Source organism: Microbacterium sp. USTB-Y (assembly GCF_023703415.1).
In the GTDB taxonomy this organism is placed as follows: Bacteria; Actinomycetota; Actinomycetes; order Actinomycetales; family Microbacteriaceae; genus Microbacterium.
The window spans coordinates 1-56,663 of sequence record NZ_JAGMTU010000008.1 but is presented as its reverse complement, the minus strand read 5'-3'; the positions used below and the strand labels follow the sequence as shown (position 1 = coordinate 56,663).

The window sequence follows — 56,663 nt, the reverse complement described above, 5'->3', positions numbered from 1 at the left end:
CATGTCGGCGGCGGCGTGCGCGGGGAGCGCGCGTTCGCGCTCATCGCGGCCCTCGCCGAGAAGCTGGACGCCCCGGTCGTCATGAGCGAGAACGGCCGCGGGGCGATCGACGCGCGCGATCCGCATGCGCTCCCCGCGTTCGCCCTCTGGGAGCTGCGCGCGACCGCCGACCTCGTGATCTCGTTCGGCAGCCGCTTCCTCACCCCGTTCGGTCAGCAGCTGAACGTCGGCGACGCGAAGATCGCGCTCGTGAACGTCGAGGCCGCGGATCTCGGATCCCCGCGGCGGCCCGACCTCGCGATCCAGGCCGACGCGACCGCGGTGCTCGAGGCGCTCGTCGCCGAGGTCCCCGCGCGTGCGGGCTGGGGAGACGAGCTGCGCCGGCTCCGCGCCGAGTGCGAGGAGCGGATCCGCGAGCGCGTCGCGCCGCAGATGGCCTTCGTCGACGCGATCCGCGCCGCGCTGCCCGAGGACGGCGTCTACGTCAACGAGCTCACCCAGATCGGCTACGTCTCCACCTACGGCTTCCCCGTGCAGGCCCCGCACTCGTACGTGTGGCCCGGCTACCAGGGCACGCTCGGCTACGCGATGCCCACGGCCCTCGGCGCCGCGGTGGGCGCGGGCGGACGCCCCGTCGTCGCGGTCACCGGCGACGGCGGGATCGGCTGGTCGCTGCAGGAGTTCGCGACCGCCAAGCGCTACGGGATCCCGCTCGTCACCGTGCTGTTCGAGGACGGACGCTTCGGGAACGTCTGGCGCATCCAGCGCGACACCTACGGCGGGCGCTTCATCGGCTCCGACCTGGTCAACCCCGACTTCGCGCTTCTCGCGCAGGCGTTCGGGATCGACTTCGTGGACGTCGAGGACGCCGATGGCGTGCGCACCGCGATCGAGGCCGCGATCGCGGCCCGGCGTCCGGCGATCGTCCGGGTGCGGGTGGACGTGTTCCCCTCGCCCTGGTCGCTCATCCACGAGAAGCACTGATCCGCGCGGGGGTCGTGGCGGCCGGCGGCGGAGGGATCCGGCCCGGGCGTCGCGGCCCCCGAACCCGTGTCCGGCAGGGCGCCGCGGCGATCCGGCGGGGCTCATCGGGGACCGACGTGCGCGAGGGCGAGTGCGGCGAGCGCCGCGGCCTGGTCTGCGAGGATCCCGTCGTCGAACACCGCGCGAGGGGAGTGGTTCATCTCCGCCTCGTCCGGGTCGACCCCCTCGGGCGTCGCGCCGAGGAAGAGGAACGCCCCCGGCACCTCGGCGAGTACGGCGGAGAAGTCCTCGGAGGCCATCGAGGGCTCGGCGGCGGTGATCGCACGATCTGCGCCGAGCAGCCCGCCGATCGTCGCGAGCGCCCGCTCGGCGCAGGTCTCGTCATTGACGGTGACCGGGTAGACGGTGCGGAACGAGACCTCGGCGCGGCAGCCGTGCGCGGCCGCGATCCCCTGCGCGAGAGCCGGGAGCTCCGCCTCCAGCACCCGCCGGCTGCGCTCGGAGAGGATGCGGATGGTGGCGCCGAGCGAAGCGGTGTCCGGGATCGCGTTGATGATCTCGCTCCCGGAGAGCTTGGTCACGGACAGGACGATCGGATCCGAGACGGGGAACCGCCGGGTCGCGAACGCGTGCAGGGCGAGGACGATCTGCGCGACCGCGGGCACCGGATCGACGGCCTGCTGCGGACGGGACCCGTGCCCGCCGCGGCCCTCGACGACGATCTCGAGCGCACAGGCGCCCGCCATGATCGTCCCGCCGCGGGTCGAGAACACTCCGGGTGCTCCCGGGAGCACGTGCACGCCGTAGGCGGCCTCGATGCGCGGACCCGCCGCATCCAGGACCCCCTCGCGGATCATCCGCAGGGCTCCGCCGCCGGCCTCCTCGCCCGGCTCGAACATGAGCACGACCGACCCCGCCAGCTGCTCCCGCCGCGCGGCCAGCAGCCGGGCGGCGCCGACGAGCCCCGCGGTGTGCAGGTCGTGGCCGCAGGCGTGCATGACCCCGTCGACCGTCGAGGCGTAGGGGAGCCCGGTGCGCTCCGCGACGCGGAGAGCGTCCATGTCGGCGCGCAGCAGCACGGCGGGGCCGGGGCGGGAGCCGCGCACCACGGCCGTGATCGAGGAGAAGTCCTCAGGGCCTGCGGTCACCTCCAGACCGATCCCGTCGAGGGCGTCGAGCACGGCGCGCTGCGTCCGGGGGAGGGCGAAACCCGCCTCGGGATGCGCGTGCAGCGTGCGACGCAGGGCGACGAGCTCGGGCAGGAGCGCACTCGCGTCCGTGCGGAGCGCGGCGGGGTCCGTCATGAGGGCTCCTTCGTCCCAGATCGACGATCCGTGGCCGCCGATGCCGATTGGATATGATGAATATATCCAATAGAGGGTGCACCGAGGCGGGTCACCTCATACTCTGTACTCACGCGTGGCCGGCTCGGGGTCACCGCAGGGACCACCGGGGGAAGTCATGACGCAGATCACCAACGCCGCCGTCGCCGTGCAGGTGGCGAAGTCGCTCGAGGACGAGATCGTCTCGGGCGGCTGGAAGGCGGGGCATTTCATCGGGAGGCGGCAGGAGCTCGCCACCCGGTTCGGGGTGGCGCCCGCGACCCTCGGCGAGGCGATCCAGCTGCTGCGCTCGCGCGGCGTCGTGGATGCGAAGCCCGGCCCCGGCGGCGGCATCTTCGTCGCCTCGCGTTCGCCGTTCATGCAGCTCAGCGACCAGCTGCTGCAGCTGCGGGAGGGCAAGGCGACCGCGAGCGACTGCCTCCGCGTGCTGGACGCGCTGGACGGACTCGTGCTGCACGACGCGATCGAGCACGCGAGCGACGACGACGTCGCCGAGATCGCGACGCTGGCCGAGCGACTCGAGTCCGTGTGGGGCACCGAGGCGGGCCCGTCGGCGATCTGGGCGCTGCACGCGCGGATCGCCGAGATCACTCCGAACGAGCTGCTGCGCAGCCTCTACACGAATCTCGTCGACTACATCATCGCCGAGCAGCTCGAGGGGGCCACGGCGCCCAGCACGTCCGAGCGGCTGCGCACCCACCTGGACTTCGCGGAGGCCGTCGGCCGCCGCGACCACGCCCTGGCGCGCTCCGCGGCCGAGCGGCACCGCCATTCCTCGGTCGCGACCCTGCTCTCCTGAGGATCCGAGCACCCCGGCGGGTTGACAGGACGGCGCGTCTTCAATAATGTTCATATTCATTATTAAGAATTAGTTCCTGGCCCGAGGAGGACGCATGCCGCTCGAGTTCCGAGGCGTCGTCGACGAGATGCTGCAGACCCCGAACCGTCCCGCCGGGGCGACCCCGCCGCCGATCCGGCTCTCCCAGAACGAGATGCCCTGGACGCCGTCGGCCCCGATCGTGGCGGCCATGTCCGCGGCGGTCGAGACGTCGCACCGCTACCCCGACTACCACCGCGCCGCCGCGCGTGCCGCGATCGCCGGGGCGCTCGGCGTCGACGCCGCCCGGGTGGCCGTGGACAACGGCTCCGGGTCGCTCCTGCACGGTCTCGCCCGGCTCGTCTGCGAGCCGGGGGTGCACGGCGTCTATCCCGCCCCGTCGTTCGAGGCGTACAAGGCGGCCCTGTCACTCGCCGGCGCCGACGCCTCCGCGGTGGGCCTGGCCGCCGACGGGGCGATGGACCTCGCGGCGATGGCCGCCGCGATCCGTCCCGAGACCCGCATCGTCTACCTCTGCAACCCGAACAACCCCACCGGCGGGCTCATCCCCGTCGACGGCCTGCGGGCGTTCCTGCGGGAGGTTCCGGAGAACGTGATCGTCGTGCTCGACGAGGCGTACCGGGAGTTCGTCACCGACGAGCCCGTCGAGGCGACCCTGCCGCTGCTGGACGAGTTCGAGAACCTCGTGATCCTGCGCACGCTCTCGAAGTCGCACGGTCTCGCGGGCATCAGGGCCGGGTACGCGGCGGCCTCCGAGCGGATCGCGGAGGCGCTGCGGCGCACCTCGGTCGGCTTCGCGCTGAACGGGATCGCCGAGGCCGCGCTCATCGCCGCCTTCAGCCCGGAGGGCGTCGAGATCGCCGCGGAGCGGGTCGCCACGATCGTCGCGGAGCGCGCGCGCATCGTGCGGGCGCTGGACGAGGCCGGCGTGGAGGTCCTCCCGAGCCAGTCCAACTTCCTCTTCCTCACCGGCGACGCGGGCGACCTCATGGCCCGGTTCGCCGCACAGGGCGTGCTCGCCCGGCCGTTCCCGAACGCGGGCGGCGCCCGCGTCACGGTGGGCCTGCCCGCCGAGAACGACGCCGTCCTGGCCGCCCTGCTCTGAGTCTCAGAACGATCCCCGGCGCGTCGCGATCGCGCGCCGGGGATCGCCGACCGACACGATCGCACCCTCGGCGGACCGGGTTCCGACACCGTGTCGGATCGCCCGGGAAGGACTTCGGAGCCGGGCCCGATGAGGCTCGCGCAGCGGCTTCCTACGCTGACAACACGACAGACGGAGCGGTCTGGACCCGGGTGACCGGAGGTTTCGGATCCGCTCTCGCGAACGGAAGAAGAGGGCAGTGACGGCAAGCGACTTCGAACGCGACCGGCGAGCATCGATCCGGCGCTCGCTGACCGGCGGGTTCGGCTGGACCGTGTTCCTCGCCGCCCTGACGCTCGTGTTCGTCTACCCGGTCTCGATGATCGCGATCGGCGCCTTCCGCGACGGCCTCCCGTCGGACGACCTGCCCTTCACGATCGACGGGCTCGTCGCCGCGTTCCAGGATCCCGAGACCTGGAAGACGATGGGCAACTCGCTGCTGCTCGTGATCGTGTGCGGCACGATCTCGGTCGCCGGCGGCGGCCTGTTCGCCTGGATCGCGGCGAACACCAACGTCCCGGGCCGCCGCCTGCTCACCCCGCTCATGGCGGTGAACCTGTTCGTGCCGCCGCTGTTCCACACCCTCGGCTGGATCATGCTCGGCAACCCGCAGAACGGGCTGCTGAACCAGTTCGGGCGCATGCTCGGCATGCACGGGCCGATCATGAACATCCAGAGCTGGGGCGGCCTGTTCCTGCTCATGTCGCTGGGCTACATGCCGTTCGCCTACCTGCTCATGCTCGGCGCGTTCAAGAACCGGGACCAGTCGCTCGACGAGGCCGCCGCGATCAGCGGAGCCGGTGCGGTGCGCACCTTCTTCACGATCACGATCCCCTCCGTCGGGCCCGCGATCACCGGTGCCGCGATCCTCATCGCCGTCCTCGTGTTCCAGTCCTTCGACAGCCCGCAGCTCATCGGGCGCCAGGCGAACATCTTCGTGTTCTCGACGCAGATCTTCCACTACGTGCGCGATCAGGCGCCCGCGGAGTACACGAAGGCCTTCGCGCTCTCGCTCGTGCTCATCGTGCTCGTCCTGCTGCTGTTCCTCGCCCAGCGCTGGATCCTGCGGGGGCGCAGCTTCACGACCCTCACCGGCAAGACCTCGCGGCGCGAGCCGCAGGAGCTCGGCCCGGTGCGCTGGGTGCTCTCCGCCCTCATCGTCGTCTTCCTGCTGCTGAACCTGATCCTGCCGCTGTTCGCGATGATCCTGGGCAGCCTGCAGCCGATCTTCGGTGTCATGAGCACCGGGCTCACCTTCGACAACTACGTGCAGATGCTGACGGATCCCGAGTTCAGCTCGAGCCTGGGCCTCACCGCCTGGCTCGCCGTGATCGGCGGCTTCGGCTCGATCGCGGTCGCGCTGCTCACCACGTACGTCACGGCGCGCCGGACCGGCTTCATCCGCTCCTACACCTCGTTCTCGGTGTGGATCCCCTGGGCGCTGCCGGGCATCGTCCTGGCGCTGGCCTACATGTTCGCGGTGCTCTACGTGCCGGCGTTCCGGGGCCTCTACGGCACGGCGTTCCTCATGACGCTCGTGCTCATCGTCGCCACGATCCCGGTCTCCAGCCGGATCGCGGAGGGCGCGCTCGCCCAGCTCTCGCCCGAGCTGGAGGAGGCCGGACGCACCTCCGGGGCTGGATCCTGGCGGGTGCTGCTCACGATCGTGCTCCGGCTCGTCGTGCCCAGCTTCCTGTCGGGCTGGTTCCTGTCCGCGCTCTTCATCGCCGGCAACCTGTCGGTGCCGATGCTGCTCGCCCCTCCCGGCCTGCAGCCGGTCTCGCTGACCGCGTTCCAGCAGTTCCTCCAGGGGAACATGTCGCAGGGCGCCGCCCTGTTCATGATCATCCTCGTCGCGGCCATGGCCGTGCTCGCGCTCGCCGCGCTCTCCCTGAAGCTGGCCGCCCTGCTGCGCGCCCGCGCGGGGCGCGCCGGCCGGGCCCCCTCAGTCCCCCTCACCCGGATCACCCCCTGACACACCCGAGAGGAAGAATGATGACGTTCTCCCGCACTACCCTTCGCCTCACGACGGCGGCCCTGGCCGTCGGCGCGCTGGCCGCCCTGACCGCCTGCTCCTCCGGCGGCGCCGCCGCCGACCCGGGCAAGACGATCGAGGTCCCCGGCGCGAGCGCGGCGGGCAACAGCCACATGAACGACCTGTACAGCAAGGCCGTCAAGGAGGGAAAGACCGACCTCGTCCTGTACGGCCCCAGCGTCTCGTCGCAGAAGGCGCTGTTCAAGGTCTTCACCGACCGGTTCCCCGGGATCAAGATCGTGCAGCAGGATCAGCCCGACGCGCAGAGCATCACGAAGATCGAGACCGAGGCGCAGAGCGGCAACCGCATCGCCGACATCTACGACGGCGGCGAGTCGCCCCAGGTGGCGGCCAAGCCCGACCTCTGCACCACGGCCGACGTGAAGACGGCGCCCGACGGCTTCGAGATCCCGTCGAACTATGACGGACGCCTCACCTACTACGCGATGCGCTACTTCGTCTTCGTCTACAACACCGACATGGTGAAGAAGGACGAGGCCCCGCAGAACTGGAAGGACCTGCTCGACCCGAAGTGGAAGGGCAAGATCACGGTCGGCGACCCGACGGTGCCGGGCGGCATCCGCTACATCCTCACGTCGCTCATGGTGCCCGAGAGCGCCGACAAGTGGGGCAAGTCCTACGTCGAGGCGCTCGCGAAGCAGGACGTGCAGTTCGCCCAGTCCGAGCCGAACGTCCCCGCCGACGTCGCCAGCGGCCGGTTCCCGGTCGGGATCGCCGTCTACCAGGGCTTCTACGAGGACGTGAAGGCGAAGGGCGGCCCCATCGCCGCGGTCTTCCCGCTCGACGACGGCGGCAACTTCATGTCCCGCACCGGCATGTGCATCGTGAACAAGGCCCCGCACGCGGACGCCGCGCAGCTCTACATCAACTGGCTGTACTCGCCCGAGGGGCAGAAGGCGCTCGCCGAGAAGAACAACTCGTACGGCTGGACGCCGGACGCACCCGGACCGCAGGGCGCACCGGCGCTCGGCAAGCTCGGACGCCTGCCGTTCTCCAACCCCGACCCGGACTTCAACCAGCCCTACTTCGACTTCATCAACACGCAGTTCAAGAAGTAGCGCTCGGCCCCGACCCCCACACGAGAGAGCACTGATCGGCATGACTGAGGTCCAGGTATCCGGACTGACCAAGCGCTACGGCGGCAAGACCGCTCTGCACGGATTGGATCTGACGATCGGATCCGGCGAGTTCGTCACCCTGCTCGGCCCCTCGGGCTGCGGCAAGACGACGACGCTGCGGTGCCTGGCCGGTCTCGAGCGCCCCACCGGCGGACGCATCAGCATGGGCGATCGCATCGTCGTCGACACGGATCGGCGCACCTTCGTGCCGGCCGACAAGCGGCAGGTGGGCATGGTGTTCCAGAGCTACGCGCTCTGGCCGCACATGAGCGTGGCGGAGAACGTCGCGTACCCGCTCAAGGTCGCGCGGGTGGGGGCGGCGGAGCGCCGCGCCCGCGTCGCCGACATGCTCTCCGCGGTGGGGCTCGCGGACTTCGAGAAGCGTCCGGTCACCGCCCTGTCGGGCGGTCAGCAGCAGCGGGTGGCTCTCGCCCGCGCTCTGGCCGCCCGGCCGGGCATCATCTTCTACGACGAGCCGCTCTCCAACCTCGACTCCAAGCTGCGCTACCAGATGGGCCAGCAGGTGCGCGCGCTGCACAACCAGTTCGAGACGACCTCGGTCTACGTCACGCACGACCAGGAGGAGGCGATCACGCTCTCCGACCGGATCATCGTGATGAGCGAGGGCGCCATCGTGCAGGACGGCACGCCGAGCGAGCTCTACGACCGGCCCAACTCGGCGTACGTCGCCGACTTCATGGGCTTCCAGAACATCCTGCCCGGCACGATCCGCGCGGTGCGCGACGGGATCGCCGACGTCGAGGTCGACGGGACGTCGCTCGTCATCGCCGGGGTCGTGACCGGCGAGGCTGCGGCGGGGGAGAGGGCCGACGTCGCCTTCCGGGCCGCGCACGCCCGGCTCATGCCCGCCGCCGACCTCGCGCCCGGCGCCGGGCGGTTCGCCGCCGCCGTCGAGCGCACCACCTATCTCGGCAGCGCCGTCAACCTCCTCGTGCGCGCCGACGGACTGCCCCTGCGCGTGCGCGTCGAGACGGGCGAGATGGCCGCCGACGCGGTGCCGCGCCCGGGCGACGGGTACGGCTTCGCCGTCAACCCCGCCCGCGCCGTCGTCATCCCGCACCGGGTCGCCGCGGCGCCCGCGGACGACGACTACCTGACCACCATGACCGATGCGATCGTCGCCGCCCACTGAGCGGACGAAGCCCGAGAGGAATGCCCATGAGTGACCTGCCCACCCCCCGCTCCGACGCGCCGCGGATCCGCGAGCTCGCCGAGATCGGCGGCCGCTCGGACACGAGAGACGTGCTCTCCCACGCGACCAAGCAGGCGCGGGACGACTACGACGACTACTTCATCGTCGACATCGACGCCCACGTCTCGGAGGACCACTTCTGGGGAGAGGTGCTCGACCTCATCGACAACGACGTGTGGCGGGATCTGGGCATGAGCCAGTACGCCGGCTTCGCGGGCAACAACGCGCTCCTGAACATCCAGCCCGGCATGTCGCACCAGAGCGTCGGCGGCCGCATCGGGCACCAGGGCCGCAAGGAGCCGGTCGAGGGCACGGAGGGGCACCCCTTCGTCACCGCCGCCCGGCGCGGCATGGACGCGATGGGCCTCGATTACCAGGTCGTGTTCCCCAGCGCGATGCTGCTGCTCGGCATGCACCCGCAGGACGAGGTCGAGGTCGTCCTCGGCCGGGCGTTCAACCGCTGGCTCACCGAGGTGATCCTGCCGCCGAACCCGCGCCTGAAGGGCATGCTCTACCTGCCCTACAACACCCCGGAGGTGTGCGAGGAGCTGGTCGAGAAGTACGCCGACAACGAGGGCATCATCGGCTACACGGTGTGCTCGACGCGCAACAACCCCGTGCACTCGGACGTCTACACGCGCCTGTACAAGCTCATCGAGGACAGCGGCAAGCCGCTCGCCTTCCACTCCGGCTACCACTGGGGGGATCCGTCGTTCGCGCAGCTGAACCGGTTCCTCTCGATGCACGCGCTCTCGTTCACGCACTACAACCAGATCCACGTCACGAACTGGATCATCAACGCCATGCCGGAGCGCTTCCCGAAGCTCAAGATGGTGTGGGTCGAGAGCGGCCTGGCCTGGATCCCCTTCCTCATGCAGCGCCTCGACCACGAGGTCCTCATGCGGCCGAGCGAGGCCCCCGGGCTCAAGCGCCTGCCGAGCGAGTACATGAAGGAGATGTGGTACACCACGCAGCCCATGGAGCGCACGAACATGGAGCTCCTCGAGGCGACCATGAAGTCGTTCAACGCCGAGACCCAGCTGCTCTACTCGTCCGACTGGCCGCACTGGGACTGGGACGCGCCGTCCACCATCACGCGCCTGCCCTTCCTCTCCGAGCAGGCCAAGCGCAACATCCTCGGGCTGAACGCCGCGCGCGTGTTCAACCTCCCCACCGACCGCAAGAAGCCCTCCGCGGAGCACGTGCTCCAGGAACGACCCGGGATCTCCTGACATGACTGAGAACACCATCACCACCGCCCCCGAGATCGCCGAGCTCTCGGCCGTCGTCACCCGCCTCGGCGAGCTCGTGCAGCACGTCGGCGAGGCGGAGCTGGGCGCCGAGGTCTCCGACGAGCAGATCGCCGACGTGCTCTACGCGGCCGCGCGGCTGTTCTCGGCCAAGACCGACCGCGTCGGCAAGATCGCGTGGCCGATCCGCGAGGATGCGCTCAACGCGACCGAGACCGTCGTGCTCGTCACGGCGCTCCTGGACGCCGCCGACGTGAACCTCTTCGACATGGCGATCTGGTACCGGAGGGCCGAATGAGCGCGCAGGTCGTCCGCCGCGACGTCGTGGTCGCCAGCCTCGCCGACCTGCAGGAGCGGGAGCGGATCGTCGTCGACGTCGAGGGCACCGAGCTGGGCCTCTACTTCTACGCCGGCGAGGTGCGGGCCTGGTACAACGTCTGCCCCCACCAGGGCGGCCCGGTCTGCCAGGGCAAGACCATGCCGCGCACCGTGCAGCTCGTGCGGGGCGAGGACGGCCTCAAGAGCGGGGGACCGGGGTTCCACCCCACCGACCGCAACATCGTGTGCCCGTGGCACGGGTTCGAGTTCGACATCCTCACCGGCAAGCACCCCGCGGATCACCGCGTCGGGCTGCGTCCGATCCCGGTCCGCGTCGACGCCGACGATGTGATCGTCACGGTCTGACGCGACCCGCGGACTCCTCCGGCCCCGCCGCCCCGCTCCCGAGAGCAGGGCGGCGGGGCCGCGTCGTCCTCGGCCGCACGAGGCTGCGGTCGTAGGCTGGAGGGATGAGCGACTATCTCGTCCGGCCCGCGCGGGCCGGTGACGTCCAGGGCATCTACGCGCTGCTGGAGCCGCTCGTGGAGCGACGGATCCTGCTCGGCAAGGACATCGCGGTGCTCTACGGCGCCGTGCAGGAGTTCGTGGTCGCGGAGGCCGACGGCGTGCTCATCGGCTGCGGCGCCCTGCACGTCATGTGGGAGGACCTCGGCGAGGTGCGCACCCTGCTCGTGCAGGAGGAGTGGAAGCACCACGGCGTCGGCCGGGCCATCGTCGACCAGCTCGAGGCGCACGCGAAGGTCCTCGGCCTCAGCCGCCTGTTCTGCCTGACCTTCGAGGTGCCCTTCTTCGAGCGCCGGGGCTTCTCGCCCATCGGGGAGCAGGTCGTGGATCCCGACGTCTACACCCAGCTCCTGCGCAGCGGCGACGAGGGCGTGGCCGAGTTCCTCGACCTCGCGCACGTGAAGCCGAACACGCTCGGCAACACCCGGATGCTCAAGCAGCTGTGACCCTGCCGTCGATCCGGGGCGGCGTCCAGGGTCCCGCAGGGCGCGCCGCATAACCTGGAAGCATGACCCCTCGCCAGTCCGCCGCCGTCTATCGCCGCCGTCGGATCGTCGTGCTCGGGGTCGTCATCGTCGTGCTCGCCCTGCTCATCGCGCTCGTCTGGGCGCTCGTGGCGCGGGCCGGATCCGGCCCGACCCCCGGCTCGACTCCGAGTGCGTCGACCTCGGCCTCCCGGACCGCCTCTCCGTCGGCCGCGCCGGATCCCACCGCCGATCCGAGTCCGGCCGCCGATGCGACGCCGGCGCCCACCAGCACCGCCGACGCCGGTCCGGTGCCGTGCACCGCGTCCGAGGTGAAGGTGACGGCGGTGACCGACCACGACAGCTACGCGGCCGACCAGAACCCGCAGCTGTCGATCTCACTGACGAACAGCAGCGCCAAGGACTGCACGATGAACGTCGGCACGACGACCCAGGTGTTCACGATCACGAGCGGCAACGACACCTGGTGGCGCTCCACCGACTGCCAGCAGACCCCGAGCGATGCGATCCAGACCATCAAGGCCGGGGCGACGATCACGAGCTCGACGCCCGTCGTGTGGGACCGGACGCGCTCGAGCGTCGACACCTGCGAGGCGACGGACCGTCAGCGCGCGCCAGGGGGCGGCGCCTCCTACCGCCTCACCGTGGCGATCGGCGGATTCCAGAGCGCCGGCGCCGTGCAGTTCCTCCTGAACTGACGCTGTCGCCCCCGCGACGCGCGCGGGCGTGCCCGAATCTGCGCATCTGGTGGAAAACGGTCGCCCCCGCGCTTCCTTTGGGATACCATAGAGGAAGTCTTCGAGATCTTGACGGGTTCGCCATCCCCAGTGGCTTCGACAACTCAGCGTCCCCAGCGCATCGTCGTCCGTCTTCGAAGGCACGAGGGCCTCTCCGTCATCTGTCCCCAAGCGATTGACGAAGGGGCCCTCCTCTCTTCTCCCTCCGCGGGACTCGTCGTCCTCTCGTAAGGTGGAACGATGGCCGCGAAGAAGTCGAAGAAGAAGCCCGCCGCCTCGGACTTCCGTTCCGAGGCCCTCGCCCAGGCGCTCGAGAAGCAGGACATGGCGGCGGTCGCCCTCGCCCTGCGCAACGGCAACACCGTGGTGCCGCTCATCCGGCCCGGCGCCAGGGACAACCCGCTCGACGGCGGGGAGGTGTGGACCTACCGGGATCCGTCCACGGGCGACGTCGCGCTGCTGCTGTTCAGCGACGCGACCCACAAGCCGGCCAATCTCCCGCCCGGCGTGGGCATCTACTCCCCGGCATGGCTGCGGTCGTTCCTCGCCGCGCATCGCGACGTGATCACCACCGTGTTCCTCGACATCGCCGGCCCGCATCCGATGCAGGCCCCGCCCGCAGAGCTGCTGCGCGCGCTGGAGGCCTGAACCCGGATCCGGACGCGGTGCGTCAGAACGCGGGCACCTCGTCGTCCAGGCGGCGCGGTGCGCGGTGCGCCCTGACGTCGCCGAGCGCGCCGCGCAGGGTCGCCGAGCGGTCGTCGACGACCTGCGCATAGCCGAGCCGGGCGGCCTCGGAGCGGCGCTGCGACGCCTGGGTGACCGCGCGGACCTCGCCGGCCAGGCTCAATTCGCCCACGGCCGCGACCGTGCGCGGCACCGCGTCGTTCGTGAGGGATCCGGCCACCGCGATCGCGATCGCGAGGTCGGCGGCCGGCTCGGTGAACCGCACGCCGCCGACGGTCGACACGTAGACGTCCTTGTCGCTCGTCTTGATGCCCGCCCGCCGCTCGAGCACGGCGAGCACCATGGCGACGCGCGACGAGTCCAGCCCGTTCACCACGCGACGGGGGTTGGGGGCCTGCGTGGGGATGGTCAGCGCCTGCACCTCGACCGGCATCGCGCGCCGCCCCTCCAGGGCGATCGCGACGCAGGTGCCCGGTTCGGGGCGTCCGCGGGAGAGGAACAGGCTCGACGGATCCGGCACCTCGGCGATCCCGGATCCGGTCATCTCGAAGCAGCCGACCTCGTCGGTCGGCCCGAAGCGGTTCTTGAGCGCCCGGATGAAGCGTAGCGACGTCTGCCGGTCGCCCTCGAAGTGGCAGACGACGTCGACGAGGTGCTCCAGGATCCGGGGCCCGGCGACCTGGCCGTCCTTGGTGACGTGGCCGACGATGACGATGGGCAGATCCCGCTCCTTCGCCACCCGGATGAGCGCCGCGGCCACCTCCCGCACCTGCGCGGGCTGCCCGGCGGCGCCGTCGGACAGCGCCGACGCGACCGTCTGCACGGAGTCGACGATCACGAGTTCCGGGGAGACCTCGTCGATGTGCCCGAGGATCGTGCCGAGATCGGTCTCGGCGGCCAGGTAGAGCTCGTCGTGCAGCGCTCCGGTGCGCTCGGCGCGCAGCCGCACCTGCGCGGTCGACTCCTCGCCGCTCGCGTACAGCACGCGCCGGCCGGCACGCGCGCCCGCGGCCGCGACCTCGAGCAGCAGCGTCGACTTGCCGACGCCCGGCTCCCCGCTCAGCAGGATCGCCGCGCCCGGGACGATGCCGCCGCCCAGCACCCGGTCGAACTCGGCGACCCCGCTCGAACGCCGCGGCGACTCCTGCGAGGTGAGCGACGTGATCGGGCGCGCCTGCCGTCCGGCCGCGGGCGCCGTCGCCTCGACGCGGCGCACGATCCCGGCCTGCGCCGCCTGCTCGGCGACCGTGCCCCACTGCTGGCATTCGCCGCACCGGCCCACCCACTTGGCGGTCGTCCACCCGCACTCGGTGCAGACGTACGCGGGGGCGGAGGGTTTCCGGGATGCCATGGATTCAGGCTAGCCGGGGGCGCCGACGTGCGAGCGCGGTGGGCCGGTGCACGGGTGCGCGGTGGGCCGGCGCCCGGGGCCGGCCCACCGCGCGGGACGGTGTCCGGGGCCCGCGGCTGCGGCACGCCCGGCGGACCGCCCGGTAGCCTCGAACCACACGACGGACTCGGTCACGACGAGGAGCGCGCATGAGCGACGGCACCACCTTCCGCACGGTCGAGGAGCAGCAGGAGCGGGTGCTCGCGGCGGTGCGCCCCCGCCCGGCGGAGACGCTGCCGCTGGATCGGGCCGGCGGGCGCACGCTCGCGGTCGACGCGATCGCCGGGAACCCCGTGCCGGCGTTCGACAACTCCGCGATGGACGGCTTCGCGGTGCGCTTCGCCGACGTCGCGGGCGCCGCGGAGGACGCCCCCGTGACCCTGCGGGTGACCGCGGATCTGCCGGCGGGGAGCCCCGAGGACCCGCCTCTCGCGCCGGGCTGCGCCGTGCGGATCATGACGGGGTCCGCGCTGCCCACCGAGGCCGACACGATCGTGCCCTTCGAGGACACGGAGGGCGGGCTCGCCGATTCTCTGAACACGGCCGTGGTGCTTCGGGCGCCGGCCGCGGCCGGAGCCCACGTGCGCCGGGCCGGGAGCGACGCGGCGGCCGGGGCGGTCGTGCTGCCCGCCGGCACGCTGCTCGGCCCGCGGCAGCTGTCCGCACTCGCGTCGGTCGGGATCGCCGAGGTCCCGGTCGCGCCCCGGCCGCGGGTCGCCGTCGTGTCGACCGGATCCGAGCTGGTCGCACCGGGGTCGCCGCTGCGGCGCGGGCAGATCCCCGAGTCCAACGGACTCCTGCTCGCCGGGCTCGCGGCGGAGACCGGAGCCGAGGTCGTGCTGCGCGAGGTCGTCGGCGACGACGGGGACGGGCCCGCGGAGGCCGCGGCCCGTGCCGCGACGCTCGGGGCCGACGTGGTGATCTTCTCCGGCGGGGTGAGCGCCGGGGCGTACGAGGCCGTGCGGCTGAGCATGGGCGAGGCGATGGAGTTCGTCGCCGTCGCCATGCAGCCCGGCAAGCCGCAGGCGTTCGGAGTCATCGCCGAGGGCATGCTGCTGTTCGGGCTGCCGGGGAACCCGGTCAGCGCCGCGGTGTCGTTCGAGACGTTCGTGCGCCCGGCGCTGCTGCGGATGCAGGGGCGAGCGGAGATCCTCCGCCCCGTGCGGCGCATCCCCGCGGGCGCCGCCTGGCGCGCGCCGCGCGGCCGCCGTCAGTACCTGCCCGCAGTGATCGTGGACGACACGGTCGTTCCCGCGACGCGGGGCGGATCCGGCTCGCATCTCACGGTCGGCCTCGCCGGTGCGCGGGCCTACGCCGTGGTGCCCGCCGAGGTGGCGGAGGTTCAGGTCGGCGACCTCGTCGACGTGATGGAGCTGGACTGACCGCCATGGCGGCCGCGGACTCCGACTCCCCGACGGCCCCGGTGCCGGTCGGCGCCGTCGTGCTCGTCGGCGGCCGCGCCCGGCGGATGGGCGGCGCGGCCAAGCATCTGCTCGCGGTCGGCGGCACGACGCCGTGGGACCGGACGCTCGGCGCGCTCGCGGCGAACGGGATCTCCCCGGTCGTCGCGGTCGGTCCGGCTCCGGCCGACGGAGGCGGGCCCGCTCCCGCCGCCGTGACCTGGGTGCGCGAGGATCCGCCGTTCGGCGGCCCGGTCGCCGCGCTCGCGGCGGCGCTGTCGGATCCTGTGCTCGACGACACGGGGGAGTTCCTGCTCCTGGCCGGAGACCTCGCGCACCCCGAGGCGGTCATCGCCCGGCTGCGGGAGGCGGATCCCGCCGCAGCCCGGACCGCCCCGGGTGGCGATGCCGAGGCCCTCGTCTTCGACGCAGCGGGGCGGCCGCAGTGGCTCGCCGGCCGGTACCGCACGGCGGCCGTGCGCGCCGCCCTCGCCGCGCTCGGCGAGACGGACGGAGCCTCCTGCCGCGCTCTCCTGGGCGGTCTTCCGATCCGGTGGATCCCGGACGAGGATGGGATCACTGCCGACATCGACACCCCGGACGACCTCGAGCGCGCTCGCGCCGAAGCCGCCGGGGCCGAACGACCAGAGGAGTCCCGATGACCGCGAACGATCGCACGCTGCCCCCGGAGGCCCTCGACGCCTGGGCGGCGGAACTGCGCGAGCGGTTCAACCTCGCCGAGGAGGACCTGCCGATCGCGCTGATCCTCGACCTCGCCCGCGACGTCGCGAACGGCGTCGCCCGGCCCGCGGCCCCGTTCAGCGCCTTCGTGGCCGGCCTCGTCGCGGGGCGCGCCGGCGGGAGCCCCGGCGACGTGCGCGCCGTGGTCGCCGCGATCTCCGCGCTCGCACTCGACCATCGGTCCTGACCCGGGGTGGCCTAGAGCGCGACCGGAGGGATCCGCGATCCGCATGGTCGTGATCCGAACCTCCTATCGCATCGGGCATTATTCACGGCCCGGGTCGCGGTCTGCGTGGGCGCGCGGTGCGAGTATGGAGCCATGGCCAGCGCCGGGCCCGTCTGCGGGCCGATCTCCAGCTATTCGCGCGTGCGGATCCTGCATCTCGTGCAGGCTCGTCCGCACCGCACGATCGGCGAGCTGTGCGAGGCCACCGCGCTGCACCCGAACACCGTGCGCGAGCACCTGCAGCGGCTGATCGAGGGCGGCTACGTCGTGCCGGCGACGGAGCACCGCACGACCCGAGGGCGTCCGCGCGTGCTCTACAGCGCCGCGACGGGGGCGCCCGAGGCGTCGAGTCCGGTCGCCAAGCAGAAGGCCGACGACGCCGCCCGACGGGGAGACCTGCTGCGCCGGGTGCTGCAGACCGATCCCTCCGGACTGGGCCGGCGCGCGACCTACCAGCTCGACGCGCTCGTCGAGCACCTCGAGGAGAGCGGCTTCGAGCCCGTCGTCGACGAGGACCGGCTCACCGTCGAGCTCACCCCCTGTCCGCACGCCGCCGCCCGGCCCGAGCACCGCCCGGTGCTCTGCCAGGTGCACCTCGGTCTCATGCAGGGGGTGCTGGCCCAGGCCGGCGGCCCGCTCGTCGCCCGCTGCGTGCGCTCGGCCGCCCGGCCGGAGGAGTGCACCGTCGAGCTCGGCCACGGGGATCGTCCCTTCGCCGACGAGAGCATCGGATCCCCGGTCGGATCGGGATCCGCGCAGGAAAGAGGATCCGTCCCCGGATCCGTGAACGCAGGAGGCGTCGCGCATGGATTGGCTTGATCCGCTCGTCCTGTCCCGATGGCAGTTCGGGCTGACGACCGTCTACCACTACCTGTTCGTGCCGCTCACGATCGGCATGGCCACGGTCACCGCGATCTTCCAGACGGTGTGGGTGCGCACCGGCAAGATCGAGTACCTGCACCTGACGCGGTTCTTCTCGAAGATCTTCCTCATCAACTTCGCCATGGGCGTCGTGACCGGCATCGTGCAGGAGTTCCAGTTCGGCATGAACTGGTCGGACTACTCGCGCTTCGTCGGCGACGTGTTCGGCGCGCCGCTCGCGTTCGAGGGACTGCTCGCGTTCTTCCTCGAGGCGACGTTCATCGGACTGTGGATCTTCGGCTGGGACAAGCTGCCGAAGAAGGTGCACCTCGCCACCATCTGGGGCGTCGCCATCGGCACGATCCTGTCGGCGTACTTCATCATCGCCGCGAACGCATTCATGCAGAACCCGGTCGGCTACACGTACAACGCGGCGACGAACCGTGCCGAGCTCACCGACTTCTGGGCACTGCTGACCAACAAGGTCGCGCTGGCCGCGTTCCCGCACACGATCTTCGGCGCGTTCATGCTCGCGACCGGCGTCGTGATCTCTGTCTCGGCCTGGCATCTGTCCCGCGGCCAGCATGTGGCGACCATGCGGAAGTCCCTGAAGTTCGGCCTGTGGGGGATCCTCGTCGCGACGGCCGGCGTGGTGCTCACGGGCGATCAGCTGGGCCTCGCGATGGTGAGCACCCAGCCGATGAAGATGGCCGCCGCCGAGGCGATGTTCAACTCGAGCTGCGGCGCGGACGCCTCGTTCTCGCTGTTCTCGATCGGGACGCCCGACGGCACCGGGGAGATCTGGTCGCTGCGGGTGCCGTACCTCCTCGCCTTCCTGTCGACGCACGATCTGAACGGCTGCGTGGAGGGCATCAACGATCTCAACGCGCAGTACGCGCACCAGTTCGCCTCGACCGGTCTCACCGACTTCACCCCGGTGCTGTGGATCACCTACTGGGCGTTCCGCTGGATGATCGGCCTCGGCATGCTGCACGCCTTCATCGCCCTGGTCGGGCTGTGGATCACGCGCAAGAACGCCAAGCGCCAGCCCGCGCCGTGGATGTGGAAGCTCGCGATCTGGTCGTTCCCGCTCTCGCTGGGCGCCAACATCGTCGGCTGGGTCTTCACGGAGATGGGGCGGCAGCCCTGGATCGTGTTCAGCCTGATGACGACCCAGAACGGCGTCTCGCCGGGAGTGAGCGGCGTCGAGGTGCTCATCTCGCTCATCTCCTTCACCGCGATCTACGCGGCACTCGCCGTCGTCGAGATCGGGCTCATCGTCCGCGCCGCGAAGAAGGGGCCCGACATCACCGAGAAGCACGACGAGGACGCCCCTGTCCCGTCGGTCGTGTACTGAGGAAGGAGACGGACATGGATCTCGCAACGCTCTGGTTCTGGATCGTCGCCCTGTTCTTCGTGGGCTACTTCGTGCTCGACGGCTTCGACTTCGGGGTGGGCATGTCGCTGCCCTTCCTCGGCAAGGACGACGTCTCGCGCCGCCAGGTGATCAACACCATCGGCCCGGTGTGGGACCTCAACGAGACCTGGGTGATCGTCGCGGGCGCCTGCCTGTTCGCGTCGTTCCCGGAGTGGTACGCCTCGCTGTTCAGCGGCTTCTACCTGCCGCTGCTGTTGATCCTGCTCGCGCTCATCCTGCGCGGGGTGTCGTTCGAGTACCGGCACCAGCGCGAGGATCCGCGCTGGAAGCGCCGCTTCGACACCATGATCGTGATCGGATCCGCCGTGCCCGCACTGCTCTGGGGCGTCGCGTTCGGCAACATCGTGCAGGGCGTCGCGCTGGATGAGCGGCACGTCTTCCGCGGATCCGTGTTCGATCTGCTGAACCCGTACGGTCTGCTCGTCGGCGTCACCACGCTGCTGCTGTTCTTCCTGCACGGGCTGTACTTCGTGGCGCTGAAGACCGACGGCGCGGTGCACGAGCGCGCCCGCCGGGTGGCGCGTCGTGCTGCGCTGCCGACGATCCTCGTCGCCGCCGCGACGGTGGTGTGGACGATCGTGATCGCCGCCGGCCGGCCGTCGCTGCTCTGGGCCGTGATCGCGCTCGGCGCCGTGGCCGCGGTGTTCCTCATCGTGTCGGTGGTGTTCTCGCTGCGCGGGCGCGACGGCTGGGCGTTCGCCGCCGGGGTCGTCACGATCCTCGCGGCCGTGCTCATGCTGTTCTCGGCGCTGTTCCCGAACGTGCTGCCCTCCACGATCGATCCCACGAACTCGCTGACGATCCAGAACGCGTCGAGCACGCCGTACACCCTGCAGATCATGAGCTGGACGGCGCTGGTGGCGATGCCGCTGGTGCTGGCGTACCAGGCGTGGACGTACTGGGTGTTCCGCAAGCGCGTGCGCCGCTCGACGATCGAGGCCGCCCCCGCGCACGCATGATGGGGACGGTTCGCTCCGAGGTCGGTCGACCAGGCGCGTCGCGCGACCCTCTTTCCGGGGTCGTCGGGCGAGGACGCGCGCAGGGCGGCTCTCTTGCCGGGGGCGTCGGGCGAGGACGCGCGCAGCGCGACCCTCTTGCCGGGGTCGTTGAGCGAGGATGCGCGCAGCGCGACCGTCTTTCCGGGGTCGTTGAGCGAGGACGCGCGCAGCGCGATGCTCTTTCCGGGGTCGTTGAGCGAGGACGCGCGCAGCGCGACCGAGACGAAACGCGGCGATCCGCGAGGAACCGCGTCTCGTCTCGCTCCTCGCTGCGCTCGGCGCTCGCTCGACGCCCCCGAGGCGCCCGATGAAGCCGATCGATCCGCGGCTGCTGCGGTGGGCGCCCGCCGCAAGGACCTACCTCGTGGTGTCGGCGGTGATCGCGATCGTGCAGACCGCGGTCACGATCGCGTTCGCCGGGCTGCTCGCCGCGGGGATCGCCGCCGTCGCCGCCGGGCGCTCCCCGCTCGCCGTGGTGCCCTGGCTCGCCCTCGTGGTGGCCGTGCGCGCGGCGCTGCTGTGGACCTCGGAGGCGTGGGGGGCGAAGGCCGCGGCGCAGACCGGTCGCGAGCTGCGGGCGGCCCTGCTCGACGCGATCGCGCGACGCGGACCGGCGTGGCTGAGCGCCCGCAACACGTCCGCACTCGCGGTCACCGCGGGGCACGGCCTCGACGCCCTGGATCCGTACTTCTCCCGGTACGTCCCGCAGCTCGTGCTCACCGCGATCGCGACCCCGGTGATCGTCGTCGTGATGTGGATGCAGGACTGGCCGAGCGGCGTCGCGGCCCTCGTGACGCTGCCGTTGATCCCGCTGTTCCTCATCCTCATCGGCATCGCGACCCGCGGCGTGCAGCGCAGGCAGCTGCAGGTGCTGCAGACGCTCGCGGCGCGCTTCGCCGACACGGTGCAGGGCCTCGCGACGCTGCGCCTCTTCGGCCGGGAGCGCCGCGCCGCCGCCCGGATGCGCGAGACCGCCGACCAGTACCGCCGGGAGACCATGCGGGTGTTGCGGTACTCGTTCCTCTCCGGCTTCGCGCTCGAGCTGCTGTCGTCGCTCGCCGTCGCGATCATCGCGGTCTCGGTGGGGCTGCGTCTGCTGGGCGGCGAGCTGAGTCTCGGCGTCGGGCTGTTCGTGCTGCTGCTGGCGCCCGAGGCGTTCCTGCCGCTGCGCCAGGTGGGCGTGCAGTTCCACGCCGCCGCAGAGGGCGTGGCCGCCACCGAGGACGTCTTCGAGATCCTGGAGGATGCTTCGGCCGGCACCGCCGCCGTGCGAGGCGCCTCGCCAGGCGCGACGCCCCCGGCATCGCCTTCGGAGGATGCGGAATCGCCTCGCGGAACCCGCGTCGTCTTCCGCGACGTCGGCGTGCGGTACGGCGAGCGGATGCTCCCGCCGGTGACGTTCACGGCCGCGGCCGGCACGGTCACGCTGCTCGAAGGCCGCAGCGGATCCGGCAAGTCCAGCCTGTTCGCCGCGCTCCGGGGGGCGGCGCCGTACGACGGGGTCATCCGCGTCGAGGGTGAGCCGGATCCGGATCCGGCGACCTGGCTCGCCTGGGCCGGCCAGCGCCCGGGCCTGATCCGCGGCACGATCGCCGCGAACGTCGCCCTCGGCGACCCCGCTCCGGACGCGGATCGGGTGCGTGCGGCCCTGGCGGATGCGGCGGCCGCCGACCTGGACCCGGCGCAGCAGCTCGGCGTGCAGGGCGCGGGCCTGTCCGGAGGGCAGGCGCAGCGCGTCGCCGTGGCGCGCGCGTTCTACCGCCTCGGATCCGGTGCGCGCGTGCTCGCCCTGGACGAGCCGTCCAGCGCGCTGGACGCGACGACCGAGGCGCGGCTCTGGCGGGCGGTGCGGCGCGCGGCCGATGCCGGCGCGACGGTGCTGCTGGTGTCGCACCGGCCGTCGGCCCGCGCGATCGCCGACCAGGTGGTGCGGATCGGCGATGCGGACCCGCTGTCGGGGTCGTTGAGCGAGGAAGCCCGCGCCGGGGGTGCGCTGTCGGGGTCGTTGAGCGAGGAAGCCCGCGCCGGGGGTGCGCTGTCGGGGTCGTTGAGCGAGGACGGCCGCGCAGCGGACGACCGAGACGAAACGCCGCGCCCGGTCGAGGGCGCCGAATCCTCCGCGTCCCCCGGGTCCGCCGGGTCCCCCGCACTCGACGGGCCCGGGGAGCCGGTCCCCGACCTCCCGGCCTCCGTCGGCGGGATCCTCCGCCTCGCGATGCCCCGGATGCGACGGTTCCTGCCCGCGATCCTCGCCGGGATCGTCTCGGCCGCGGCCGCCGTCGGCCTGCTGCTCGTGAGCGGCTGGCTCGTCGTGAGCGCCTCGATCGTCGACAACCTCGTGCCGCTGTCGCTCGCGATCGTCGGAGTGCGCTTCTTCGCCGTGACGCGCGCGGTGACCCGGTATCTGGAGCGCCTCGCCGGTCACGACGCCGCCCTGGGCCGCCTCGCCGACCTGCGCGCCGCGGTGGTGCGCCGCCTCACGCCGCTGGCGCCGGCGGGCCTCGGATCCACCGATCGCGGTTCGGTGCTCGCCGCCCTCGTCGACGACGTGGAGAACCTGCAGAACCTGCCCCTGCGCGTCGTGCAGCCCCTGCTCACCGGCGGCGTCGTGGCGGTGCTGTCGATCGGCGTGCTGGCACTGATCGCGCCGGCGGCCGCGCTCGCGCTCGCCGTCTGCCTCCTCGTCGCCATCGCGGGCGCGATCCTGCTCGGCGGCATCGCCGGAGCGCGCGCCGAGCGCGCGCTCAGCCGCGACCGCGCCGAGCTGGCCGGCGCCCTCGTCGACGAGTTCACCGCGTTCGACGTGCTGCGGGCCTACGGTGCGGAGCCGGTCGCGCGCGAGCGGATCCGCGGCGCCGACGACGCGCTCCGGCGCACGACGACCCGTGTCGCGGTCGCGCAGGCGCTCTCCTCGGCGGTGGTGTCGCTCGCGGCGGGGGCGGCGTCCCTCTGGGCGCTCGCCGTGGCAGCCCCGGGGCAGGGGGGCGGCGCGGCCGATGCGCCCTGGTTCGCGGTGGCCGTGCTGCTGCCGATGGCCGTGTTCGACGTGTTCTCCGCGGTGCCGCAGGCGGCCTCGGCCTGGCGCGGGGTGCGGGCCGGTGCGGAGCGGATCCATTCCGTCCTGCCCACCGTCGTGCCGGCCGAGGTGCGCGGCGACGAGGGCGAGGGAAGCATCGGCGACGGGGCGCTGCGCCTTCGCGGGGTGACCGCGAGGTGGCCCGGTGCGGCGGGTCCCGCGCTGGGCGGGATCGATCTGGATGCGGCGCCGGGCGAGCGGATCCTCGTCACGGGGTCCAGCGGGGCGGGGAAGTCCACGCTCGCCGCGGTGCTCGTCGGCTTCCTGCGCTTCGACGGGTCGTACCGCATCGGCGAGGGCGACGCGGCCGCGGTGCCGGGGCCGGAGCTGCGCCGCCGCATCGGGCTGTGCGAGCAGGATCCGATGCTCTTCGACGAGGACATCCGGCAGAACCTCCTGTTCGCGAAGGAGACGGCCTCAGACGAGGAACTGTGCGCCGTGCTCGATCGGGTCGGGCTGGGTGCCTGGGTCGAGGAGCGCGGCGGTCTCGGGGCGCGGGTGGGGGAGCGGGGCGCCCTGGTGTCGGGAGGTCAGGCGCAGCGCATCGCGCTCGCCCGGGTGCTCCTGCGCGGCTTCGGCGTGCTCGTACTGGACGAGCCGACCGCGGGGGTGGATCCGGATGCCTCGGATGCGCTGCTCCGCGATCTGCTCGAGGCGGCCGACGGGCGCACCGTCATCCTGGTGTCGCACGTGGCGCCGCCCGCCGGCGCGATCGACCGGACCCTCCGGCTCGACGCCGGGCGGATCCAGGCCGTCGAGGCCTGAGCGGGCGGCGCCCCGAGACGTCAGGCCGCGACGCCCGGTACCTCGTCGAGGCGGCGGTACACCGGGATCCCGCGCCGCTCGGCGATCGCGACGTCCTGATCCGCCCCGCGGGATTCGCCGGGCAGGCGCAGCACTCCATCGCAGTGCTGGAGGAGACGCTCGGCGGTCGGGTACATCACCTCGGCGGCGAGCGGGTCGCCGGGCCCGGCCGCGCCGGCGCTGGAGAGCACGGGCAGCGCGACCCATTCGCCGATCATCGGGATGTGGCCGGCCTGGAAGATCGGCCAGGCGGCCTCCTCGAGCCGGGTCAGGTTCTGCGCCATCAGCGCGGGGTCGCCGTCGGTGCCCGAGGCGTAGGGGCCGGCGATGAGGATCATGAGCGGTTTCGTCATGTCGGGTACAATACAGCAGAAACGTACACAAACATGAAGGAGTCGGAATGCTGGCTGCGGCACGCAAGGAGCTTCTGCTGGATCGGCTGCACCGGGACGGCCGTCTCGTCGCGAAGGACATCGCCGCCGAACTGGGGCTGTCGGAGGACAGCATCCGCCGCGACCTGCGCGAGCTCGATGCAGCGGGTCTCGCGGTGCGCGTGTACGGCGGGGCGCTCCCCGCGTCGCCCGCCGTCGTCGACTACGGCCGCCGCGCGGCGGTGGCGCCGGACAGCAAGGCACGCGTGGCGGCCGCCGCGGCGGCCCTCATCGAGCCGGGGGCGACGGTGATCCTCGACGGCGGCACGACGACCCTCGCGATGGTCGGCGCGATCCCGACCGCGCTGCCGTGCACGATCATCACGCACAGCCCCACGATCGCCGCCGCGCTGCTGGGTCACGCCGCCGACGTGTTCCTCATCGGCGGCCGGCTGTTCAAGCACTCCGCCGTCGCTTCTGGAGCGGCCGCCGTCGAGGCCGCGCAGCGGATCAGCGCCGACCTCTTCTTCCTCGGGGTCACCGGCGTGCATCCGACCGCGGGGCTGACCACCGGCGACCCCGAGGAAGCGGCGATGAAGCGCACTCTGGCGTCCCGGGCGGCGGAGACCTACGTGCTCGCGAGCGAGGAGAAGGTCGGCGCGGCGTCGCGCTACGCGGTGCTCGGGCTCGACGAGGTGACCGCGATCGTCACCGACGCGGATCCCGCGGATCCGACCCTCCAGGAGCTCGAGGAGGCGGGGATCCGGCTGATCGCCGCGGGCTGACGCCCGCGGCGCCGCCGCCGATGCGGCTCCGCGGGCGCCGTCCTGCGGGTGCCGTCTCGCGTGCCCCGTCCCGCGGGTGCCGTCCCGCCCGCGGGTGCGGTTCCGCGGGTGCTATCCCGCCCCGGCGGTCGTCGAAGGCGTGCAGCCCCCGGGCACAACTCAGGCTGGATCCTCTGCCCGATGGGAACATCGGCGGGAACACGGCACGGTGGTCGCCGCGCCACGGGTTCCAGCCTGAATTGTGCGCGCCGGCCATCGCCGACCGGCGTCAGGGCCAGAGCGGCTCGGTGGGCTCCAGCACCTCGCCGAGCGCCTCGAAGGCGCGGCGGCGCTCCTCGATGCGGCGATGCAGCTCCTGCTGGGCGTCGGCGATGAGCGCAGGATCCAGCGGCACGGACTCGACGTCCGCGCGCGCGTGCTCCGCGGCGAGGTGCGCGTCGAGCTCGGGACCCGAGGTCCACGAGGTGATAAGCGCGTAGCGCGGGGTCGCGCCGCGATGCCAGACGGCATGCCAGAAGCGCTGGGTGTCGACGACCACCCTCGATCCCGCCGGCAGCGGCAGGCGCACCTCGGTCGCTGGATCGAACCGGTCCTCGCGCAGGATCAGCAGCGAGTCGGGGTCGTCGGTGAGGTTGTAGAAGCCGCGCACGACCCAGCCGGTGCCGTCGGGGTTGAGGCGGTTGTTGTCGTCCTGGTGCAGGTTGTAGATCGCGTCGGCGTAGGTGTTCGGCTGCAGCTCGACCACCCGGCAGCGGCCGACGTTCGCTCCGGCTTCGCGGGCGCGGCGCACCAGCGTCGGGGCGAGCGCCGTCTGGGATTCGACCCAGACGCCGTCCTTGTCGGTGCGGGGCGGGGTGTGGTTCCAGAACCCGTTGCAGTCGGGCTCGCCGGAGTAGCTGGTGAGCGGGGCGAACCGGGTGACGCCGGAGGAGCGCCAGGGCACGTAGGCGAGGTCGAGCCATTCCTCGGGATCCGAGGCCTGGTCGTGCCGGTCGAGGACGACGAAGCCCGTCTTCGCGAGCGCGGGCGAGTGGATGTGCGACATGGCGGCGTCCTCCGATCCGGATCCCGAGGTCTTCTTAGGGCATCCTAACTCTCCGGTGCCGCCGCTGCGCGGAGCGAGACCGTGCAAAACCCGATGCCCGGACGCGCCTACGCTTTCAGGCATGACCACCCCTCGAGGAGCGCTGCTGGTCGGCAGCGTGAACTACGACGACGCCGAGACCACGATGCGCACCGCCGCCGGACTGCTCGGCCCGCGACTGCGACGGATCCCCGACGGCGAGGTCGGGATCCGGTTCCACTGGATCATGTTCCAGCCGGACGTGCTCGGCGGGGCCGAGGGGATCGAACGCGTCGGCGCGGAGCGGATCCCGTTCGGTGCGGGCCTCGACGCCCGCCCGCTACGGATCGGCGAGGGCGTGGACGCCTCCTCGATCGTGCTTCCGCCGCTGGGGTATGCGAGCGCGGCGATCGAGTCCTACGCCACGTTCCGGCGGCTGCGCGCCGAGGGGGCGATCGCCGAGGGCGTGCGCTTCCAGGTGTCGCTGCCCACGCCGCTCGCGGTGATCTCGTCGTTCTTCTCCGGCGATGACCGTGCCGCGATCGAGCCGGTCTACACCGCGGCGATCCGGCGCGAACTCGACGGGATCCTCACCGCGATCCCGCAGGACGACCTGGCGATCCAGTGGGACGTCGCCAGCGAGATGGGCATCATCGAGCGCGCCGCCGGCTACGGGAGGATCATGGAGGCCTGGTGGCCGGGCGACCCGTTCGACGGTCTCGTCGAGCGCCTGGCCGAGCTCATCGACGCGGTGCCCGCAGGCGTCGAGGTCGGAGTGCACCTCTGCTACGGCGACGCCGCGGAGAAGCACTTCGCCGAGCCCGCGGATGCGGCGAACCTCGTCCGCTTCGCGAACGCCGTCATCACGGCCGCGCATCGTCCGCTCACCTGGCTGCACCTCCCGGTGCCGATCGAGCGCGACGACGACGCGTACTTCTCGCCGCTGGACGCACTCGCGCTGGGTGAGGGCACGGAGCTCTACCTGGGCCTCGTGCACCGGGAGGACGGCGCGGAAGGCGCCCGTCGCCGCATCGACGCCGCCGCCCCGCACGCCGCGGAGTTCGGCGTCGCGACCGAGTGCGGCATCGGACGCGCCCCCGCCGGATCCACGGAGGGAATCCTCAACACCCACGCCGAGGTCGCCGAAGCCTGGTGACCCTCGGCCGGGGTCAGCGGGTCAGGATCCGCTGCAGCTCGTCGCGCAGCGACGTCGCGCGCTCGGGGACGCGGGGGAGCGCCTGCGTCGCCAGCGCCTCCGCGAGCGCGGAGTCCTCGAGCAGCAGCGCGACCCGGGCCCAGGTCAGCAGGTGCGCCGGATGCAGGTCCTTCTCCAGCGCGCCGCGGGCGGTCGCGTGGAAGCCGTCGGGATACGCGGTGAGCGGGCCGAAGAACCGCTCCGACTGGCGCTGCCACTCGGAGGCCAGGAACGCGACCGACTCCGCCGCCTCCTCCGCGGTGCCCCCGTAGGCGAACTCGGCGTCGGAGGCGTTGCGGAAGCCGGAGACGACGGATCCGCGCCAGGCGCACTCGTACTCGCGCAGGGCGTCGTCGGCGGGGGACTCGCCGCCCGCCACGTCGCCGAGGGCGGGCAGGTGCGCGCCCAGGTTCACCTGGAACACCGCGGCACGGGGGCGGTGCTGCACCTCCACGACATGGATGACCGGACCGGCGAGAATCCGCCGCCCGACATCGCTCTTCCAGAGGAAGCCGGCCCCGGTGAGCAGGGGGACGAACTGCCTGCGCAGCTCGGCGTTGACGGTCTTGCGGTCCATGCGGATCCCTTCGGCGGACGGTCCCGTTCACTCTAGAAGCGCGGGACGCTGGCCCGGAACCTCGACGCGGCGGACGGCCGCCCACCGGCCCGGAGCGGGGGCGCCGGAGTGTCGGGCGCCGCTCGATTCGCGCTGGATCCCGCCGTCGCGTAAGCTTGTCCGCGGTGACGTGTCCGAGCGGCCGAAGGTGCAACTCTCGAAAAGTTGTGTAGGGTAACCCCCTACCGTGGGTTCAAATCCCACCGTCACCGCCACCACGAAGGCCCCGACTCTCCTAGAAAACACTGGGAAGTCGGGGCCTTCGTCATGTCCGATCAATGTCGTGGGGCCGACTGGCGAGGGGGCGACTGGAACTCGCGTCTCAGACTGGAGGGTCTTCGCCGATGCTTGAGACGCCGCAGCGGGAGAATCGTTTTCTCCTGAAATGGTTTTACAAACCAAAATTGAGAATACTGAACAAATATCTGGATATGATTTAAGCATGGCATTGCGAGAAAACCCGGCGGTGGCGGCGTTGCTGCGCGTCCTCCCGCCCGAGTTCCACGTCCAAGTCCACCAGGACACGGTCCAGATCTCATTGGGGCCGAACTCCTGGACGCTTCAGCCGATCTGGGTGGGTGAAGGCCTCCCCGCGGACATTCGTCGTGCCCGCAACGATGTCGCCCACGCACTCACTGGGGTCGGCGGCCTCCCCGTCATCGCAGCTCGTCGCATGAGCTCGGGAGCGCGGGAGCTTCTCGGCGAATCGCAGTTCTCGTGGGTGGATGCGAGCGGGCGTGCGCGGATCGTCATTCCCGGGGAACTGTACCTCACGCGACTTGACCCCGTGCCGGTCGATGCCGGACGACTGTTCACTTGGTCCGGGGCGGCGCAGGCTGTCGCGGAGACTCTCCTGACATGGAGAGTGCAACAAAGTGATCGAGCGCTTGAATCGATCGAGCGGGTTGGCGCGATCGCGGAGGCTGCCGAGGTCTCCGTCGCCCATGCGGCGCGTATCCTTCGGCAGTTCGATGAGCAGGGTTACACAGCGAAGACGGGGGCGGAGCGGGGAAGCACCGCAATGCGTGAGCTGCGCGACCCCGGGCGCATGCTGAGCGACTGGGCGGGATACTACGCTCTCGCGAACGTGGTGCCAGCCGCGGAGTTCCATGTTCCATGGCGTGATCATGATCAGACCTTCCCAGTGCTGGCCTCTTCCCTTGACGGGCTGAACTGGGCGATGACCGGCGCTGCGGCCGCCGAACGCATCGCGCCGCACCTCACAACCGTTCCCGTCGTCGACATGCTCGTGTCGTTCAACGACCTCACGGAGGTGCGTCGAAGATTGACGAGCAAGGACGATGTGCGCGAAGTGGAGCGTGGCGGACGGGTGCGAGCGTTCACCGCGGACGAGTACCTCTTCGGGCTCGTCAACGAAGAGGATGGGCTTCGTGTCGCGTCTCCTGTCCGTGTGTACGGGGATCTTCTGCGCGAGCGAGGGCGTTCAGTCGATGCAGCGGAGTACTTGAGAGAAGTCGCCATTGGATTCTGAGGTTCGCAACCGTGAAACTCGCGCCCGTGCAGAGGATGCTCTTGTTCGGTTCGCGCTGCTCGCTGGCGAGCATGCGCGAGACTACGTCGTGATCGGTGGGCTCAACCCTGATTTCCTGGCAACCAGTGCACCGGTCCCTCACCAGGGGACGACCGACATCGACCTGCTGTTCGCTCTCGGACTCGACAACGTCACAGACTCCTCGGACTTCTCGTGGGTGGATACCGCGCTCGAAGCGGGCGGGTTCACATCGACCAACGGGTGGCGCTGGGATGCAACGCTGGGGAACGCGAGAGTGCGCCTGGAGTTCCTCTGCGACGTCTGGGACCACACCGGGGACACTGTCCCCCTGCCCGGCTCGGATCGCGCGCAAGCGAGCAAAATCGCCGGACCTGCCGCAGCACTCCACGCCCCGGTGGAGCGCGAACTCACGGTGTCTGCAGCGGTGCGCGCAGACACGCCCGAAGTGCCCGCGACCGTGACTCTTCGTTTCGCGAATCTCGGTGGCTATCTCCTCGCCAAGGCGGCGGCAGCGCAATCACGGATGCTCCCGAAGGACAAGTACGACCTCATGTACGTGGCGCTCTACAACGACGGTGGCCCACGAGGGGCTGCTCGCGCCGTTGCCCGCCAACTTGCCGCAACGGAGGATTCATCGGACCCCGCGGAGATTCGGCTTGTCATGGAGCGCTACCTCGACCCGAAGGGAGTATGGGCGGGGGTGTTCGCATCGACGATGATCCGCACGGGCGACCCAACCCCCGAAGATCAATTGCGGGTCGATGGCGCAGAAGGCGCACGATCGTTCTTGGACGAGCTCGACAGCGCGTCGTCGTAGTCGGGTTCTCGCTGGCAGTCATTGACATCTCAGTGGCATCACGATCCCGCCGGATCCGGCGCAACCGTCCGAACCTATGCATCTGCTCGGAATAGGGTAGGAGGCAACCATGGCTGTCGCACCCTCTCGGATCGGCAGCCACCGCTATGCAGAGACCGGAGAGCTCACATGAACAAGGCAACCCTGACCCGGATCGGCGGCGCCGCCGCTGCCATCGCCCTCGCCGCCACGATGACCGCCTGCTCGGGCGGGCAGAGCGTCGCCGACGCGTGCAAGATCGCGAACACGGAGATGACCAAGGCCACCTCGAGCATCTCGAGCGACCTCAACGGCGCCATGCAGAAGGCCACCACGGGTGAGAAGGTCGACTTCGCGGGCATCTTCGCCCCCGTCGAGAAGGGTCTCGACGAGGCCGGCAAGAAGATCACCAACGAGACCGTGAAGAAGCCGCTCGACGCCTTCACCGCCGAGTTCAAGGGCTTCGTCAAGGTCTTCGACGGCTTCGAGATCCCCGACATGAAGAACATCGACGCGACCGACCCGGCCGCCATGGACAAGATCACCGAGGCGCAGACCAAGCTCCAGGAGATGTCGACCAAGGCTCAGGACGCCAGCGCCAAGCTCTCCGAGCAGGGCAAGAAACTGCAGGACGTCTGCAACAAGGGCTGATCGCCGCCGCTGAGCGGTCATCCGACCGCAGCGAGAAGCGCCACCAGGATCCGTTCCTGGTGGCGCTTCTTCGTGTCTCGGCGCGTCGCTCCCCGGGGAGGAACTTTTTCACTTCTTCAGGCGATTCTGTTCCCTTGCATAGGACTTTCACGGTAAGCCTGATTCTTGTGCGCCTGATCGGTGCATGACATCCGCGCCGTCGCGGGAACCTCCGCGGCGACGCCTGGAGGGAGAAGCAATGTCAGAGAAGAGCGTCCGCGCACGACGACGTGTCGCGGCGACGACATCGGCGTTCGTGCTCGCCGCAGCCGGGGTGGCGACCTTCGGCGCCGTGCCCGCGACCGCCGCGGCGCCGAGCGTCTCGGCGCCCGACGTCCAGCCGACCGCCGCGGCGACCACGGGAGTCGCCAGCGATCACTACATCAACTACGTGGCGCCGCGTGCAGACGCGATCCTCGACGGGGCGGACGACCAGCCGGTCGCCGACCTGAACGGCAACGCCAGTGCGCGCAAGGGCGTCAGCGACGCCGCCTTCGAACGGGCGAAGGAGAACGACGAGAAGCACGCCCAGGGCAACCCCGTGGCGGCCGAGCAGCTGGCGAAGACCGAGGCGGAGGCGGTGCAGAGCGGCGAGAGCCCCAAGAACCTCAAGCACGCCGACAGCACGCAGCAGGCGAAGCTGCTCACGATCCTCGTCGAGTTCGACGGCACCGAGGACTTCTCCGACCTGCAGGTTCCGACCGCGTTCGGCGAGACGACGTGCCAGCCCGGTGACGTGCAGGGTCCGACGCTGCACAACAACATCGCGAACCCGGCCGACGCCGCCCACAAGGACAACAACAGCATGTGGGTGCCCGACTTCTCCAGCGACTTCTACAACAAGATGCTGTTCTCCGACGAGGGCATCACGGAGCGCGTCCGCACCGACCTGACCGGCCTGGACGGCAAGCCCGGCTTCGACATCTCGGGCCACACGATGAAGAAGATGTACGAGGAGATGTCCCGCGGTGCGTACTCGCTCACCGGCGAGGCGACCGCGTGGGTGAAGGTGCCGCACTCCGAGGCGTACTACGGCGCCACGGTCTGCCACAAGGATCCCGACACGGGAGAGTACGTCGCGGGCCCGATGCAGGACATGCAGGGTCACCCGGACAACCCCCTCGGCCCCGGCCAGCTCCCCATCGACGCGGTGGCGGCGCTCGCGCAGTCCGACCCCTCGTTCCCGTGGGCGGACTACGACATCGAGGACCAGGGCGACCGCGACGGCGACGGCAACGTGCACGAGCCGGACGGCATCATCGACCACGTCGTGCTCGTGCACGCCGGTGAGGACAAGTCGGGCGGCGGCGGCAAGGAGGGCACCTACGCGATCTGGGCGCACTCGTCCGACGTCGCGGGCGGCGCCACGATCCCGGGCACCGACTTCAAGATCCAGAACTACATCGTGCAGCCGGAGAACTCCGGCGTCGGCGTGTTCGCCCACGAGTACGGTCACGACCTCGGCCTGCCCGACCTGTACGACACCTCCAACGCGGGGGACTCCGACGTCGACTTCTGGGATCTGATGAGCTCCGGATCGCACTCCGGACCGATCTTCCAGTCGATGCCGACGCACATGGGCATCTGGGACAAGTGGGTGCTCGGCTGGGTGGACCCGCTCGAGATCAACCCCGGTGACGGCACGAAGACGATCAAGGTGGGACAGGCGTCCCGGCCTGCGAACGGCACCGAGGACGGCATCAAGATCAACCTGCCGGACAAGGTGAAGACGCTCGCCACGCCGCACAGCGGCGCCGAGATGTGGTACTCGAACGCCGACCAGGACTGGGCCGACGCGACCCTGAGCCGCACGATCGACAACGTGCCGGCCGGTGCGACCTTCTCGATGTGGAACAACTACGTGATCGAGGAGGACTGGGACTTCGGCTTCGTCGAGGTCTCGACCGATGGCGGCACCACGTGGACCGAGCAGAAGGTCTACGACGACAGCGACAAGCTCGTGTCGACCGACGACGGCTACAGCGACCCGAACGGCCGGATGAAGGACTTCGGCAACAAGAAGTACGGTCTGACCGGATCCTCGGGCGGCTGGCGCCACGACCACATCGATCTGTCCTCGTACGCGGGCCAGAACATCCAGGTGCGTCTGCGCCAGGCCACCGACGCGGCCTTCGAGGAGCGCGGCTGGTTCTCCGACGACTTCGCCCTCAGTGCGGGCGGATCCGACGTGTGGACCGACGACGTGGAGTCGGGCGACAACGGCTGGGCGGCGACTGCCGGCACCTTCACGGACACCACGGGGGCCGGCTGGACCCGCGACACCGGCATTCAGACCAAGAAGCAGTTCTACATGGTCGAGTGGCGCAACTTCGACGGCTTCGACGAGGGCCTGAAGTACGGCTACACCACGGTCTACAGCGACGAGGGCTGGAAGGTCGAGAAGGTTCCGTACAACGCGCCGGGTGCGCTGGTCTGGTACCGCGACGCGGCCTACGGCTCGTCGAACCAGATCACGTCGTATCTGACCAACCTGCCCAGCTACGGGGCCAAGGGCGGGCTCCTGCTCGTCGACAGCCACTTCGACCCGCTGCGTCGCACCGGGGCGGAAGCCGCGCTGGATCCGTCGCTGATGAAGAACATCTCCAGCCGTGCGCAGTCGTCGAATGCCGCCTTCGGTCTCACGCCGACCCTGCCGTTCAAGGACTGCATGGTGGACAAGGACTTCACCGAGGCATGCACCGACATCGCCGCCCAGCCGCCGGTGAGCAGCTTCACCGACGACCAGGGCTGGGTCGCCGGCCTGGAGTACCGTGACGGCCAGCTGTACAACCGTCTGCGCGACGCGTCGGTCGTCGTGCCCTCGGTCGACGACGCGGCGTACACCACGCGCGTGGTCAACGCCGACGGCACTCCGGCGACGGATCTGTACGGCACCGACCTGGAGTTCACCACCCTCGGCACCGGCAACCCCGCCGACTCCGGCGTCGGCTACGGCACCGTGGTCACCGTGAAGAAGGCGCTGCAGAAGAACACGGCGGCTCTGCTCACGGTGCGCGCGCCGCTCTCCGACGCCCCGTCGAAGCCGGCCGCTCCGGCGATCACCTCGCCCGCGGACGGCGCGAAGCTCGACACGGCGCCGACCGCGGTCAGCGGCACGGGTGTGCCGGGAGCCGTCGTCGAGGTGACGGTCGACGGCGCAGCCGCCGCCGAGGCCAAGGCCGCGGCTCCCGCCGCGGCGAAGGACAAGGCGGCGGATGCCGCGGTCACGGCTGAGGAGCCGGTGATCGTGGGCGACGACGGCACGTGGACGGTGCCGCTCGCCGGCAGCTTCGCGCTCGGATCGCACACGATCTCCGCGGCGCAGAGCGTGGGCGACCTTTCCAGCGACCCGGCGACGAGCACCTTCGTCATCGCCGAGGTCACGACGCCGGGCACTCCGACTCCGACGCCGACTCCGCCGGTCACCGGAGGCGACGGCGGCGGCAAGGGGCACGGGTCCGGCGCGCTCGCGACGACCGGTCTGAACGGCGACGCGCTGCTGACGACGGGTATCGTCGGCGGTCTGCTCGTGCTGCTCGCCGGTGCGCTGATGGTCATGGCGCGCCGTCGCCGTCGTCTCGACGGAGGCAGCGCGGCCGAGTCGCAGAACTAGTCGAACCCGCGACGCCACCCGGAGCGCCGGTCCTCGTCCGCGAGGGCCGGCGCTTCGTCGTCGCCGGATGCCGCACGCCCGTGAGGATCCCGTGAGGAGACGCCCGCGACACCGCGTGAGGATTCCGTGAGGAGCACCCGAACGCGGCGCGCGCGGGCTCTAGGCTTCGTCTGTGAACAACGGCGCATCCCTGTCGAAGAGTCCCACGGCCGCCGCGGGCCACCCGCTCCGGCTCGCGCTCATCGTCGGGGCGCTCGGGGTCGTGTTCGGCGACATCGGCACCAGCCCGATCTATGCGCTGCAGACCGTGTTCAACCCCGAGGATCCGCATCCGATCCCCCTCACGACGGAGAACCTGTACGGGGTCGTCTCGCTCATCGTCTGGTCGGTCATCCTGATCGTCACGATCACCTACGTCCTGCTCGCGATGCGCATGGACAACGACGGCGAGGGCGGCATCATGGCGCTGCTCACGCTGCTGCGCCGCTGGGCGCCGAAGGGCCGCACGCGCACGGTGGCGATCCTGTCCGGTCTCGCCGTGCTGGGTGCGGCGCTGTTCCTCGGCGACAGCATGATCACCCCGGCGATTTCGGTGCTCTCCGCGGTCGAGGGCCTCAAGACCATCAATCCGGGCCTCGAGGAGTGGGTGGTGCCCATCACGGCCACCATCCTGCTGATCCTCTTCCTCATCCAGAAGCTCGGCAGCTCGGTGGTCGGGCGGCTCTTCGGGCCGATCATGGTGGTCTGGTTCGTCGTCGTGGGCGTGCTCGGCCTCGGCGGGATCCTGCACGATCCGCAGATCCTCCTCGCCCTGCTGCCCACCTATGCGATCGGCTTCATGGTCAGCCACTTCCACATCGCGTTCTTCGCGCTCGCCGCGGTCGTGCTCTCCGTCACCGGCGCCGAGGCTCTCTACGCCGACATGGGCCACTTCGGCCGCAAGCCGATCTCGATCGCCTGGCTGTTCCTGGTGTTCCCCGCGCTCGCCCTCACCTACCTCGGCCAGGGGGCGCTGCTGCTCGAGGACAAGGCGAACATGTCGGCGCCGTTCTTCCTGCTCGCGCCGGAGTGGGGCCGGATCGCCCTCGTGATCCTGGCCACGGCGGCGACGGTGATCGCCTCGCAGTCGGTGATCTCCGGTGCCTTCTCCGTAGCCGCCCAGGCCTCGGGGCTGGGCTACCTGCCGCGGCTGCGCGTGACGCACACCTCGTCCGAGACGCAGGGGCAGGTCTACGTGCCGTGGATCAACTGGCTGCTCATGGTCTCGGTGATCACCCTGGTGTTCGTGTTCCGCAGCTCCGCCTCGCTCGCGTTCGCCTACGGCATGGCGGTGATCGGCACCATCACCATCACCACGCTGCTGTTCTTCTATCTGGCCCGACGCCGGTGGAAGACGCCGGCCTGGATCCTCGCGATCGGCGCGGTGCTGCTGCTCTCCGTCGACCTGCTGTTCCTCGCCGCCAACGCCACCAAGTTCGTGCACGGCGCCTGGCTCCCGCTCGCGATCGGCCTGGCAGCGTTCATCGTCATGACGACCTGGCAGCGCGGGCGGGCGCTCATCACCGCGCGCCGCACCGAGGCGGAGGGCTCGCTGGCCGACTTCGTGCGCAACCTCCGCACCCACCCGAAGCTCATCGACCGGGTTCCCGGCACCGCGATCTTCCTCAACCCGGGCGGAACGACCACCCCTCTCGCGCTGCGGGCCAACGTCGAGCACAATCATGTGCGGCACGCGCGCGTGATCATCCTCTCCGTCGACATCCAGAACGTCCCGCGGGTCCCGCAGTCCCAGCGCTGCACGGTCGACGACCTCGGGGATCCGACCGACGGGATCCTCTACATCTCCGCGCGGTTCGGCTACGCGGAGAACCCGGACATCCCCCGGGCGCTGCGGTCGATCCCGCCGCACAAGACCCAGGGGTGGCTCGATCTCGACAACGCCACGTACTTCCTCTCGAAGATCGAGCTGCGCGAAGGACGGTGCGGCGGCATGGCGCTGTGGCGCAAGAGGCTCTTCCTCGCGGCGTCGCACATCACCACCGACGCGAGCGACCACTTCGGGCTGCCGCGCGATCGCGTGATCGTGATGGGATCGCAGATCGAGCTGTAGCCGGTCCGGCGGGTCAGACCACCGCGAGCGCGTCGATCTCGACGAGCATCTCCTCGCGGGGCAGGCCCGTGAACACCGTGGTGCGCGACGGCAGCACACCGCTCGGGGTGTGCTTCGTGACGAACGCGCCGTAGGCCTCGTTCATGATCGCGAAGTCCTCCCGCTTCGTGAGATAGACGCGCAGCATGATCACGTCGTCGAAGGTCGCACCCGACGCCTCGACGATCGCGCGCACGTTCTCGAGCGTGCGCAGGGTCTGGCTCGCGACGTCGCCGGGGAAGAGGTACTCGCCCGTGGCCGGATCCACCGGGCCCTGACCGGACACCTGCACGATCGGGCCCTTGCGCACTCCCTGCGAGAACACGTGCGCCGGCGCGGGGGCGTCGGCGGTCAGGATGCGGGTCTTCTCGGTCACAGTCGTTCCTCTCGGTCGTTGACGGAGCGCGGAGCCCAGCCCAGGTCTGCGGATGCGCCGCGGGTCGCCGTCATCAGCTGCGGCAGGAGCGCCAGCACCTCGTGCGCAGGCAGCGACAGGGTCGGCACGGAGACCGATGCGGCCGCGACGACCGCCCCGCTGCCGTCGCGGATGGGCGCGGCGATGCAGTTGATGAACGTCTCGTGCTCGGCGCTATCACGGGCGAAGCCGTCGGCACGCACCCGCTCCAGTTCGGCGAGGAAGTCGGTCGCGTTGCGGATCGTGCGGTCGGTGAACGGCACGTAGTCGATCCCCTCCGCGATCTCCCGGCGGGCGGCGGCGGGAAGATCCGCCAGCAGCACCTTCGCGACCGCGGTGCTGTGCAGGGGGGCGCGCAGGCCGACCCGCGAGTACATGCGGATGCCGGTGCGCGCCTCGAGCTTGTCGATGTAGACGACGTCGCCCGACTCGTAGGCCGCCAGATGCACGGTCTGTCCGGTCTCCTCGTTCAGCCTCTCCAGGTGCGGACGAGCCACGTCGCGGACGTCCCGCTGGGCGAGGGCGGCGCCGGCCAGCTCGAAGAGACGGGATCCGAGCCGGTAGCGGTGCTGCGCATCGTGGGTCACGAAGCGCTGCGCCTCCAGCGTCTGCAGGAGACGCAGGATCGTGGACTTGTGCACGCCGAGGCGCTCGGCGCATTCGTCCAGGGTCTGCGCCCCGTCCTGGAGGGCGGAGAGCAGGTCGAGGGCGCGGGTGACGGTCTGGTTCATCGGCGGGATCCAGGGGCGATGTGGTCGGTGATCGAGGACAGCGCACGGGCGGCCGTGCGATGGCCCTGCTCGACGGAGGCGAAGAGCGGGAGCTGTTGCAGGATACCGGCGAGCAGGCCCGCGGCGAAGGCGTCGCCGGCGCCGATCGCCTCGATCACGGGCACGCGCTCGGGAACCGGCACCTCGACGCGTTCGGCGCCGTCGAACGCGATCACGGCTCCGCCGTCGTTCTTGACGACGAGGCGGCGGGGTTCGGGGAACATCGCCCGCAGTTCCTCGGCCGTGGAGACGCCGAAGACCTCGGTCGCCTCGTCGAGGCCGGCCAGGGCGATGTCGCAGGTGCGCATGAGCTCGGCGAGCTGCAGACGACCCGCCGCCTCGCGCCCGTGCCAGAGCCGGGGGCGCCAGTTCAGATCGAAGGAGACCAGGCCCCGCGGGCGCACCCGGGCGACGAGCGCGTGCTGCGCCGCCGAGGCGGAGTCCGACAAAGCCGGGGTGATGCCGGTGGTGTGCACGATCGCGGCCTGGTCGAGCACTCGGGCCACGTCGGGGGTGTCGAGCAGAGCGGGCGTGAGATGGGCGCCGGCGGAGCCGCTGCGGAAGTAGTGCATCCGGCTGCGGGCGGGGCCGAGGTCGGTGGGCCGGCCGGTGCCGCCGCCGACCTCCTTGAAGTACAGGCCCGTGGCGCGCGCCGGGTCGACGGCGCAGGCCGAGGTGTCGACGCCCAGCAGTCGCAGCTCGTCGACGATGTAGCGGCCGAAGCCGTCGTCGCCGACCTGGCTGATCACCGAGGTCGGCACGCCGAGGGCGGCGAGGCCGATCGCGACGTTCGCCTCCGCGCCGCCGAGCGAGCGGCGGAAGACCGGGGAGGCCTCCAGCGGACCCGGGACGTCCTGCACGAGCACGACCAGGGCTTCGCCGAATGCGGCGGCGCGCAGCGAGGAGGAGGGGGACGGCGCGGACATACTCTCGACCCTAGTGGAGGGGAGCGAAAGTGTGCAATGGATATTGCGCATGACGCAACAACCGGGCATCATGATCGTGTGGATGACTCCGATCGCACCGCTTCGCCCTCCTCCGTCTCCGCTCCGAGCGTGTCCGCCGCGGCCGGACGCCGGGTGTCCGCGCAGGACAAGTCCTTCCCGCCTTCCGCGCAGGGCCACCTGCTCGGGGAGCTCCTGGCCGGCGCCCCGCGACTCTCCGACTTCCCCACGCCGCTGCTCACGCTCGACCGGGTAGCCCTCGCGCACAACGTCGGCCTCATGGCCGGCTGGGCCGACGAGGCGGGGGTGCTGCTCGCGCCGCACGGCAAGACCACGATGGCCCCGGTGCTGTGGCGGCAGCTGCTCGACGCCGGCGCGTGGGCGCTGACCTTCGCGACGGCCTGGCAGGCCCAGGTCGCACTCGCGAACGGCGTGCCCCGGATCCTCGTCGCCAACGAGGTCGTGGATCCGGTCGCCCTGCGCGGCCTCGCCGACGCGCTCGCGGCGGATCCCGGGCTCGAGGTGCTCTGCTGGGCCGATGGCGTGGCGGCGGTCGAGGTGATGACCGCCGCGCTGGGAGCCCCCGCGCGCCCGCTGCGGGTGCTGGTGGAGCTCGGCGGCGCCGGTGGGCGCACGGGCGCCAGGGACCGCGCCACGGCACGCGCGGTCGCCGCCGCGATCGCCGCCTCGCCCGCCCTCGAACTCGCGGGCGTCGGCGGTTACGAGGGCGCGCTCGCCCACGACCGCACCGCGGCGTCACTCGCCGCGGTCGACGCGTATCTGCACGATCTCGCCGACCTCCATCGCGAGCTCGCCGAGGCGGGGCTCTATCCGGAGGGCACGCGCCCGGTGGTCACCGCCGGCGGAAGCGCCTACTTCGACCGGGTCGGAGCCGTGCTGCCGGTGCTCTGCCCCGACGCCGACGTAGTGGTGCGATCCGGGGCGTTCCAGGTGCACGACGACGGCTTCTACGCAGGCATCACCCCGATGGGACGCGAGATCGGCACGACCCCGTTCCGCTCCGCGATGCACCTGTGGGCGCGGGTGCTGTCGCGCCCGGAGCCCGGACTCGCCCTGCTCGACGCGGGCCGGCGCGACGCGTCGTTCGACGAAGGGCTGCCCGTCGCGCAGCACGTCTCGGGCCGCCCGGAGGACGACGGAGTGCTCGACGGCTCGCAGGTCACGGCGCTGAACGACCAGCACCTTTTCCTGCGGCTCGCCGAGGCCGCGGTCTCCGACGGCCGTGCGGATCAGCTGCGCGTCGGCGACGTCGTGCGACTCGGGCTCTCGCACCCGTGCACCGCGCTCGACAAGTGGCGACTGATCCCGGTGGTGGCCGACGCCGACGCGGCGGATCCGCTCGTCGTCGACGCCGTGGAGACCTGGTTCTGAGCGTGCCGGGCACCCTGCTCCGGCGCGCCACCGTCATCGACGGAACCGGCGCGCCCCGCCGCACGGCGGACGTGCTGCTGCGCGGCGGGCGGATCGCGCAGATCGCACCCCCCGGATCCCTGACCGCCGTCGAGGGGGCGGGCGTCGAGGAGGCAGCGGGCCTGGTCCTCGCCCCCGGGTTCATCGACATGCACGCGCACTCGGATCTGGCGGTGCTCGCCGACCCTGAGCACATCGCGAAGATCGGGCAGGGAGTGACCTGCGAGGTCATCGGGCAGGACGGCATCGGCTACGCCCCGGTCGACGAGCGGATCGCCGGCGACGTCCGCCGGCAGATCGCCGGCTGGAACGGCCAGCCCGGGCTCGAGCTCGACTGGCGGGACATGGCCGGGTTCCTGGACCGGCTGTCCCACGGCACGGCGACCAACACGGCGGTGCTGGTGCCGCAGGGCAACCTGCGGCTGCTGACGGTCGGAACGGCCGACCGCCCCGCCGGCGCCGCGGAGCTGGCCGACATGCGGCGGATCCTCGACGAGTCCCTTGCCGCCGGCGCCGTCGGCATGTCGAGCGGTCTCACCTACGCCCCGGGCATGTACGCCGACACGGCAGAGCTCACGGCGCTGTGCGAGATCGTCGCGGCGCACGGCGGCTTCTTCGCCCCGCACACCCGCTCCTACGGCGCCGGTGCGCTGGAGGCCTATGCCGAGGTCATCGGGATCGCCCGGGAGACCGGCTGCGCCCTGCACCTGGCGCACGCGACCCTCAACTTCCCGTCCAACGCGGGGGCCGCACCCCGCTTCCTGGAGATGGTCGATCAGGCCCTCGCGGACGGCGTGGACATCACGATGGACAGCTACCCGTACCTGCCCGGGGCCACCACGCTCGTGGCCCTGCTGCCCAGCTGGATCGCGGCCGGCGGGGTCGACGCGCTCCGGGACCGCCTCGCGGCCGGACGGGACAGGGACGCGCTCGTGCGCGCGCTCGACGTCGACGGGTGCGACGGCTTCCACGGCGAACGGGCCGACTGGTCGCGCATCCAGATCTCCGGGGTGGGCGATCCGGCCCTCCGCGCGCTGGTGGGCCGCACGATCGCCGACATCGCCCAGGAGACGGGCGAGGCGCCGGTCGACGCGGTGATCCGGATCCTGCTCGCCGACGACCTCGCCACGGGCGTGCTCATGCACATCGGCCATGAGGAGAATGTGCAGGCGATCATGCGCCACCCGGTGCACACCGGCGGCAGCGACGGGATCCTCGTCGGCGACCGACCGCACCCGCGCTCGTGGGGCGCCTTCCCGCGCTATCTCGCACGCTACGTCCGCGACCTGGGCGTGCTGAGCCTCGAAGAGGCGATCCGGCATCTCAGCGGCACCCCGGCCCGCCGGCTGCGCCTGCACGAACGGGGCCTGGTGCGCGAGGGGTGGATCGCCGACCTCGTGCTCTTCGACCCCGAACGGATCCAGGACCGTGCCACGTTCGAGCACCCGCGCCGGATCGCCGACGGCATCCGCGCCGTGTGGGTGGGCGGCGAGCTCGCCGTCGAGGAGGGCCGGCGCACCGGAAGCCTGTCCGGCAAGAGCCTGCGGGCGACCGACGAGGGGACGAGATGACCGACACCGCGATGGAGCTGCTGAGCCGGGACGCCGTGCTCGCCCTGCCGAGGATCTCCCGGATCCCGGATCCGATCCCGCTGCTCGCGGCGCTCGCCGCAGGCGGGATCCATGTCGTCGAGTTCGCGTTCACGACGCCGGGGGCCACCGACCTCATCGCCCGGGGCGCGGAGGCGCCCGACGTGCGGGTCGGCGCGGGAACCGTCACCACGGCGGCGCAGGCCACGGCGGCGATCTCGGCGGGCGCGTCGTTCCTGGTCACCCCTGGCGTCGTGGAGGAGGTCGCGATGATCGCGGGCGCCGCGGCGGTGCCGGTGATCATGGGGGCGCTCACGCCGACCGAGGCGCTGACCGCGGTGCGGCTGGGGGCGGCCGCGGTGAAGATCTTCCCGGCCGGCGCCGTGGGCCCCGGCTACTTCCGGCATCTGGCGGGGCCGTTCCCCGACATGCCGCTGGTCGCCTCCGGCGGGCTGGACGAGACCAACGCCGCGGACTACCTGCGCGCCGGCGCGCTCGCGGTCACGGCGGGGTCCAGCGTCGTGGCGGCCGACGACGTCGCGCACGGGCGCTGGGACCGGATCGCCGCGCGCGCCCGCGCCTTCGTGGCGGCCGCGCGCGGCTGACGATCGCGGGACTACGCGAGGTTGGACGTCAGGCGGGCGATCTCGGCGGCGCGCTCCGCGCGGTCGTAGGGCTGCCCCGGAACGCCCGGCCGCTGCTGCCAGGGGTGCGGGCCGCTCGCGGGACGGTACTCCACGCCCGCGGCGTCGAGGCGGGCGAGGTGCCCGTCGAGGCGGTCCGCGAAGGACGCGACGGCGGAGGGATCCTGTCCGCTCCACAGCGCCTCCGCGAGCGCGCACAGCCGGGGGAAGAGCTGGTAGTCCAGGCGCCGCGCCGAGTCGACGTGCTCGGTCCACAGGTTGCCCTGGCCGCCGACGATGCGTCCGTGGTGCTCGGGTTCGAGGCCGGCCGGGATCGGGTCGAAGGCGCGCACCTGCGCGATCGTGGTGACCACGCCGACGGGGATCGGCTCCTCGGGGAGGGCGGACTGCCGGTAGTCGAGATAGACCGTGTCCTCCGGGCACATCACCACGTCCGCACCGCGGCGCGCGGCGATGACCGCGCCGGCGGTGCCGCGCCACGAGGCGACGGTCGCCTCGGAGACCAGGCCGCCCTCGAGGATCTCGTCGAAGCCGTACACCCGCCGCCCGCGCGAGCGCAGGTGCGCGTCGATCCGGGAGACGAACCAGGCCTGCAGCTGCTCCTCGGTGTCCAGACCCAGCTCGGCCTTGCGCCGCTGGGTGGCGGGGTCGGCGCGCCATTCGTCCTTGCGGCACTCGTCGCCGCCGATGCCGATCACCGGTGAGGGGAAGATGTCGATGATCTCGTCGAGCACGGTGCAGAAGAACGCGATGGTGGGCTCATCGAGCCGCAGCGCGTGCGGATTGACGCCCCATCGGGTCCAGGGGTGCTCCTCCGCGACGAAGCCGAGCTCGGGGTAGGCGGCGATCGCGGCCTGCACGTGGCCCGGCATCTCGATCTCCGGCACGACGGCGATCCCGTGCGCCGCCGCGTAGGCGACGATCTCGCGGAGATCCTCCTGCGTGTAGAAGCCGCCGTGGGGGCGCCCGTCCTGGGTCGCGCCCGGGCCGGAGCCGATCTGCGAGGAGGGCCGCCAGCCGCCTACCGAGGTGAGCCGCGGATAGGCGCGGATCTCGGCGCGCCAGCCCTGATCGTCGGTGAGGTGCAGATGGAGCACGTTCAACCGGTGCATCGCGAGCAGGTCGATGAGGCGCAGCACCTCGTGGACGGGGAAGAAGTGCCGTGCGGTGTCGAGCATGAGCCCGCGCCAGGCGAAATGCGGTCCGTCCTCGATGCGCACCGGCGGCACGTGCCAGCCGGGCGAGGCGGAGTCCGTGCCGATCCCGGCCCGGCGGTGCACCTGCGCAGGGAGCAGCTGCAGCAGCGTCTGCGCCGCCCAGTGCGCTCCGCGCTCGCCGCCCGCGTCGATCCGGATCCGCTCCGGGGTCACCTCGAGCACGTAGGCCTCGTCCTCGAGGCGGGGGTCCTGCTGCAGCAGGACCCCGGCGTCCTCGGCGGACGCCGCCGTGCCGAGAGGGATCCCGATCGCGGTGCGCAGCGCGGTCTGCAGGACGCGCGCGGCATCGGCGAGGGCGCCGTCGGCATGGATCCGCAGGCCGGCGGTGAGCGCGAAACCTCCGGGCGTCGTCGTGACACGGGCGGGGAGCGGGACAAGGTCCATCGAGGCAACTCCTTTGTTGTTGCGTATGCTGCAACGCTATTGCATCCTGCGAAACAAGCCTATATGGTCGGTCCCGTCGGCGTCGACGGACTCGAAGACGACGCGGACGCACCGACTTCGTCCTGTGAGGAGAGCAATGATGCGCAGCACACGATTCGCAGTCCTGGGGGTCACCGGCGTCGCCGCCGCGCTGGTCCTGGCCGGCTGCTCGGGCGGTTCGGGAGGCTCCGGATCCGCGGGCGGCGGCTCCGGAGCCGTCGACCTGAGCAAGGTCGACGGCAAGGGAAAGACCCTCGCCGTCTGGGTCATGAACGGCGACCTCAGCGACGAGACGATCAAGGCCGTCAACGACGAGTTCGAGAAGGCGACCGGCGCGAAGGTCGACGTGCAGATGCAGCAGTGGGACGGGATCACCACCAAGCTGACCACGGCGCTGGCCGGCAACAGCGCCCCCGACGTCATCGACGTGGGCAACACCCAGGTCGCCTCCTACGCGGCCACCGGAGGTCTCGCCGACCTCACCGCCTACCGCACGCAGCTCGAGCAGGGGCAGAAGTGGCTCGGCGGCCTGGTCGATCCGGCGACGGTGGACGGCAAGCTCTACGCGGTGCCCTCGTTCGCCGGAGACCGCGCCGTCGTCTACAACAAGAAGGTCTGGGCCGATGCGGGCGTCACGGAGGTGCCGAAGACGTACGAGGAGCTGACCGCGGCGCTGGACAAGATCAAGGCGAAGAACACCGCCAGCGACTTCTCCGCCTTCTACCTGCCGGGCCAGTTCTGGTACGCGGGCATGCAGTTCGTCTGGGATGCGGGCGGCGAGATCGCCACCGCGAAGGGCGGCACCTGGTCGGGCGGGCTCTCCGGCGGCGACGCCCAGAAGGGCCTGAAGGCGTTCACGACGTTCCAGAACGCCTACTCGACCCCGGCGTCGATCACGGTGAACACGAACGCGCCGGATCAGGACGCGATCTTCGCCAACGGCCAGACCAGCGCCGTGCTCGCCACCGCCGCGCACGTGAAGAAGATCCAGCAGGCCAACCCCGCGCTCACGGACGACGTGATCGGCACCTTCCCGTTCCCCGGAGTCTCGGGCAAGAACCAGCCCGTGATGCTCGGCGGCAGCGACTGGGGTGTGGCGCAGAAGAGCAAGAACCAGCAGCTCGCGCTCGCCTGGATCAAGATCGCCGCGAGCCCGTCGATCCAGCACGACTACGTCTTCGGCAAGGACAACTGGATCCCGAACAGCGAGGACGGCATCAAGAAGGCGCAGGACGCGGGTCTCACGCCGAAGCAGGAGGGCTTCTTCACCGCGGCGCTCATCTCGAAGGCGACGCCGGCGGCCGCCGACTGGACCACGATCGAGGGCGACAAGACGATGGAGGAGTTCTTCCAGTCGATCGCCAAGGGCGAGGACCCCGCCTCCGCCGCGAAGACCGTGGACGCGCACATCGCGTCCACGCTGAACGGGAAGTGACGCGCCGCACCGCGCGAGCCGATCATGACCGTCACTCAGACTGAGGCCCTGACGACCGGGCGCAAGCCCGCCCGGTCGCCGGGGCCCCGGCGCCCCAGGCCGGCGGCCTTCGCGCTGCCGGTCGGAATGCGCTCCCGGTCCGCGCCGTGGATCCTGCTCTCGCCGGCGGGAGTCGTCTGCGTCGCGCTGATCGTGGTCCCGATCGTGTTCCTGGTGTTCACCTCGTTCACGGACTACGACCAGAAGACCCTCTTCACGGGGGCGTTCTCCCTGGTCGGTCTCGAGCAGTACGCGACCGTGCTGACGGATGCGGAGTTCTGGTGGGCGCTGCTGCGCACGCTCTGGTTCACCGTGGCCATGGTGGCGGGCACGATCGTCATCGGCATGGCGGTCGCGCAGCTGATGACGCGGATCGGGTCGGTGATGCGCTATCTCGTCACGATCGCCCTCGTCGTCGCCTGGGCGATGCCGAACGTGGCCTCCTCGCAGGTGTGGGTGTGGCTCTTCCAGCCGGGTTACGGCGTGATCAACTGGCTGCTGACCCAGTTGCGCGTCTTCGGTGATCTGACGAACCTCAACTGGGCGCAGGATCCGGTGTTCGCGTTCGCGAGCATCTGGATGCTGGTGGTGTGGCAGGCCGTGCCGTTCATCGCCCTCACCCTGTATGCGGCGCAGAACCAGGTCTCGGGCGAGTACCTGGAGGCCGCCCGCCTGGACGGCGCCGGCGAATGGACCATCTACTGGCGCGTGCTGCTGCCTGCGCTGCGGCCGACCCTGCTGCTGCTCATCGTGCTGTCGATCATCTGGGACTTCAACGTGTTCAACCAGATCTGGCTCGTCTCCGGGGGAGGCCCCGGCTCGGCGACGACGACGCTCGGGATCTACTCCTACAAGACGGCGTTCGTCGGGTTCCAGATCGGCCAGGGCGCCGCGATCGCGTTGATCACGACCGTCCTGCTGCTCATCCTGAGCAGCATCTACGTGCGCAACCTCATCCGAGCGGGGGAAGACCTGTGAGCGCGACTGCCGTACCGCGGCGGCGGGTCCGCCGCCCCTGGCTCGCCACCGCACTCGCGGCGCTGTTCGTGGTGGTGTGGCTGTTCCCCCTGTACTGGATGCTGAACACCGCGTTCAAGCCACGGGACGAGGTGCTCACCCCGGTGCCGAGGTTCCTCCCGAGCCGATTGAACGTCGACAACTTCGTGATCGCGCTCACCCAGACCGATTTCCTCGTGAATCTCCGCAACAGCGTGATCGTGGTCTTCTCGGCCGTGATCTTCGCGATCGTCATCGGCTTCCTGGCCTCGGCGGCGCTCACGAGATTCCGCTTCCGCGGGCGCCGGTCGATCATGATCTCGCTGCTGGCCGCGCAGATGCTGCCCGGTGCCGCGCTCCTGATCCCGCTGTTCCTGATCTTCAACGAAGCGGGACTCACCGGGACCTACGCGGGCCTGATCCTCGTGTACATCGGGCACGTCCTGCCCTTCGCGATCTGGACCATGCGCGGGTTCTTCCTCGCCATCCCGGTCGAGATCGAGGAGGCGGCGCAGATCGACGGCGCTTCGACCTGGCGGATCCTGCGATCGGTGCTGCTGCCGCTCGTGCTGCCAGGGGTGATCTCGACGAGCGTGTTCGCCTTCATCACGGCGTGGAACGACTACATCCTCGCGTACACGTTCATGAAGGACTCCTCGATGTACACACTGACGATCTGGCTCGCGTCCTTCAGCACGGTCACCAAGGGCACCGACTTCGGAGCGCAGATGGCCGCATCCGTGCTGTTCTCGCTGCCGGTCGTGGTCTTCTTCCTGTTGGTGCAGCGCCGTCTCGTGTCCGGGATGGCCGCCGGCGCCGTCAAGGGGTGAGGGAGGTGTGGGGCCCGGTTCGGGTGCCGGGCCCCACCGGCGATGCGGGTTGCCTTCGGTGTCGTCCGGACCTTCGCATCTCGAATCGAATCCGTCGAATGGGCAACGGATCCCTATGTGTTTGCCGAAAGAATCCACGGGAATCCGCGGGATTCCGCGCTTCGCGACCCCGCTTCGGAATCCGCGCCGGAATTGATCGGATCCCGCTCTAGGCGCGGGGGGATCCGCGGTGCTAGCGTCCCTCTGTCATCCCCCACACCCGACGATGAGACAGGGGAATCAGAGTGACCCGGAATCCACTCGAGACGGACACGTCCCTGCAGCGTGCGATCGACTACGAACAGCACGCACTGCAGGCCGGCGGCGTCTCCAAGGCGGGCTCGACGCTCATGGCCGTCGCCGGCAGCGCCCCCGCATACTCCATCGCGGCCAGCACCGCGCTGCTCATCGGCGCCGCCGGTGTCGGAGCCCCCGCCGCCCTGCTCTGGTGCGGCATCCCGATGCTCGGCATCGCGTTCGCGTTCAGCCATCTCGCGCGGGTCGACAGCCACGCCGGGGCCTCGTTCTCCTGGGTCGCGCGCGGACTGCACCCCCTGCTCGGCTTCTTCGCCGGGTGGGCGCTCGTGATCTCGGCGACCGTGTTCATGGTGGCGGGCGCCCTGCCCGCCGGCCAGATGACGGTCGCGCTGTTCGCCGGCGACAAGGTCGCCAACGGGAACACGCTGCTCGTGACGTGCGTCGGAGCCCTCTGGTTCCTGGTCATGGCGGCCGCGGTGATCTTCGGCGTGCACACCACCGAGCGCGCCCAGTGGATCATGTCGGTCGTCGAGGTCGGGATCCTGGTGGTGTTCGCCGCGATCGCGATCCCGCGCGCGATCACCACCTACCACCACGGTGCGACGTTCTCGTGGGACTGGTTCGGCTTCGGGCACCTCACCGGAGCCGGGGTCTTCGTCTCGGCGGCCCTCATCGCGGCCTTCTACTACTGGGGCTGGGACGTGACGGCCAACCTCGGCGAGGAGACGAAGAACGCGCACAAGACCACGGGTATGGCCGGCATCCTCGGCATCGTCATCGTGTTCATCCTCTTCGAGATCTACACGACGACGACCCTGGTGATGCTGCCGGGCAAGACCATCGAGGAGAACAGCGGCAACGTGCTCAGCGTGCTCGGCGACGCGATCATGCCGGGCATCGGCGGCAAGATCCTCATCATCGCCGTCGCGCTCTCCACGATCGCGACGCTGGAGACCACGCTCGTGCAGGTGAGCCGCACGCTGTTCGCGATGGGGCGCGACCGCACCATCCCGTTCGCGTTCGGCCGGATCAACCGCAAGTGGAAGACGCCCGTGTTCGCGACGCTCGTCGTCGTCGTGGTCTCCCTGCTGCTGTTCGTGCTCGCCAACCTCTTCGGCGGCAGTGTCGCCGAGATCCTCGGCTGGGCCGTGTCGTCGATCGGGATCCAGATCGCGTTCTACTACTCGCTCGCCGGGCTCGCCGTGGTGATCGGGTTCCGCAGGGTGATCTTCCGATCCGCGAAGAACATCATCCTGATCGGGATCTGGCCACTCCTCGGGGCCCTGTTCATGATGTACATCTTCGTCGCCTCGATCGTCAGCCCCGACACCGAGTGGCAGGTCAAGGTGCTGGGTCTCGGCCTGCTGGTCCTCGGGATCATCCCGCTCGCGCTGTTCTACCGCAGGGCGCGGGCCGCCTACTTCTCCCGGCGTCCGCTCGAGGTCCCGGAGGACTTCTCGGCATAGTCCGATCCGCCGAGGGTTCGGGGCGGGGCGTTCACAGACGCCCCGCCCCGCACCCGTCTGCGCGGGCTTCCCGACGGGACGGCATCAGCGCCGGGACTGCGCCCGCAGGTACTCCCGGAGGCCCGGGATCGCGAACGCGACGCGGCCGTAGCCGGCGGACTCGACGAGACCGGCGTCGATGAGGCGCGCGCGGTACTTGCCGACCAGGCTCGGGGTGGCCGCCATGCGCCGCCCGATGTCGCCGACGTCGGTGATGTCCTCGTCGACGGTCATCGCGAGGAGGAAGTCCATGTCCCGTGCGGAGACGACCGCGAGCGCGGCGCCGATGACCGTCTGCTCATTGCGACGGCGCGCCGCGGCGACGGCCTCCGTCACGGCGCTCTCGTCGATCGGCTCCTCCCTCGACTCCGCCTCCCGCCAGAGGCTGTAGCCCACGAGCTGGATGAGGAAGGGGTAGCCGCCGGTGCCCTCGGCGGCGAGTCGCGCCAGCTCGGACGAGATCGGGTGACCGCCCTGGGCGAAGAGCTCGGAATAGGACTGCGCGGTCTCCTCGATCGACGCGGAGTGCAGGTCGATCCGGTCCGCTCGGCGCAGGAACGTGGCGACGCCCTCGTTGAGGAGGTCGGAGACGGCGGCCGGGAGGCCGGCGACGATCAGGGCGATCGGGAGCCCCTCGCGGATGAAGTGCTGGATGTTCGCGGCGAGGGCCGCGAGCTCGGTGCGCTCCGCGGCGTGGATCTCGTCGACGGTGATGAGCAGGCCCGTGCGCTGCTGCGCGAGCAGAGTCAGCAGCCGCTGCCCGAGCTCCCGCCAGCCGATCTGCTGCTGCGGGGTCAGCTGGGTGGTCACTCCGAAGCCGGCGGCGGTGATGCCCACGATCCGCCGGCTGACCGGTCCGTCGCCGAGCTCGGTCTCGGCGGTGCGCATCGCTTCGCCGATGCGCGCCGTGAAGCCGGGCGTCGCCGTCTCCGAGAGCACCACCCACCCCTGGGAGCGCGCGAGATCCTCCGCGGCGCCGAGCATGACGGTCTTGCCGACGCCTCGGGCCCCCGTGAAGATGGTGAGCAGACCCGGCGCGCCGGATCCGATGCGCAACCCGTACTCGAACTCCTGGAGGAGTCCTTCGCGGCTGACGACGATCGGCGGGGTGGCCCCCGCGGTCGGGCGGAAGGGGTTCTGCATCGCGGCACCTCGGTAGATCTTGGGTAATCCGGTTAATTTGGTTAATCTTCCCCCGAGCCCCTGCGATCCGCAAGCCATCGACGGTTGCCGTGCAGGCCCGGCGCGGGGATCCTTGTCCTGGGGAGGGGCATGCGGATCCCTCCTCCACCGCATCGTCGCCCGCACAGGAGGATCCATGTCCGAAGACTCACGGTTCTCGCTGAACAGCACCCTGGGGGAGGTCCTCGACGATCCCCGGGCGCGTGCGCTGCTGGACGAGATCGTTCCCGGCGTCTCGACGCACTCGCTGGTGTTCCTCGCCCGCGGGATCACCCTGTCCGACGGCGCGGCGCGACTCGGCTCGATCGAGCCCGAGCGCCTCGCCGAGCTCGACGCGCGGCTGCGCGAGCTGGGCTGAGCCGTCCCCTCCGCCGGGGATCCGACGCGCTCTCCCTAGACTGACGGGGATGATCCGCCCGCACGTCTCGCGATCCACGCACCACACGGTGCACTCCGTGGCGTCGGTCGAGCCGGAGCCGGAGCCGCGTGAGCCGGTCTCCTTCTGGCAACGGATCCTGCGGATGCCGTTGTTCTGGGCGCTGATCTGCGGCGCCCTCGCGGTGCCGTGGTACCTCGCGGGCGATCTGGAGTTCATCCCGTTCCTGCTCACGCTCGTCGGCGGCTGGCTCTGCGGCTTCTCCTTCGTGAACGCGACGCTGCGGATGCCCGCCCGGCGCGGGCTCGTCGTGAGCATCGCGGGCGCCGTGGCCGCGGCGCTGCTGCTGTGGCTGCTCATCCAGGCCGTGCCCGCGATGCTGGCGCCCAAGCCCAATCCCGCAAGGGCCCTCCTCGCCGTGCTGCAGATGGCGGCGGTGCCGGCCGCGGGCTGGGTGTGGTTGGGGCTGATCGGCCGGATCACGGCGTCGATCGGCGCCAGGGACGCCGCCAAGGCGCCCCCCGCGCCGCAGTGGGAGGCCGCTGCGCGCGGCTCGATCGCGCGCTTCCGCGCGGTGCCGCTGTCCCGGCGGGAGATCGTGCTCTGGTGGGTGCTCACCGTGACGGTCGCGCTGGCCCTCGTCGCGCTGGTGCTGGTCGTGACCGGCGGCAGGATCCTGGAGGTCGGGCCCAAGACGTTCCTGATGCTGTACGTCCTGCTCCCCGGGCTGCCCGCCTATCTGCTCATCTCGTGGCTCCTGCGCCGCCGTGCGGTGGGCTGCGCCGTCGGCTTCGAGGCGGAGCTCTTGCGGATCGAGATCGACGGGGTGGTCGAGCGGATCCGCTATCGCGAACTCGACCGGCTCGTCTGGTGCGCCGAGGGCGACCTCGCCCGGATCGAGGCGAGGGGATCCGGCGTCGATCGGACGCTCGTCGCGGGCGTCGCCCGCCGGCCCGGCGGGAACGCCGCGCTCCCGGTGCTGTCGCGCCGGGCTCTGCGCCTGCTCGAGGAGGCGGGTCTCGCCGCGCAGACGCGTCGTGGGAGCCGGGCGCTGACCTTCGTGCGTCCGGCGGGAGACCCGGTTTCCATGCCGCTTCGTTGAGCGAGCCCGAAGGTCGGCGCCCCGGGGTCGTTGAGCGCGTAGGCCCGCAGGCCGGCGCCCCGGGGTCGTTGAGCGAGCACGGCCGAAGGTCGAGCGAGACGAAACGCGGTGCCCTCTCGGTGCACCGCGCCTCGCCCCGCTCGTCGATCGGACGGCGTCCGCCTCCGGCTAGCTCCGGCGGCCCCGGGCGAGCGCCCAGGCGCCCACCCCGACCCCGATGAGCACGACCGCGCCGATGCCCAGCCCGATCCACAGTCCGGCGTCGGCGGAGGCCTCCGCGGCGGGGGACTCGGAGGGCTCGGACGCGGCGGGGCCGCAGACCGGCTTCGCCGACCCCGCCGCAGCCGGAGTGGCCGGGCCGCCGGGGGCGTAGTCGAAGGTGTAGCTGCCCGAGATCGGATGCCCGTCCGACGACACCACACGCCACAGCACCTCGTAGGTGCCGGCGGCGCCCAGGGCCACCGGCGAGGACACCACGGGCCCGTTCAGGTCCGGGCACGCGGTCTCGTAGTACTTCTTGTCCGGGCCGATCAGCTGGATCACCGTCGCGCCGTCGGTGCCGAGCGGGTCGGCGCTGAACGTGAGCGACACCGCCGACAGGCTGGTCACGGTCGATCCCTGCGCGGGGTCGGTGCCGTCGAGCGTGTCGTGCGCGCTCGCCGCGGTGGCGGTCCCGGTGGCCAGGACCGCCCCGATCCCGATGGCGGCCGCGAGGGCCGCGAGCCGGTGCCGGGTGCTCACGCGTCCGCCTTCTTCCGGCGGCCGAGGGCGAAGCCGCCGAGCAGCACGCCGCCCGCGGCGACGACGAGCGCGCCGATGCTGAGTCCGAGCGCGAGCCCGTTCTGGCCGTTACCGGGCGCGGGCGCGTCCGCCGCGGGCGCCGCCGTGGCGGTGGTGCCGCCGTGGTGGTCGGCCGGAGGGGCGTCGTTCACCCAGAGCACCGGAGCCGGCTCGAGCGTGTCGTCCTTCTTGACCTGCTCGGGCGTCGCGGACCACTCCACGACGGTGCCGTCGGAGTAGGTCTGCGTCGCCGGGATCACGATGTGCCCGGTGTCGGGCACCGGGCCGAGCGACAGGGTGAAGGTCTGGAACTGTCCGGGCGCGACACCGCCGGCGTCGGCCGTGAACGTGACCTCGGTCGTGGCCTCGCTGATGGTGTTGCCCTCGACCTTCACCGGCTTCGGCAGGGAGGTCTTCGTGGCGGCCCCGGTCCAGCCGGCGGTCGGCTGGTAGCTCACGCTCGTGAACGGGGTGTCGGCGGGCAGATGGATGTCGAGCTTGACCGTGCTGGCCGTGCTCGACTCGTTCGGCACCCGGAACGTGACGTAGGTCCAGGATCCGGCTTCGGCCTGGTTCGGCGTCGCACTCACGTGCGCCGAGGCGGCGAGAGGGGCGACGAGGGCGAGGACCGCTCCGGCCGCGAGGCCGGCGAGCACGCGGGAGACAGGGATGGTGCGCATGGATGGGTTCTTTCTGAGGTCGTGAGGATGCACCGGGGCGCGCTCGGAACGGGCGCCCGTCGAGACGGTGCGAAGGAGAGGGGGAGTCACGCGGTGCGTGGCGGGCCCCTCCAGGACACGGCGGTCAGAGAGAAGAGGGAGCGCAGCACCGGAACCGCCGCGCGCGGTGCGGACGGGACCGGGTGCACCGGCGCCGGCAGAGCGGTGAGCAGGCGGGCGACGAAGGACCAGCCGGACAGGGCGAGCAGCGCGCGCAGCGCCTGCTCGCCGCGGCCCAGCGCCAGGACGGTCAGGATCGCCGCGATCGCGTGCGCGATCCACATCGCGGGCTGCAGGTGCAGGGCGTGCCCGGCGTCGACCGTGGTCGTGCCGAGCGCTCCCGCGAGCTCCGTCCCGTGCAGGTGCCCCGCGAGGGCGGGGGTGCCGGTTCCGGATCCGACCCCGATCAGCAGCAGCCCGTGGAAGGCGAACTGGCTCAGCCCGACCGCGAGCGAGAGCCGGATCCAGCTCAGCCGGCGGCCGGCGAGGGCGATGCACACGGGGGCGGCGAACAGCAGCGCGAGCACGATCCCGATCAGTGGTGCGGGCGAGCCGTCGGCCGTGGAGTGCGAGACGGAGGCCACGAACGTCGCGACCAGGGCGGCGATGAGGCCCCGGACCGTGCGACCTGCGCGCGTTCCCCACACCCTTCCACCCTAGCGGGACGCTCTCGCGCCCCGAACAGCACCGAGAGGAGCGCTGGTAGCCTGATCCGGTGTCGAATGAATCCCTGACGACCGCGGCACCGGCCATCGATCCCACGTTCGAGAACGTGTGGGATGAGCTGGTCTGGCGCGGCCTCGTCCACGTGTCCACGGATCCCGAGGCGCTGCGCGCCCTTCTCGCCGGGCCCGCGATCACGTATTACTGCGGCTTCGACCCGACGGCGCCGAGCCTGCACCTCGGCAACCTCGTGCAGCTGCTCACCATGCGTCGCCTGCAGCTCGCCGGCCACAAGCCCCTCGGGCTCGTCGGCGGATCCACCGGGCTCGTCGGCGATCCGCGTCCGACGGCGGAGCGCACGCTCAACACCCGCGAGACCGTCGAGGAGTGGGTCGGCCGCCTGCGCGCGCAGGTCGAGCGCTTCCTCAGCTTCGAGGGGGACAGCGCCGCGCGCATCGTCAACAACCTGGACTGGACCGCGCCGCTGAGCGCGATCGACTTCCTGCGCGAGATCGGCAAGCACTTCCGCGTCGGCACGATGCTGAAGAAGGACGCGGTCAGCGCCCGGCTGAACTCCGACGCCGGCATCAGCTACACCGAGTTCAGCTACCAGATCCTGCAGGCGCTCGACTACCTCGAGCTACACCGTCAGTACGAGTGCGTGCTGCAGACCGGCGGCAGCGACCAGTGGGGCAACCTGACGAGCGGAACGGATCTGATCCACCGCGTCGAGGGCGTCTCGGTCCACGCGATCGGCACGCCGCTGATCACCAACAGCGACGGCACCAAGTTCGGCAAGAGCGAGGGCAACGCGATCTGGCTCGACGCCGAGATGTGCAGCCCGTACCGGATGTACCAGTTCTGGCTCTCGACGGCCGACGCCGACGTGGTCGACCGGCTGAAGGTCTTCACCTTCCTCTCCCGTGCGGAGATCGGGAAGTACGCGGCGCTCGTCGAGGCGGAACCGTTCCGCCGTGCGGCGCAGAAGCGTCTCGCCCTCGAGGTCGTCGCCACGGTGCACGGAGTCGAGGCGGCCGCCGCCGTGATCGCCGCGTCCGAGGCGCTGTTCGGTCAGGGCGACCTGGCCGCGCTCGACGCGTCGACGCTGCGCTCGGCTCTGGAGGAGCTGCCGAACGCCGCCGTCCCCGCCGGCACCACGGTCGTGGACGCACTGGTCTCGACCGGGCTCGTCTCGAGCGCGTCCGAGGCGCGCCGGGCCATCGCCCAGGGCGGCGTCTCGGTCGACGGCGAGCGGGTGGAGTCCGATGACGTCACCGTGCCGTTCGGCCTCCCGGGCGGCGTCTCGGTGCTGCGCCGCGGCAAGAAGACCCTGGCGGGCCTGCTCCCCGCCTGATCCCGCCGTCGAGGCACGCGGATCCGATCCGCCGACGCCCCCTCTGACGATCCGCGCCCCCTCGGGGGTGCGCACGTCGGAGGGGGCGTCGATCTTTCGGAGGGGCGTCGACGCGGACACGGACCGGTGCGTCTCCCTGCCCGGCGCCTTGTGAGGTGGCCCGGGTAGCGTCGGGGCATGCCGTTCACTCCGAGTCATGCGATCGTGGCGCTGCCGTTCGTCCGCACCCCGCTCGTGCCGGCGGCCGTCGCCATCGGCGCGATGGCCCCCGATCTGCCGCTGTTCACCCGCGGACTGATCGTCGACTACTCGGTGACGCATGATCTGCGCTGGCTGCCGGTGACCGTGATCATGGCGCTCGTGCTGCTGCTCGTCTGGCGGGTGGTGCTCCGGCCGGCCTGCCGGCTGCTCGCACCGCGCGTCATCGGATCCCGCCTCCCCCCGGAGTGGGACCGAGGGCCGGGAGCGGTGGCGGCGGAGACCTTCGGCTCGGCGTCCCGCGTGGTGCTGCTCCTGGTCGCGCTGGCGATCGGCGTGGTGACGCACATCCTCTGGGATGCGTTCACGCACGAGGGCCGGGGCGGCGTCGCGCTGATCCCCGCGCTCGACGAGCAGTGGGGGCCGCTCCTCGGCTACAAGTGGCTGCAGTACGGTTCGGGGATCGGGGGCGTGCTCGTGCTGGCGATCGCCGGTGCGCTCTGGTTGCGCGGCCGGCCGCGGGGGACGGTGCGCCCGGCTCCGCTCGCCATCCGGATGAGCTGGTGGCTCTCACTACCGGTGATGCTGATCGCGGCGGTGCTCCTCGGCTTCGCCGTCTACGGTCCGCTCACCGAGGAGTTCACCGCGCAGCACCTCGCGTACCGCACGCTTCCCCTGGCCTGCGGGGTGTGGGGAATCCTGACGCTCGTGCTGATCCTGGTGATCCGGAGCGTGCCGGCCCGAGGCACGAGCGGGGACGAACAAGGGGACGGGCGGTGAACGGATGCGGAACGGCGCGCGACACGCCCGAGAAGCAGCCCCGATTTGCCGGACCCCCGGGATCCACGTAAGTTATTACCTGTTCGCCCCAAGCGGTAGAGCGAAGGGCCGGAAGGCCTGACTCCCCAAGCGGCGAACATCACCCACCTTCTTCTTCGGAAGTCGGTTCCTCTTCGCAGGTTCTCCCTGAGACGAGGTCAAGCGCGTGCGCTTGAGAGGGTGACCGTCCGCCAGGATCGTCGATTTGACAAGCTGGCCGGGAGGGCTAAGCTAGAGAAGTTGCCTCGGAAACGAGGAAACGGATCCGGTTCCAAACCTCACGGCGTGTCGATTTGACAGCCGGAGCGAGACGGATAAGATAGAGAAGTTGCCCTGAAGGGAAGGCCGAGAGGCCGGAACGCAGGAGCATCCGATCCTTGAGAACTCAACAGCGTGCACTTGTCAAATGCCAATTTATTCCTCGTCCAGTCTTCGGGCTGGTTGAGAAATTCCTTTGGATCAAAGACCAACTC

At 71.1% G+C, this 56,663-nt stretch carries 51 protein-coding genes and 1 tRNA gene (1 of these 52 running past the window's edge); 38 read left to right on the top strand and 14 right to left on the bottom strand.

What is annotated here, in order from left to right:
- Positions 1-984: the 3' portion of a thiamine pyrophosphate-binding protein gene (locus tag J8G10_RS17280; protein WP_251447894.1), read on the top strand. Its footprint begins 627 nt before the window's first position; the window shows 984 of its 1,611 coding nt (coding positions 628-1,611); the start codon falls outside the window, past its left edge; the stop codon is at positions 982-984.
- Positions 985-1,085: 101 nt separating this feature from the next.
- Here the strand turns inward: J8G10_RS17280 and J8G10_RS17275 are convergent, their stop codons facing one another.
- The gene (locus J8G10_RS17275; RefSeq protein ID WP_251447891.1) at positions 1,086-2,288 is read right to left on the bottom strand and encodes a M20 family metallopeptidase; all 1,203 of its coding nucleotides are present in this window, start codon (positions 2,286-2,288) and stop codon (positions 1,086-1,088) included.
- A gap of 157 nt (positions 2,289-2,445) precedes the next feature.
- On the opposite strand from J8G10_RS17275, the gene J8G10_RS17270 reads away from it, so the two are divergent.
- The 11 genes from J8G10_RS17270 to J8G10_RS17220 all read left to right on the top strand — a co-directional run bounded on the left by J8G10_RS17270 (position 2,446) and on the right by J8G10_RS17220 (position 12,659).
- A complete protein-coding gene (locus J8G10_RS17270; RefSeq protein ID WP_251447888.1) occupies positions 2,446-3,126 on the top strand; it encodes a FadR/GntR family transcriptional regulator in 681 nt (226 codons plus the stop codon).
- 94 nt (positions 3,127-3,220) lie between these two features.
- On the top strand, positions 3,221-4,270 hold the full coding sequence (locus J8G10_RS17265; RefSeq protein WP_251447885.1) for a histidinol-phosphate transaminase: 1,050 nt from the start codon (positions 3,221-3,223) through the stop codon (positions 4,268-4,270).
- A gap of 238 nt (positions 4,271-4,508) precedes the next feature.
- A complete protein-coding gene (locus J8G10_RS17260; protein WP_251447882.1) occupies positions 4,509-6,284 on the top strand; it encodes an iron ABC transporter permease in 1,776 nt (591 codons plus the stop codon).
- 20 nt (positions 6,285-6,304) lie between these two features.
- The gene (locus tag J8G10_RS17255) at positions 6,305-7,423 is read left to right on the top strand and encodes an ABC transporter substrate-binding protein (protein ID WP_251447879.1); all 1,119 of its coding nucleotides are present in this window, start codon (positions 6,305-6,307) and stop codon (positions 7,421-7,423) included.
- Positions 7,424-7,463: 40 nt separating this feature from the next.
- Positions 7,464-8,636: an ABC transporter ATP-binding protein gene (locus J8G10_RS17250; RefSeq protein ID WP_251447876.1), complete on the top strand. Its 1,173-nt coding sequence runs from the start codon at positions 7,464-7,466 to the stop codon at positions 8,634-8,636.
- A gap of 26 nt (positions 8,637-8,662) precedes the next feature.
- Positions 8,663-9,928: an amidohydrolase family protein gene (locus J8G10_RS17245; RefSeq protein WP_251447872.1), complete on the top strand. Its 1,266-nt coding sequence runs from the start codon at positions 8,663-8,665 to the stop codon at positions 9,926-9,928.
- Position 9,929: 1 nt separating this feature from the next.
- On the top strand, positions 9,930-10,244 hold the full coding sequence (locus J8G10_RS17240) for a hypothetical protein (protein WP_251447869.1): 315 nt from the start codon (positions 9,930-9,932) through the stop codon (positions 10,242-10,244).
- Positions 10,241-10,630, top strand: a complete 390-nt coding sequence (locus J8G10_RS17235) for a Rieske 2Fe-2S domain-containing protein (protein WP_251447866.1) — start codon at positions 10,241-10,243, stop codon at positions 10,628-10,630. Before J8G10_RS17240 ends, J8G10_RS17235 begins: the two co-directional genes overlap by 4 nt.
- Before the next feature lie 104 nt (positions 10,631-10,734).
- Positions 10,735-11,235 carry an amino-acid N-acetyltransferase gene (locus tag J8G10_RS17230; protein ID WP_251447863.1) on the top strand — a complete coding sequence of 167 codons (501 nt, stop codon included), beginning with the start codon at positions 10,735-10,737 and terminating at the stop codon, positions 11,233-11,235.
- A gap of 62 nt (positions 11,236-11,297) precedes the next feature.
- On the top strand, positions 11,298-11,972 hold the full coding sequence (locus tag J8G10_RS17225; RefSeq protein ID WP_251447860.1) for a hypothetical protein: 675 nt from the start codon (positions 11,298-11,300) through the stop codon (positions 11,970-11,972).
- Positions 11,973-12,251: 279 nt separating this feature from the next.
- Positions 12,252-12,659 (top strand): dehydrogenase, encoded by a 408-nt coding sequence (locus tag J8G10_RS17220; protein ID WP_251447857.1) that lies wholly within the window; start codon positions 12,252-12,254, stop codon positions 12,657-12,659.
- 22 nt (positions 12,660-12,681) lie between these two features.
- On the opposite strand, the gene radA is transcribed toward J8G10_RS17220, so the two are convergent.
- A complete protein-coding gene (gene radA / locus J8G10_RS17215) occupies positions 12,682-14,049 on the bottom strand; it encodes a DNA repair protein RadA (RefSeq protein WP_251447854.1) in 1,368 nt (455 codons plus the stop codon).
- Between the two features lie 188 nt (positions 14,050-14,237).
- On the opposite strand from radA, the gene glp reads away from it, so the two are divergent.
- From glp to cydD, 7 genes are all read left to right on the top strand, one after another.
- On the top strand, positions 14,238-15,470 hold the full coding sequence (glp, locus tag J8G10_RS17210) for a gephyrin-like molybdotransferase Glp (RefSeq protein ID WP_251447851.1): 1,233 nt from the start codon (positions 14,238-14,240) through the stop codon (positions 15,468-15,470).
- A gap of 5 nt (positions 15,471-15,475) precedes the next feature.
- Positions 15,476-16,150, top strand: coding sequence for a molybdenum cofactor guanylyltransferase (locus J8G10_RS17205; RefSeq protein WP_251447848.1), 675 nt, complete (start codon positions 15,476-15,478; stop codon positions 16,148-16,150).
- Positions 16,147-16,416 (top strand): DUF6457 domain-containing protein, encoded by a 270-nt coding sequence (locus tag J8G10_RS17200; protein WP_251447844.1) that lies wholly within the window; start codon positions 16,147-16,149, stop codon positions 16,414-16,416. The genes J8G10_RS17205 and J8G10_RS17200 overlap by 4 nt, the downstream gene beginning before the upstream one ends.
- A 132-nt stretch (positions 16,417-16,548) precedes the next feature.
- Positions 16,549-17,274, top strand: a complete 726-nt coding sequence (locus tag J8G10_RS17195) for a metalloregulator ArsR/SmtB family transcription factor (RefSeq protein ID WP_251447840.1) — start codon at positions 16,549-16,551, stop codon at positions 17,272-17,274.
- A complete protein-coding gene (locus tag J8G10_RS17190; protein ID WP_251447836.1) occupies positions 17,261-18,673 on the top strand; it encodes a cytochrome ubiquinol oxidase subunit I in 1,413 nt (470 codons plus the stop codon). The genes J8G10_RS17195 and J8G10_RS17190 overlap by 14 nt, the downstream gene beginning before the upstream one ends.
- A gap of 14 nt (positions 18,674-18,687) precedes the next feature.
- Positions 18,688-19,713 carry a cytochrome d ubiquinol oxidase subunit II gene (cydB, locus tag J8G10_RS17185; protein ID WP_251447833.1) on the top strand — a complete coding sequence of 342 codons (1,026 nt, stop codon included), beginning with the start codon at positions 18,688-18,690 and terminating at the stop codon, positions 19,711-19,713.
- A 346-nt stretch (positions 19,714-20,059) separates the two neighbouring features.
- Positions 20,060-23,593 carry a thiol reductant ABC exporter subunit CydD gene (cydD, locus tag J8G10_RS17180; RefSeq protein WP_251447830.1) on the top strand — a complete coding sequence of 1,178 codons (3,534 nt, stop codon included), beginning with the start codon at positions 20,060-20,062 and terminating at the stop codon, positions 23,591-23,593.
- A gap of 20 nt (positions 23,594-23,613) precedes the next feature.
- Here cydD and J8G10_RS17175 read toward each other — a convergent pair whose 3' ends face one another.
- A complete protein-coding gene (locus J8G10_RS17175) occupies positions 23,614-23,985 on the bottom strand; it encodes a DUF4406 domain-containing protein (RefSeq protein ID WP_251447827.1) in 372 nt (123 codons plus the stop codon).
- Between the two features lie 47 nt (positions 23,986-24,032).
- Here J8G10_RS17175 and J8G10_RS17170 point away from each other — a divergent pair, with 47 nt between their 5' ends.
- Positions 24,033-24,788, top strand: coding sequence for a DeoR/GlpR family DNA-binding transcription regulator (locus tag J8G10_RS17170; protein WP_251447824.1), 756 nt, complete (start codon positions 24,033-24,035; stop codon positions 24,786-24,788).
- A gap of 268 nt (positions 24,789-25,056) precedes the next feature.
- Here the strand turns inward: J8G10_RS17170 and J8G10_RS17165 are convergent, their stop codons facing one another.
- Positions 25,057-25,833 carry a hypothetical protein gene (locus J8G10_RS17165; RefSeq protein WP_251447821.1) on the bottom strand — a complete coding sequence of 259 codons (777 nt, stop codon included), beginning with the start codon at positions 25,831-25,833 and terminating at the stop codon, positions 25,057-25,059.
- Positions 25,834-25,954: 121 nt separating this feature from the next.
- Between J8G10_RS17165 and J8G10_RS17160 the strand changes: the two genes are divergently transcribed.
- Positions 25,955-27,007 (top strand): hypothetical protein, encoded by a 1,053-nt coding sequence (locus J8G10_RS17160; protein WP_251447818.1) that lies wholly within the window; start codon positions 25,955-25,957, stop codon positions 27,005-27,007.
- 13 nt (positions 27,008-27,020) lie between these two features.
- On the opposite strand, the gene J8G10_RS17155 is transcribed toward J8G10_RS17160, so the two are convergent.
- Positions 27,021-27,623: a hypothetical protein gene (locus J8G10_RS17155; RefSeq protein WP_251447814.1), complete on the bottom strand. Its 603-nt coding sequence runs from the start codon at positions 27,621-27,623 to the stop codon at positions 27,021-27,023.
- Between the two features lie 163 nt (positions 27,624-27,786).
- On the opposite strand from J8G10_RS17155, the gene J8G10_RS17150 reads away from it, so the two are divergent.
- The 6 genes from J8G10_RS17150 to J8G10_RS17125 all read left to right on the top strand — a co-directional run bounded on the left by J8G10_RS17150 (position 27,787) and on the right by J8G10_RS17125 (position 36,423).
- Positions 27,787-27,877: transfer RNA gene (locus J8G10_RS17150), tRNA-Ser, on the top strand.
- 227 nt (positions 27,878-28,104) lie between these two features.
- On the top strand, positions 28,105-29,154 hold the full coding sequence (locus tag J8G10_RS17145; protein ID WP_251447811.1) for a hypothetical protein: 1,050 nt from the start codon (positions 28,105-28,107) through the stop codon (positions 29,152-29,154).
- The gene (locus J8G10_RS17140) at positions 29,144-29,992 is read left to right on the top strand and encodes a hypothetical protein (protein WP_251447808.1); all 849 of its coding nucleotides are present in this window, start codon (positions 29,144-29,146) and stop codon (positions 29,990-29,992) included. Before J8G10_RS17145 ends, J8G10_RS17140 begins: the two co-directional genes overlap by 11 nt.
- A gap of 168 nt (positions 29,993-30,160) precedes the next feature.
- On the top strand, positions 30,161-30,661 hold the full coding sequence (locus J8G10_RS17135) for a hypothetical protein (protein ID WP_251447806.1): 501 nt from the start codon (positions 30,161-30,163) through the stop codon (positions 30,659-30,661).
- Between the two features lie 238 nt (positions 30,662-30,899).
- Entirely contained in the window at positions 30,900-34,313 is a 3,414-nt protein-coding gene (locus J8G10_RS17130; RefSeq protein ID WP_251447803.1) for an immune inhibitor A domain-containing protein, read from the top strand.
- A 172-nt stretch (positions 34,314-34,485) separates the two neighbouring features.
- Positions 34,486-36,423: a potassium transporter Kup gene (locus tag J8G10_RS17125; RefSeq protein WP_251447800.1), complete on the top strand. Its 1,938-nt coding sequence runs from the start codon at positions 34,486-34,488 to the stop codon at positions 36,421-36,423.
- A 13-nt stretch (positions 36,424-36,436) separates the two neighbouring features.
- On the opposite strand, the gene J8G10_RS17120 is transcribed toward J8G10_RS17125, so the two are convergent.
- From J8G10_RS17120 to J8G10_RS17110, 3 genes are read right to left on the bottom strand one after another with little or no spacing between them, the layout of a single operon-like run.
- Positions 36,437-36,838: a RidA family protein gene (locus J8G10_RS17120; RefSeq protein WP_251447798.1), complete on the bottom strand. Its 402-nt coding sequence runs from the start codon at positions 36,836-36,838 to the stop codon at positions 36,437-36,439.
- Positions 36,835-37,608, bottom strand: a complete 774-nt coding sequence (locus tag J8G10_RS17115) for an IclR family transcriptional regulator (protein ID WP_251447796.1) — start codon at positions 37,606-37,608, stop codon at positions 36,835-36,837. The genes J8G10_RS17120 and J8G10_RS17115 overlap by 4 nt, the downstream gene beginning before the upstream one ends.
- Complete coding sequence (locus J8G10_RS17110) at positions 37,605-38,573, bottom strand: sugar kinase (RefSeq protein WP_251447794.1); 969 nt, start codon at positions 38,571-38,573, stop codon at positions 37,605-37,607. The genes J8G10_RS17115 and J8G10_RS17110 overlap by 4 nt, the downstream gene beginning before the upstream one ends.
- A 78-nt stretch (positions 38,574-38,651) precedes the next feature.
- Between J8G10_RS17110 and J8G10_RS17105 the strand changes: the two genes are divergently transcribed.
- Genes J8G10_RS17105 through J8G10_RS17095 form a run of 3 tightly spaced genes read left to right on the top strand, consistent with a single transcriptional unit; the run spans position 38,652 to position 42,216 of the window.
- A complete protein-coding gene (locus J8G10_RS17105; RefSeq protein WP_251447792.1) occupies positions 38,652-39,983 on the top strand; it encodes an amino acid deaminase in 1,332 nt (443 codons plus the stop codon).
- Positions 39,984-39,985: 2 nt separating this feature from the next.
- On the top strand, positions 39,986-41,593 hold the full coding sequence (locus J8G10_RS17100; RefSeq protein ID WP_251447790.1) for a D-aminoacylase: 1,608 nt from the start codon (positions 39,986-39,988) through the stop codon (positions 41,591-41,593).
- Positions 41,590-42,216, top strand: a complete 627-nt coding sequence (locus J8G10_RS17095) for a bifunctional 4-hydroxy-2-oxoglutarate aldolase/2-dehydro-3-deoxy-phosphogluconate aldolase (RefSeq protein ID WP_251447787.1) — start codon at positions 41,590-41,592, stop codon at positions 42,214-42,216. Before J8G10_RS17100 ends, J8G10_RS17095 begins: the two co-directional genes overlap by 4 nt.
- Positions 42,217-42,227: 11 nt before the next feature.
- Here J8G10_RS17095 and J8G10_RS17090 read toward each other — a convergent pair whose 3' ends face one another.
- Positions 42,228-43,856, bottom strand: a complete 1,629-nt coding sequence (locus J8G10_RS17090) for a beta-N-acetylhexosaminidase (RefSeq protein WP_251447784.1) — start codon at positions 43,854-43,856, stop codon at positions 42,228-42,230.
- A 139-nt stretch (positions 43,857-43,995) separates the two neighbouring features.
- Here J8G10_RS17090 and J8G10_RS17085 point away from each other — a divergent pair, with 139 nt between their 5' ends.
- The 4 genes from J8G10_RS17085 to J8G10_RS17070 all read left to right on the top strand — a co-directional run bounded on the left by J8G10_RS17085 (position 43,996) and on the right by J8G10_RS17070 (position 48,958).
- Positions 43,996-45,330, top strand: coding sequence for an extracellular solute-binding protein (locus tag J8G10_RS17085; protein WP_251447781.1), 1,335 nt, complete (start codon positions 43,996-43,998; stop codon positions 45,328-45,330).
- Between the two features lie 24 nt (positions 45,331-45,354).
- On the top strand, positions 45,355-46,347 hold the full coding sequence (locus tag J8G10_RS17080) for a carbohydrate ABC transporter permease (RefSeq protein WP_251447778.1): 993 nt from the start codon (positions 45,355-45,357) through the stop codon (positions 46,345-46,347).
- Entirely contained in the window at positions 46,344-47,195 is an 852-nt protein-coding gene (locus tag J8G10_RS17075; RefSeq protein ID WP_251447775.1) for a carbohydrate ABC transporter permease, read from the top strand. Before J8G10_RS17080 ends, J8G10_RS17075 begins: the two co-directional genes overlap by 4 nt.
- Positions 47,196-47,479: 284 nt before the next feature.
- Positions 47,480-48,958 (top strand): APC family permease, encoded by a 1,479-nt coding sequence (locus J8G10_RS17070; RefSeq protein ID WP_251447771.1) that lies wholly within the window; start codon positions 47,480-47,482, stop codon positions 48,956-48,958.
- Between the two features lie 84 nt (positions 48,959-49,042).
- On the opposite strand, the gene J8G10_RS17065 is transcribed toward J8G10_RS17070, so the two are convergent.
- A complete protein-coding gene (locus tag J8G10_RS17065) occupies positions 49,043-50,140 on the bottom strand; it encodes an ATP-binding protein (RefSeq protein WP_251447768.1) in 1,098 nt (365 codons plus the stop codon).
- Positions 50,141-50,315: 175 nt separating this feature from the next.
- Here J8G10_RS17065 and J8G10_RS17060 point away from each other — a divergent pair, with 175 nt between their 5' ends.
- Positions 50,316-50,537 (top strand): hypothetical protein, encoded by a 222-nt coding sequence (locus J8G10_RS17060; RefSeq protein ID WP_251447765.1) that lies wholly within the window; start codon positions 50,316-50,318, stop codon positions 50,535-50,537.
- Between the two features lie 49 nt (positions 50,538-50,586).
- On the top strand, positions 50,587-51,657 hold the full coding sequence (locus J8G10_RS17055) for a hypothetical protein (RefSeq protein ID WP_251447762.1): 1,071 nt from the start codon (positions 50,587-50,589) through the stop codon (positions 51,655-51,657).
- A 168-nt stretch (positions 51,658-51,825) separates the two neighbouring features.
- Here J8G10_RS17055 and J8G10_RS17050 read toward each other — a convergent pair whose 3' ends face one another.
- The 3 genes from J8G10_RS17050 to J8G10_RS17040 form a co-directional block, all read right to left on the bottom strand.
- Positions 51,826-52,398, bottom strand: coding sequence for a copper resistance protein CopC (locus tag J8G10_RS17050; protein WP_251447760.1), 573 nt, complete (start codon positions 52,396-52,398; stop codon positions 51,826-51,828).
- On the bottom strand, positions 52,395-53,117 hold the full coding sequence (locus tag J8G10_RS17045; RefSeq protein WP_251447758.1) for a YcnI family protein: 723 nt from the start codon (positions 53,115-53,117) through the stop codon (positions 52,395-52,397). The genes J8G10_RS17050 and J8G10_RS17045 overlap by 4 nt, the downstream gene beginning before the upstream one ends.
- An 86-nt stretch (positions 53,118-53,203) precedes the next feature.
- Positions 53,204-53,803, bottom strand: coding sequence for a hypothetical protein (locus tag J8G10_RS17040; RefSeq protein WP_251447756.1), 600 nt, complete (start codon positions 53,801-53,803; stop codon positions 53,204-53,206).
- Between the two features lie 68 nt (positions 53,804-53,871).
- Here J8G10_RS17040 and tyrS point away from each other — a divergent pair, with 68 nt between their 5' ends.
- Together tyrS and J8G10_RS17030 are read left to right on the top strand one after the other, a co-directional pair.
- Positions 53,872-55,173 carry a tyrosine--tRNA ligase gene (gene tyrS, locus J8G10_RS17035; RefSeq protein WP_251447753.1) on the top strand — a complete coding sequence of 434 codons (1,302 nt, stop codon included), beginning with the start codon at positions 53,872-53,874 and terminating at the stop codon, positions 55,171-55,173.
- A gap of 177 nt (positions 55,174-55,350) precedes the next feature.
- Positions 55,351-56,151 carry a DUF4184 family protein gene (locus J8G10_RS17030; protein WP_251447750.1) on the top strand — a complete coding sequence of 267 codons (801 nt, stop codon included), beginning with the start codon at positions 55,351-55,353 and terminating at the stop codon, positions 56,149-56,151.
- Positions 56,152-56,468: 317 nt separating this feature from the next.
- Here J8G10_RS17030 and J8G10_RS17025 read toward each other — a convergent pair.
- Positions 56,469-56,663: hypothetical protein (locus J8G10_RS17025; protein ID WP_251447747.1), on the bottom strand; the 195-nt coding region annotated here is incomplete at its 5' end.

Bases quoted from the DNA above. Each gene is read 5' to 3' on its own strand.
- J8G10_RS17220 (WP_251447857.1), top strand. From the start codon at position 12,252: ATGGCCGCGAAGAAGTCGAAGAAGAAGCCCGCCGCCTCGGACTTCCGT.
- J8G10_RS17255 (WP_251447879.1), top strand. From the start codon at position 6,305: ATGACGTTCTCCCGCACTACCCTTCGCCTCACGACGGCGGCCCTGGCC.
- J8G10_RS17030 (WP_251447750.1), top strand. From the start codon at position 55,351: ATGCCGTTCACTCCGAGTCATGCGATCGTGGCGCTGCCGTTCGTCCGC.
- J8G10_RS17110 (WP_251447794.1), bottom strand. From the start codon at position 38,573: ATGTCCGCGCCGTCCCCCTCCTCCTCGCTGCGCGCCGCCGCATTCGGC.
- J8G10_RS17115 (WP_251447796.1), bottom strand. From the start codon at position 37,608: ATGAACCAGACCGTCACCCGCGCCCTCGACCTGCTCTCCGCCCTCCAG.
- J8G10_RS17080 (WP_251447778.1), top strand. From the start codon at position 45,355: ATGACCGTCACTCAGACTGAGGCCCTGACGACCGGGCGCAAGCCCGCC.
- J8G10_RS17085 (WP_251447781.1), top strand. From the start codon at position 43,996: ATGCGCAGCACACGATTCGCAGTCCTGGGGGTCACCGGCGTCGCCGCC.
- J8G10_RS17090 (WP_251447784.1), bottom strand. From the start codon at position 43,856: ATGGACCTTGTCCCGCTCCCCGCCCGTGTCACGACGACGCCCGGAGGT.
- J8G10_RS17065 (WP_251447768.1), bottom strand. From the start codon at position 50,140: ATGCAGAACCCCTTCCGCCCGACCGCGGGGGCCACCCCGCCGATCGTC.
- J8G10_RS17145 (WP_251447811.1), top strand. From the start codon at position 28,105: ATGGCATTGCGAGAAAACCCGGCGGTGGCGGCGTTGCTGCGCGTCCTC.
- J8G10_RS17245 (WP_251447872.1), top strand. From the start codon at position 8,663: ATGAGTGACCTGCCCACCCCCCGCTCCGACGCGCCGCGGATCCGCGAG.
- J8G10_RS17055 (WP_251447762.1), top strand. From the start codon at position 50,587: ATGATCCGCCCGCACGTCTCGCGATCCACGCACCACACGGTGCACTCC.
- J8G10_RS17265 (WP_251447885.1), top strand. From the start codon at position 3,221: ATGCCGCTCGAGTTCCGAGGCGTCGTCGACGAGATGCTGCAGACCCCG.
- J8G10_RS17200 (WP_251447844.1), top strand. From the start codon at position 16,147: ATGACCGCGAACGATCGCACGCTGCCCCCGGAGGCCCTCGACGCCTGG.
- J8G10_RS17060 (WP_251447765.1), top strand. From the start codon at position 50,316: ATGTCCGAAGACTCACGGTTCTCGCTGAACAGCACCCTGGGGGAGGTC.
- J8G10_RS17225 (WP_251447860.1), top strand. From the start codon at position 11,298: ATGACCCCTCGCCAGTCCGCCGCCGTCTATCGCCGCCGTCGGATCGTC.
- J8G10_RS17230 (WP_251447863.1), top strand. From the start codon at position 10,735: ATGAGCGACTATCTCGTCCGGCCCGCGCGGGCCGGTGACGTCCAGGGC.
- glp (WP_251447851.1), top strand. From the start codon at position 14,238: ATGAGCGACGGCACCACCTTCCGCACGGTCGAGGAGCAGCAGGAGCGG.
- J8G10_RS17240 (WP_251447869.1), top strand. From the start codon at position 9,930: ATGACTGAGAACACCATCACCACCGCCCCCGAGATCGCCGAGCTCTCG.
- J8G10_RS17250 (WP_251447876.1), top strand. From the start codon at position 7,464: ATGACTGAGGTCCAGGTATCCGGACTGACCAAGCGCTACGGCGGCAAG.
- J8G10_RS17045 (WP_251447758.1), bottom strand. From the start codon at position 53,117: ATGCGCACCATCCCTGTCTCCCGCGTGCTCGCCGGCCTCGCGGCCGGA.
- J8G10_RS17175 (WP_251447827.1), bottom strand. From the start codon at position 23,985: ATGACGAAACCGCTCATGATCCTCATCGCCGGCCCCTACGCCTCGGGC.
- J8G10_RS17235 (WP_251447866.1), top strand. From the start codon at position 10,241: ATGAGCGCGCAGGTCGTCCGCCGCGACGTCGTGGTCGCCAGCCTCGCC.
- J8G10_RS17195 (WP_251447840.1), top strand. From the start codon at position 16,549: ATGGCCAGCGCCGGGCCCGTCTGCGGGCCGATCTCCAGCTATTCGCGC.
- radA (WP_251447854.1), bottom strand. From the start codon at position 14,049: ATGGCATCCCGGAAACCCTCCGCCCCCGCGTACGTCTGCACCGAGTGC.
- J8G10_RS17270 (WP_251447888.1), top strand. From the start codon at position 2,446: ATGACGCAGATCACCAACGCCGCCGTCGCCGTGCAGGTGGCGAAGTCG.
- J8G10_RS17095 (WP_251447787.1), top strand. From the start codon at position 41,590: ATGACCGACACCGCGATGGAGCTGCTGAGCCGGGACGCCGTGCTCGCC.
- J8G10_RS17135 (WP_251447806.1), top strand. From the start codon at position 30,161: ATGAACAAGGCAACCCTGACCCGGATCGGCGGCGCCGCCGCTGCCATC.
- J8G10_RS17275 (WP_251447891.1), bottom strand. From the start codon at position 2,288: ATGACGGACCCCGCCGCGCTCCGCACGGACGCGAGTGCGCTCCTGCCC.
- cydB (WP_251447833.1), top strand. From the start codon at position 18,688: ATGGATCTCGCAACGCTCTGGTTCTGGATCGTCGCCCTGTTCTTCGTG.
- J8G10_RS17190 (WP_251447836.1), top strand. From the start codon at position 17,261: ATGGATTGGCTTGATCCGCTCGTCCTGTCCCGATGGCAGTTCGGGCTG.
- J8G10_RS17155 (WP_251447814.1), bottom strand. From the start codon at position 27,623: ATGGACCGCAAGACCGTCAACGCCGAGCTGCGCAGGCAGTTCGTCCCC.
- J8G10_RS17165 (WP_251447821.1), bottom strand. From the start codon at position 25,833: ATGTCGCACATCCACTCGCCCGCGCTCGCGAAGACGGGCTTCGTCGTC.
- J8G10_RS17170 (WP_251447824.1), top strand. From the start codon at position 24,033: ATGCTGGCTGCGGCACGCAAGGAGCTTCTGCTGGATCGGCTGCACCGG.
- J8G10_RS17205 (WP_251447848.1), top strand. From the start codon at position 15,476: ATGGCGGCCGCGGACTCCGACTCCCCGACGGCCCCGGTGCCGGTCGGC.
- J8G10_RS17130 (WP_251447803.1), top strand. From the start codon at position 30,900: ATGTCAGAGAAGAGCGTCCGCGCACGACGACGTGTCGCGGCGACGACA.
- cydD (WP_251447830.1), top strand. From the start codon at position 20,060: ATGAAGCCGATCGATCCGCGGCTGCTGCGGTGGGCGCCCGCCGCAAGG.
- J8G10_RS17160 (WP_251447818.1), top strand. From the start codon at position 25,955: ATGACCACCCCTCGAGGAGCGCTGCTGGTCGGCAGCGTGAACTACGAC.